49 protein-coding genes and 1 pseudogene (2 of these 50 cut by a window edge) are annotated in these 57,671 nt (G+C 35.9%); 27 read left to right on the plus strand and 23 right to left on the minus strand.

Translation table 11 applies throughout. The features are described 5' to 3' along the window. Both D7004_RS09950 and D7004_RS09955 read left to right on the plus strand, forming a co-directional pair. Positions 1-293, plus strand: partial view of a hypothetical protein gene (locus D7004_RS09950; protein ID WP_123205718.1) — the 3' portion only. The gene continues 73 nt to the left of window position 1, outside the view; the window shows 293 of its 366 coding nt (coding positions 74-366); its start codon lies off the left edge, out of view; the stop codon is at positions 291-293. 68 nt (positions 294-361) lie between these two features. Then, positions 362-1,633, plus strand: a complete 1,272-nt coding sequence (locus tag D7004_RS09955; protein WP_123205719.1) for an Hsp70 family protein — start codon at positions 362-364, stop codon at positions 1,631-1,633. Positions 1,634-1,637: 4 nt separating this feature from the next. On the opposite strand, the gene D7004_RS09960 is transcribed toward D7004_RS09955, so the two are convergent. Both D7004_RS09960 and treF read right to left on the minus strand, forming a co-directional pair. Beyond that, positions 1,638-3,275: a carboxylesterase/lipase family protein gene (locus tag D7004_RS09960; protein WP_123205720.1), complete on the minus strand. Its 1,638-nt coding sequence runs from the start codon at positions 3,273-3,275 to the stop codon at positions 1,638-1,640. A 528-nt stretch (positions 3,276-3,803) separates the two neighbouring features. After that, positions 3,804-5,351 (minus strand): annotated as a pseudogene (gene treF / locus D7004_RS09965) (alpha,alpha-trehalase TreF). Positions 5,352-5,425: 74 nt separating this feature from the next. Between treF and D7004_RS09970 the strand changes: the two are divergent. Beyond that, complete coding sequence (locus tag D7004_RS09970; RefSeq protein WP_123205721.1) at positions 5,426-5,887, plus strand: hypothetical protein; 462 nt, start codon at positions 5,426-5,428, stop codon at positions 5,885-5,887. Here D7004_RS09970 and D7004_RS09975 read toward each other — a convergent pair whose 3' ends face one another. Further along, positions 5,888-7,072 (minus strand): GAF domain-containing sensor histidine kinase, encoded by a 1,185-nt coding sequence (locus D7004_RS09975; protein ID WP_244214284.1) that lies wholly within the window; start codon positions 7,070-7,072, stop codon positions 5,888-5,890. Between the two features lie 178 nt (positions 7,073-7,250). On the opposite strand from D7004_RS09975, the gene D7004_RS09980 reads away from it, so the two are divergent. The 4 genes from D7004_RS09980 to D7004_RS09995 all read left to right on the plus strand — a co-directional run bounded on the left by D7004_RS09980 (position 7,251) and on the right by D7004_RS09995 (position 8,914). Further along, entirely contained in the window at positions 7,251-7,433 is a 183-nt protein-coding gene (locus D7004_RS09980) for a hypothetical protein (protein WP_123205722.1), read from the plus strand. 270 nt (positions 7,434-7,703) lie between these two features. Then, positions 7,704-7,898, plus strand: a complete 195-nt coding sequence (locus D7004_RS09985; protein ID WP_123205723.1) for a hypothetical protein — start codon at positions 7,704-7,706, stop codon at positions 7,896-7,898. 50 nt (positions 7,899-7,948) lie between these two features. After that, on the plus strand, positions 7,949-8,584 hold the full coding sequence (locus D7004_RS09990; protein WP_123205724.1) for an HAD family hydrolase: 636 nt from the start codon (positions 7,949-7,951) through the stop codon (positions 8,582-8,584). Next, positions 8,585-8,914, plus strand: coding sequence for a DUF962 domain-containing protein (locus tag D7004_RS09995; protein ID WP_123205725.1), 330 nt, complete (start codon positions 8,585-8,587; stop codon positions 8,912-8,914). It abuts the gene before it with no gap. Between the two features lie 285 nt (positions 8,915-9,199). Here D7004_RS09995 and D7004_RS10000 read toward each other — a convergent pair whose 3' ends face one another. Further along, on the minus strand, positions 9,200-10,384 hold the full coding sequence (locus D7004_RS10000) for a proline dehydrogenase family protein (protein ID WP_123205726.1): 1,185 nt from the start codon (positions 10,382-10,384) through the stop codon (positions 9,200-9,202). Between the two features lie 95 nt (positions 10,385-10,479). Here D7004_RS10000 and D7004_RS10005 point away from each other — a divergent pair, with 95 nt between their 5' ends. The 4 genes from D7004_RS10005 to D7004_RS10020 all read left to right on the plus strand — a co-directional run bounded on the left by D7004_RS10005 (position 10,480) and on the right by D7004_RS10020 (position 13,164). Further along, complete coding sequence (locus tag D7004_RS10005) at positions 10,480-10,686, plus strand: RNA-binding S4 domain-containing protein (protein WP_123205727.1); 207 nt, start codon at positions 10,480-10,482, stop codon at positions 10,684-10,686. Next, positions 10,686-11,744, plus strand: coding sequence for a 3-dehydroquinate synthase (gene aroB / locus D7004_RS10010; RefSeq protein ID WP_123205728.1), 1,059 nt, complete (start codon positions 10,686-10,688; stop codon positions 11,742-11,744). The genes D7004_RS10005 and aroB overlap by 1 nt, the downstream gene beginning before the upstream one ends. Before the next feature lies 1 nt (position 11,745). Next, positions 11,746-12,711, plus strand: coding sequence for a sterol desaturase family protein (locus D7004_RS10015; RefSeq protein WP_123205729.1), 966 nt, complete (start codon positions 11,746-11,748; stop codon positions 12,709-12,711). Between the two features lie 261 nt (positions 12,712-12,972). Further along, complete coding sequence (locus D7004_RS10020) at positions 12,973-13,164, plus strand: hypothetical protein (RefSeq protein WP_123205730.1); 192 nt, start codon at positions 12,973-12,975, stop codon at positions 13,162-13,164. 527 nt (positions 13,165-13,691) lie between these two features. Here the strand turns inward: D7004_RS10020 and D7004_RS10025 are convergent. The 3 genes from D7004_RS10025 to D7004_RS10035 are packed head-to-tail and all read right to left on the minus strand — an operon-like array spanning position 13,692 to position 15,337. Further along, positions 13,692-14,330, minus strand: coding sequence for an IPT/TIG domain-containing protein (locus D7004_RS10025; protein ID WP_123205731.1), 639 nt, complete (start codon positions 14,328-14,330; stop codon positions 13,692-13,694). After that, positions 14,330-15,067, minus strand: coding sequence for a hypothetical protein (locus D7004_RS10030; RefSeq protein WP_123205732.1), 738 nt, complete (start codon positions 15,065-15,067; stop codon positions 14,330-14,332). The genes D7004_RS10025 and D7004_RS10030 overlap by 1 nt, the downstream gene beginning before the upstream one ends. 6 nt (positions 15,068-15,073) lie before the next feature. Then, positions 15,074-15,337 (minus strand): hypothetical protein, encoded by a 264-nt coding sequence (locus D7004_RS10035; protein ID WP_123205733.1) that lies wholly within the window; start codon positions 15,335-15,337, stop codon positions 15,074-15,076. Between the two features lie 340 nt (positions 15,338-15,677). On the opposite strand from D7004_RS10035, the gene D7004_RS10040 reads away from it, so the two are divergent. The 5 genes from D7004_RS10040 to D7004_RS10060 all read left to right on the plus strand — a co-directional run bounded on the left by D7004_RS10040 (position 15,678) and on the right by D7004_RS10060 (position 21,367). Beyond that, a complete protein-coding gene (locus tag D7004_RS10040; RefSeq protein ID WP_123205734.1) occupies positions 15,678-16,511 on the plus strand; it encodes a prephenate dehydratase in 834 nt (277 codons plus the stop codon). Between the two features lie 116 nt (positions 16,512-16,627). Next, on the plus strand, positions 16,628-17,767 hold the full coding sequence (locus D7004_RS10045) for a chorismate mutase (protein WP_123205735.1): 1,140 nt from the start codon (positions 16,628-16,630) through the stop codon (positions 17,765-17,767). A gap of 168 nt (positions 17,768-17,935) precedes the next feature. Next, positions 17,936-19,204, plus strand: coding sequence for a 3-phosphoshikimate 1-carboxyvinyltransferase (gene aroA / locus D7004_RS10050; RefSeq protein ID WP_123205736.1), 1,269 nt, complete (start codon positions 17,936-17,938; stop codon positions 19,202-19,204). 116 nt (positions 19,205-19,320) lie between these two features. Then, positions 19,321-20,421 carry a chorismate synthase gene (gene aroC, locus D7004_RS10055; protein WP_123205737.1) on the plus strand — a complete coding sequence of 367 codons (1,101 nt, stop codon included), beginning with the start codon at positions 19,321-19,323 and terminating at the stop codon, positions 20,419-20,421. A 205-nt stretch (positions 20,422-20,626) separates the two neighbouring features. Further along, positions 20,627-21,367 (plus strand): LytR/AlgR family response regulator transcription factor, encoded by a 741-nt coding sequence (locus tag D7004_RS10060; protein WP_123205738.1) that lies wholly within the window; start codon positions 20,627-20,629, stop codon positions 21,365-21,367. 3 nt (positions 21,368-21,370) lie between these two features. Here D7004_RS10060 and D7004_RS10065 read toward each other — a convergent pair whose 3' ends face one another. The 3 genes from D7004_RS10065 to D7004_RS10075 all read right to left on the minus strand — a co-directional run bounded on the left by D7004_RS10065 (position 21,371) and on the right by D7004_RS10075 (position 26,374). Next, a complete protein-coding gene (locus tag D7004_RS10065) occupies positions 21,371-23,035 on the minus strand; it encodes a tetratricopeptide repeat-containing sensor histidine kinase (protein ID WP_123205739.1) in 1,665 nt (554 codons plus the stop codon). Between the two features lie 123 nt (positions 23,036-23,158). Next, positions 23,159-23,524, minus strand: a complete 366-nt coding sequence (locus D7004_RS10070) for a hypothetical protein (RefSeq protein WP_167459466.1) — start codon at positions 23,522-23,524, stop codon at positions 23,159-23,161. Positions 23,525-23,953: 429 nt separating this feature from the next. Next, positions 23,954-26,374, minus strand: coding sequence for an alpha-ketoacid dehydrogenase subunit alpha/beta (locus D7004_RS10075; RefSeq protein ID WP_123205741.1), 2,421 nt, complete (start codon positions 26,372-26,374; stop codon positions 23,954-23,956). A gap of 173 nt (positions 26,375-26,547) precedes the next feature. Here D7004_RS10075 and D7004_RS10080 point away from each other — a divergent pair, with 173 nt between their 5' ends. Both D7004_RS10080 and D7004_RS10085 read left to right on the plus strand, forming a co-directional pair. Further along, on the plus strand, positions 26,548-26,946 hold the full coding sequence (locus D7004_RS10080; RefSeq protein ID WP_123205742.1) for a DUF1573 domain-containing protein: 399 nt from the start codon (positions 26,548-26,550) through the stop codon (positions 26,944-26,946). A gap of 61 nt (positions 26,947-27,007) precedes the next feature. After that, the gene (locus tag D7004_RS10085; protein ID WP_123205743.1) at positions 27,008-28,207 is read left to right on the plus strand and encodes a pyridoxal phosphate-dependent aminotransferase; all 1,200 of its coding nucleotides are present in this window, start codon (positions 27,008-27,010) and stop codon (positions 28,205-28,207) included. A 263-nt stretch (positions 28,208-28,470) separates the two neighbouring features. Here the strand turns inward: D7004_RS10085 and D7004_RS10090 are convergent, their stop codons facing one another. Together D7004_RS10090 and D7004_RS10095 are read right to left on the minus strand one after the other, a co-directional pair. Further along, positions 28,471-29,550, minus strand: a complete 1,080-nt coding sequence (locus D7004_RS10090; protein ID WP_123205744.1) for a phosphotransferase enzyme family protein — start codon at positions 29,548-29,550, stop codon at positions 28,471-28,473. Between the two features lie 65 nt (positions 29,551-29,615). Next, entirely contained in the window at positions 29,616-30,968 is a 1,353-nt protein-coding gene (locus D7004_RS10095) for a Gfo/Idh/MocA family protein (RefSeq protein WP_123205745.1), read from the minus strand. 722 nt (positions 30,969-31,690) lie between these two features. Between D7004_RS10095 and D7004_RS10100 the strand changes: the two genes are divergently transcribed. The 3 genes from D7004_RS10100 (at position 31,691) to D7004_RS21145 (ending at position 34,655) form a co-directional block, all read left to right on the plus strand. Further along, positions 31,691-32,686, plus strand: coding sequence for a hypothetical protein (locus tag D7004_RS10100; RefSeq protein ID WP_123205746.1), 996 nt, complete (start codon positions 31,691-31,693; stop codon positions 32,684-32,686). Positions 32,687-32,788: 102 nt separating this feature from the next. Further along, positions 32,789-34,483: a GH39 family glycosyl hydrolase gene (locus tag D7004_RS10105; RefSeq protein ID WP_123205747.1), complete on the plus strand. Its 1,695-nt coding sequence runs from the start codon at positions 32,789-32,791 to the stop codon at positions 34,481-34,483. Between the two features lie 49 nt (positions 34,484-34,532). Next, the gene (locus D7004_RS21145) at positions 34,533-34,655 is read left to right on the plus strand and encodes a hypothetical protein (RefSeq protein ID WP_279634747.1); all 123 of its coding nucleotides are present in this window, start codon (positions 34,533-34,535) and stop codon (positions 34,653-34,655) included. Between the two features lie 54 nt (positions 34,656-34,709). Here the strand turns inward: D7004_RS21145 and D7004_RS10110 are convergent, their stop codons facing one another. From D7004_RS10110 to D7004_RS10125, 4 genes are all read right to left on the minus strand, one after another. Further along, a complete protein-coding gene (locus D7004_RS10110) occupies positions 34,710-35,786 on the minus strand; it encodes a phytase (RefSeq protein ID WP_123205790.1) in 1,077 nt (358 codons plus the stop codon). A 1-nt stretch (position 35,787) separates the two neighbouring features. Next, positions 35,788-37,050, minus strand: a complete 1,263-nt coding sequence (locus D7004_RS10115; protein WP_123205748.1) for a right-handed parallel beta-helix repeat-containing protein — start codon at positions 37,048-37,050, stop codon at positions 35,788-35,790. Between the two features lie 22 nt (positions 37,051-37,072). Next, positions 37,073-39,850 (minus strand): TonB-dependent receptor, encoded by a 2,778-nt coding sequence (locus D7004_RS10120; RefSeq protein ID WP_123205749.1) that lies wholly within the window; start codon positions 39,848-39,850, stop codon positions 37,073-37,075. A 260-nt stretch (positions 39,851-40,110) separates the two neighbouring features. After that, positions 40,111-41,715: a tetratricopeptide repeat protein gene (locus D7004_RS10125; protein ID WP_123205750.1), complete on the minus strand. Its 1,605-nt coding sequence runs from the start codon at positions 41,713-41,715 to the stop codon at positions 40,111-40,113. A 239-nt stretch (positions 41,716-41,954) separates the two neighbouring features. Between D7004_RS10125 and D7004_RS20490 the strand changes: the two genes are divergently transcribed. The 3 genes from D7004_RS20490 (at position 41,955) to D7004_RS10135 (ending at position 44,360) form a co-directional block, all read left to right on the plus strand. Then, positions 41,955-42,188, plus strand: a complete 234-nt coding sequence (locus tag D7004_RS20490; protein ID WP_148042781.1) for a hypothetical protein — start codon at positions 41,955-41,957, stop codon at positions 42,186-42,188. A gap of 101 nt (positions 42,189-42,289) precedes the next feature. Next, complete coding sequence (locus tag D7004_RS10130) at positions 42,290-43,072, plus strand: S1/P1 nuclease (protein WP_123205751.1); 783 nt, start codon at positions 42,290-42,292, stop codon at positions 43,070-43,072. Between the two features lie 7 nt (positions 43,073-43,079). Beyond that, entirely contained in the window at positions 43,080-44,360 is a 1,281-nt protein-coding gene (locus D7004_RS10135) for an alkaline phosphatase family protein (protein ID WP_123205752.1), read from the plus strand. A 392-nt stretch (positions 44,361-44,752) separates the two neighbouring features. On the opposite strand, the gene D7004_RS10140 is transcribed toward D7004_RS10135, so the two are convergent. The 5 genes from D7004_RS10140 to D7004_RS10165 form a co-directional block, all read right to left on the minus strand. Then, entirely contained in the window at positions 44,753-46,402 is a 1,650-nt protein-coding gene (locus D7004_RS10140; protein ID WP_123205753.1) for a PepSY-associated TM helix domain-containing protein, read from the minus strand. Between the two features lie 283 nt (positions 46,403-46,685). Then, on the minus strand, positions 46,686-47,015 hold the full coding sequence (locus D7004_RS10150; protein WP_148042782.1) for a hypothetical protein: 330 nt from the start codon (positions 47,013-47,015) through the stop codon (positions 46,686-46,688). Between the two features lie 173 nt (positions 47,016-47,188). Next, positions 47,189-48,412 carry a DUF4374 domain-containing protein gene (locus D7004_RS10155; RefSeq protein ID WP_123205756.1) on the minus strand — a complete coding sequence of 408 codons (1,224 nt, stop codon included), beginning with the start codon at positions 48,410-48,412 and terminating at the stop codon, positions 47,189-47,191. Positions 48,413-48,440: 28 nt separating this feature from the next. Beyond that, entirely contained in the window at positions 48,441-50,795 is a 2,355-nt protein-coding gene (locus D7004_RS10160) for a TonB-dependent receptor (protein WP_123205757.1), read from the minus strand. A 648-nt stretch (positions 50,796-51,443) separates the two neighbouring features. Next, entirely contained in the window at positions 51,444-51,926 is a 483-nt protein-coding gene (locus D7004_RS10165) for a YybH family protein (RefSeq protein WP_167459467.1), read from the minus strand. A gap of 474 nt (positions 51,927-52,400) precedes the next feature. Between D7004_RS10165 and D7004_RS10170 the strand changes: the two genes are divergently transcribed. The 3 genes from D7004_RS10170 to D7004_RS10180 all read left to right on the plus strand — a co-directional run bounded on the left by D7004_RS10170 (position 52,401) and on the right by D7004_RS10180 (position 54,970). Continuing rightward, positions 52,401-52,817, plus strand: coding sequence for a hypothetical protein (locus tag D7004_RS10170; RefSeq protein WP_123205759.1), 417 nt, complete (start codon positions 52,401-52,403; stop codon positions 52,815-52,817). 194 nt (positions 52,818-53,011) lie between these two features. Continuing rightward, positions 53,012-54,076: a hypothetical protein gene (locus tag D7004_RS10175; RefSeq protein WP_123205760.1), complete on the plus strand. Its 1,065-nt coding sequence runs from the start codon at positions 53,012-53,014 to the stop codon at positions 54,074-54,076. 180 nt (positions 54,077-54,256) lie between these two features. After that, positions 54,257-54,970 carry a class I SAM-dependent methyltransferase gene (locus D7004_RS10180; RefSeq protein WP_123205761.1) on the plus strand — a complete coding sequence of 238 codons (714 nt, stop codon included), beginning with the start codon at positions 54,257-54,259 and terminating at the stop codon, positions 54,968-54,970. Positions 54,971-55,086: 116 nt separating this feature from the next. Here the strand turns inward: D7004_RS10180 and D7004_RS10185 are convergent, their stop codons facing one another. After that, positions 55,087-55,860, minus strand: coding sequence for an SDR family NAD(P)-dependent oxidoreductase (locus D7004_RS10185; protein ID WP_123205762.1), 774 nt, complete (start codon positions 55,858-55,860; stop codon positions 55,087-55,089). 1,066 nt (positions 55,861-56,926) lie between these two features. After that, on the minus strand, positions 56,927-57,671 hold the 3' portion of the coding sequence (locus tag D7004_RS10190) for a TolC family protein (protein WP_123205763.1). It continues 662 nt past the right edge of the window; only the last 745 of its 1,407 coding nucleotides appear in the window; its start codon lies beyond the right edge, outside the window; its stop codon occupies positions 56,927-56,929.

Raw genomic sequence — 57,671 nt, forward strand, 5'->3', positions numbered from 1 at the left:
ATGTTGTTCGATTGCAAGTTTATTCAACAAAAATTAAGCATACCAATTATAATGAACCAGATATTTTATTTTGGTATATGCGTGGTGCAAGCAAAGGTGGATATTACTACATGACCTCTACCAGAGAAATTTCTGATTTTAGCGACTATACTTTTACTTATTCAGCAAATGTGCCTAGCGATTTATCTGGTAAAACGGCAATTAGAGATATTGTGGTTCAAATAAATCAGCTTAATGGAGAGATGTATTATGATATTACTGGTAAAAGTTCATCGTCTTTAATTGTAAACTAGTACATTCCATCATTATTTTTTATACTTTCGCAACCCGATTTAATTTAATACAATAATTTTTTCAAGCGATGTGTAAGTTTCTATATGGAATTGATTTTGGAACAACCAATTCTGCCCTTTCTATTTATGATGAAGAGAAGAAGGAAATCATAGCCACAATTTCAATACCATCGCTTATTTACTTTAAGCATGCAACTTCTATATCTGATGAAGCAAATTATGTTGTTGGCGAACAAGCGATAGAAGAGTATTTAAATGATGGAATGAAGGGTCGCTTTATAAAATCTATTAAACAAATTCTATCCAGAAGCACATTTACAGAAACACGCATCCAAAATAAAAGGTATAATGCATCTGATTTAGTAACCTTAATTTTAAAGGATTTAAAAGCAAAAGCTGATGAAATTACCGGTTACAATTGTACTAAGGCAGTTATCGGCCGACCTGTATTTTTTGATGATGACAATACACAGAAAGATACTTTAGCACAAACGCGTTTAAATAAAGCAGCAGAAAACGCAGGATTTACAGATGTTCGTTTTCAATTTGAACCGATTGGGGCTGCTTTTGCTTATGAAAAAACCATAGCTAAAAAAGAGAAAGTGTTGGTTGCCGATTTAGGCGGTGGTACAACAGATTTTACTTACCTAATCCTCGACCCAGATAAAGTTGGCAGTACAGATAGAAGAAAAGATATGATAGCATCTGGCGGAATTTATATTGGAGGTGATAGTTTAGACTCGGCTTTTATGTGGGAGAAAGGAACACCTTATTTTGGAAAAAATACAACATATGAAGCAACTCGTGGACAAATTTTAAATGTACCAAAATCCTTATTTGCAAATATTTGCTCTTGGGATAAAATGAATTTCTTTAATGGCCAACGCATTCAAAAAGATATTGAAGATTATTATTATTTCTCGGGCAACGACAGGAAGTTCAAAAATCTTATTACCCTGATAGAAAATAACTTAGGATATTCTGTTTTTCAATCCATAGAAAAAACCAAAATTGAATTATCTGATAAGTTATCCTCAAATTTCTTTTATTCGAATATGGGAATAGAGATTAATGAAACAATTTCTTTGACTGATTATGAAAACGTTATTGAAAAAGATGTGCAGAGGATAAGCGAATATTTAGATAAATTTTTGGCAACATATAAAATAAATCCTACAGATATAGATTGCCTTTTTCTTACAGGTGGAACATCAATGGTTGCTTCCATTCAAAGTTTATTTAAAAATAAATTCCCACACATTCCGATGAATTCTGGAGATAATTTTAAAAGCGTTGCCAAAGGTTTAGCCTATAGTGGTTATCTTTTCGAAGCCAATTAAGAAATTATTTTACGTAGGTTTTATCTAAAAATAAATATCTGGCTCGCTCTTTTTCTTGTTCCAATTCATTAGCCGTATTTAAACCGATATTCATGTATGATGCAGCGTTTTTCTTAACTGGCGACCATTTCGGTAATCCGTTACCATTCGGGTTACCTGTTTTTATAAAATTCGCAAAATACCTAAGCATTGTATCTGATATCTTCTGGTCTTCAGCCGCCCATGCGTAAACCGGATTAGAATTTAAATTGCCCATTGCATACTCAATTTCAAATGCATGTGGAGCACCATCAGAAGTTAAGGGCTTTGAAATCGGTTTTGTATTGCCTGAATTTAAACTTATGCCACCAGCCAAACCAGGTACAGCTTGTGCAAATTTCGGTGTCATAGGAGGTTTTGATTTAGAAAAAAGATATCTGTAAACTGGTTTATCTGTAGTTTTCGCCTGCAAATCAAGCCATTTCCAACTGCTGTAAGCAATAAACCTATCGCTTGCCAATGCTGTTGCCGAAACAACAACTTCATCAGGATTTGTGGCGGGATACAATTTTAAAACTTCATCAGCATCATTAGGATAAAGTTGTTTCAATTTCTTAGAATAATTTTCAGTAGTTGGAGCATCGCCTCCCATCAATGCCTGGAATGGAACTTCAGCAGAATTCCATCCTGCCAGCAATGGTACTTTTGCCTGTTCGCCTGCAGAAAATGTTTCGACTAAATTTTTTGTAAGAAAATAGCCGTCGATATTTGCAGCGGTTTTAAAAGCACCTGGTTTGGTTGATTCATCGAGTAACTGCTCTGCTGTCATTGCTCTTAAATCAACTAGTGATTTTGCATCAATTTTTGTTGCAAATGCTAATCCATTTTTTTCTGCTGCATCGAGTGTTACAGGTGCTAGTGTCGGATTAATCATTGCACCGCTCTCTCCTATTGCACCAGCAAACAAATTTTTAGAAATCGGTGAAGCCATTTGTGCAGAAACCGAAATGGAACCTGCAGATTCGCCAGCAATGGTGACTTTTTTAGGGTCGCCACCAAAATTTTTAATATTTTCTTGTACCCATAGTAAAGCCATTCGTTGGTCGAGCAAACCATAATTCCCTGATGATTTATTTGAGGATTCTTTAGTAAGTTCTGGATGCGCCATGAAACCAAAAATACCTAGCCTGTAGTTTATAGTAAGCACCACGATTCCTTGCTTTGCCATCGCTTCGCCATCATAACGAGGTTCAGAGCCATCACCTGCAACATAACCGCCACCATAAAAATAAACCAAAACAGGTAATTTATCTTTAAAAGTTTTTGAGGGTGTCCAAACATTTAAGTACAAACAGTCTTCACCCATTCCCGATGAACGGAAACCCATATCGCCAAAAGGTTTCTTTTGCATAGCGTTGTTCCCAAATTTATCAGCTTTTAATACGTTTGTCCAATTATTTACTGGCTCTGGAGCTTTCCAACGTAAATTCCCAATCGGTGCTTTTGCAAACGGGATACCTTTAAATGTGGTTATTCCTGCATTTTCTGATGTGCCTTCTACAATTCCGTTGGAAATTTTTACTTGATTTGTGTTTGTATTTTGAGCAGAGAGATTAAGATGCAAAATTATTGCAGCTACAAGAAAGAAGCTAAAACGTTTCATAATAATTGGTTAGGGATGGATTTATTATGCCATCAAGTTAGCAGTAATAAATTAGAAAAATAGAAGTCAACTAAATTATTACATATTTAGTTAAACCCTGATGAATCAAGCCAATGGCCCAAACATCTATGCATTAATGGAAAATAAAGCAGTGTTTTAAATATTAACTTTTTTTGCCGCCAAAAATTACGCAAAAAACGCTAATGCCTCCAAGAATGAAAACTACTCCAAGTATAAAATTAAGTGTATCGCCCATTTGGTTAAGGTATGCGTTATAAATGACATTAAGCCGACTTTACTTTTAATTAAGCATTCCATTTGGGAATAAAAATTTTCATCTCATTTGTTGCAAGTTTTACCAAAAAATCCAGAATCTGTTTTTGTGAAAATCTGTGCTTTGGTGGCAAGAAAATAATGCCCTAGATATTTTGCCACAGAAACGCAGAAACCTCAGAACATGGTACACTTTATTCCGTGAAAATCTGTGCTTCGGTGGCAAGAAAAAACCTAAGACTCTGTGTTAAATTATTATTTAAGCAGTTTTAATAAAACTCCATTTGTCCACCCGAAACCATCTTGAAGAGGATATTCTCCGCCACCACCAATACTGTTCGGATTAACCACATCATATTTTTCCATCAACTTACCCGTTTGCTTAAAAACAGCGATATTTCGATTAACCCATCTATCCGTAATTGTTTGCGCTAATTTCCTGTAACCATAATTATTTAATCCATCAATGCTAACCCATTGCAAAGGCGCCCAGGCATTAGGCGAATCCCACTGTTCGCCAGTGGTTTTTAATGTAGTTGTCAATCCTCCTGATTTTAGAAATTTGGCTTCGAGTTTTGAAGCAACCAACTTTGCCTGAGCAAGGTTTGCGATTTTAAAATACAATGGAAACATTGCAGCAAGCGTTTCCTGTTTAGAAAAACTTTGGCTCTTCCAATTGTAATCGGTAAAGAAATTTAAATCCTTATTCCAGAAATATTTAAGAATAGCAGCTTTGCGGTTTTTGGCCTTCGTAAGGAACAAATTTGCCTTCTTTACATCTCCAGATTGCTGATTCGCCATTGCTATTACACTCTCCAGATTAAACATCAAAGTATTTAAATCAACCGGCAACAAATCTGTCGTAATGATTTGGCTGTAGCTTTTTCCATCAGCAAACCATCTGCTACTAAAATCCCAACCAGATTCTGCTGCAGAACGCACATTACGCAAAAAGGCATCAGGCGCTTGTTTGGTTTTTTTCGAAGCCTCAAAATCTTCTTTGTACGATTCTTCCCTTGGCCAATTGCCTGCATCATAGTACCTGTTTAATACTACTCCATCTTGTAATTTAACAACATGGTTTATTGCTTTATTCTTCTGTAGGTTTTCAGCACCTTTCATCCAAAAATTATATTCAAGTTCTAGCACATCTTTATAATCACTAAGCTTTATTTTAGCATCACTTTTTGCTAACAACTGAACCATCAAAGAAAAAAATGGAGGTTGCGAACGTGTTAAATAATAGCTTCTGTTACCATTGGGAATAAAACCATATTTACGGATAAGAAATGCGAAATTATCAATCATATCTTTAATTACCTGCGTTTTACCAGCCTTTTGTAAACCCAGCATGGTGAAGTAAGAATCCCAATACTAAATTTCCCTAAACCTCCCTCCCGGAACAATGTATGGTTTAGGCAATGGCAATAAAGAAGTTGTGATGGAAGAAATTGTATCAGGATTTCTTTTGAGCACTTGCCAAAGTGTATCCAAATGTTTTTTTATTCCGGCATTAATGTCTGATTGATAAGCCGCAGTATGGCTTTCTGGTAAGCTAAAATACTTATTTACAAATACCTTTAAATCAAAGTCACTCTTATCTTTTTCCGATAAATAAGTATCTATAATCGTTGCAGGTTTTTGTTTTGGTATGGCATCAGCAAAAGATTTACTGTCAGGATAAATACCTGATAACTGAACTTTTTCAAACAAACCCGGGTAGGTTAACCTCGGACTAAGCTCGTGTTGAGCAAAAAGATGGCAAGAAATAAATAATAAGCCAAGTAAAAATATTCTTCTCATAATAATAACATTGTTATGAAAGATATGCAATTCTATTCAAATTTATTCTAGCTTTAAATAAACCAAATATCCCTATGAAAATTTACGCACCTCTGCTTATTACAATCCTATTCTTATCAGCCTGCAATCAGTCTCCAAAAGAGATAGATAAAGTTGGCTCAAAAATTAATGGTACCTGGAAATTAGTTTCAAGCCTATCGATTACAAAAGGTGATACGGTGAATACATCGCCACCAAAAAATGTGGAAATGATTAAAATCTTAAACGACACGCATTTCGCCTTTTTTAAACATGACTTAAATAAAGGAAAAGGAACTGATGCAACTTTTGATTCGGGAAGTGGTACCTATTCATTAAATGGCGACAATTACAAAGAACACCTGGCATATTGCAGCGCCAGAGAATGGGAAAATCATGATTTTAATTTTAAGGTTACACTAAATCAAGATACTCTAACGCAAAGTGGAATAGAAAAGATTGAAAATTTAAATATCAACCGAGAAATAGTGGAAGTTTATGTTCGAGTTATGAAATAACTATTTTAAAGGTATTTTTAAGGTAAAGCATGTCTGCTCATCATTAGACGTTACAAAAATTTTACCATTATGCGCTTTAGCAATTTCTGATACAATAAATAACCCTAAACCTAATCCTTTTTGATTTGGCTCTACATCACCACGAGAAAATGGCTGAAATAATCTTTCTATTGCAGCGGTAGAAATTTGTTTACCAGAATTGGTAACCGATAATTCAAATTCTTCCTTATCACTTGAAGCATTTACATAAATTGGAGATGCAATATTTCCATAACTTAATGCATTACCTAGCAAATTTGAAAATAGCTGTGCAATTCTCTTTCCATCACAATTTACAGGATGTTTTAAATCAAAATTAACTTCAATGGTATGGTTAGGAAAATTGGCTTCTAATTCAGTTATTACTTCAGCTAAAGTACTATCCAAAGATTCATTTTTCAATTTATTTAGTAAAATTCCCTCACCAAATCTTCCACTAGCAAAATCAAGCATATTTTCTATTAAACCATTCATCCTGTGAGATGACCTCTGAATTATGCTGATGATTTTTTGTATTTTTTCTTCTTTTGATAAGTGATTTAGAAGCTGAGCACTATTTGATATCGCGTTTAATGGATTTCTTAAATCATGACCTAAAATACCGATAAAATTTTCCCGTAATTCAGCAACATGCCTTTCTTCAATAAGTTTTTTCTCTGATAATTTTACCTGCTCTATTGCATCGAGATGAAAAGCAATTAGCTCAGCAAATAGGTTAAACATCCCCAAAGTTTCAGGTGTATCGATAACATGAGGTTTAGGATCAATAGCACATAAGGTTCCGAAATAAGAACCTGACTGAAGCTTTATCGGAACAGAAATATAACTCTGAAAACCATATAAAAGAGGTGTATGATGATTGACGTAAGATTCATCTTCTGAAACGTTTGCTATAACAACAGGATTATGATGTTGACGAATTTCATTGCAAATGGTAGTTTCGAGCGACAATTCTCCACCAGGTTCTAATCCAAAATTTATCTTATCTAATAAGGCACATGCAACCCATTTATCATCAGTTACCCTAGCTACTGCAGCGAAACCCATACCGGTTGTACTGCAAATAACTTTTAAAATATTTACAACTGCCGGGATGTTATTAATCGCGTCAATATCAGCCTGAATATTCGGTGTATTATTATCCAATTGTTTGATTTTCGATATTTGAAATATAAAAATTGATATTTAAATATTTACAAGCAATAAAGGTATTACAATCTCAGCAATATTTTACCAATAAATTTAGTATTGTTACACAAATCAACTTAGAAACAAAATTCTTTTGTTATTCAGCGTTTAGTAACCTTTAAGTTATCTTTACAATATGAAGCGATTGAATAGTGAAACTAGTAGTGAAGAATTGCAGGAAATTAAAAAAGGTGATTTAGTTACCGACACTTTTAGTAAAACTGGATTAGTAGAAAGCATCGATATAACTGATGATGGATTATACAGAATTTATGAATTTACGTTAGTAACAGGAAGAACAATAACTGTTAAAAAATAAAAAGAGGGGTATAAAAACCCCTCTTAGTAGTTGCATTGAAATCTATTTAATAAATTTCTAGCAAAAAATAAATGCAATTTCATAGTTTAGAGTACGCCTGGTTTTCAGATTTCTCTACAATTGCAGACGCCTTATGAATTACATTGGGCATTATTTTACAATTACTATTCCATTTTTTAGTGTTATTGATTAAATATTCTTACAAGCGATAAGTTATTTTAATACATGTTTTTAATCACCTTCTCGCTTTACAATAATAAAATTTAACTTATGCTAATTGACAACGAAACACCAACATCTGATTTATTAGAAGTAAAACTAAATGATTTCATTTCTGATAAATTTGGAAATGAAGGAGTTGTGAATAAAATCTCTATCAATGATAGTGATGAATTTTGGTTGTTTATTTTTTCGTTAAGCAACAATAAAAGCATTGAAATCACAAAAATTAAAAATATATGTTAAACCATAAAATAAGCTTTTAATTAAAGATATTTGCATCCAAAAATAAACCAATGCAAAACATTAAAAATATCATTTTTGATTACGGTAACGTAATTTTCGACATAGATTTCAAAATTGCTCAGGCATCTTTTCAAAAATTAGGCATAACTGATATTGAAACTTTCTTTGCTCACAAAGCACACAACCAATTATTTGATGATTTTGAAACAGGCACAATTTCGCCTGCAGAGTTTAGAGCAGGGATTAGAAAAGCCGCGAATAAACCTGATCTTACTGATGAACAAATTGATGAAGCCTGGAACAGTTTGTTAATTGGCACCATACAGGAAAACCACGATTTGCTTTTAAAAGTTAAGGATAAATACCGCACATTTTTATTAAGCAATAACAACGAAATTCATTACAATTGGATTATTAATTACCTGAAAACAACTTTCGAAATAAATGATTACGACAATTATTTCGAGAAAGCATATTTCTCTCAGCACATGAAATTGCGTAAACCAAATACCAATATTTTTGAGCAGGTATTAAAGGAAAACAACCTGAATCCGGCTGAAACTTTATTTATTGATGATAGTCCGCAACATATAGAAGGTGCCAAAAAAGTTGGATTACAAACTTTATTAATGATAGAGAAACCTGCTCAACTAGAGTCCTTTTTAAAAGCTAACGGAATTATCTAAATGAGCAATAAAAAATTTAAATCGTTAAAGGAGTTTTATCCATTCTACCTTTCACAACATACCAATACAACCTCTCGTGTGATGCATTTTATTGGTACAGGTTTAATTGCACTGTTATTTTTTACAGGCTTTCTATTCCACCAATGGCGATTCTTTTTGTTAATGCCTGTTGTGGGTTATAGTTTTGCATGGGTTGGACATTACTTTTTCGAGAAAAATAAACCAGCCACATTTCAATACCCTTTATATAGTTTAGCCAGCGATTTTATTTTGTTTTACGATTTATTAACTGGTAAACAAAGTTTCGAAGTGGATAATACCCGTAGTTAAAATTCTGGTTTATGTATTAATGCCCACGATTGAAATTGTGGGTTACGTTATTAGTCGTATAGTTTTTTTCGTTACTTTTTGAATACCTAAAATTTAACCCACGATTTCAATCGTGGGAAAATTGCATCATTACAGGAACAATCCATTGTTCCTAAACCCGATTGGAGCGGTATCAGCCAGTTTTTCACTGGCGATTTAGCGTAAAGCGGGACTGCTTGAACCTAAGAATTACTGAACGTTCATTTCCAAAAAATCAGCTAATGATTAGAAAACATTAACTAATAACTAAAGCTTTCTTCGCTGCAGTTCTCTTTCTATCAATCCCAACTCCCTACCAGTTTGCCCGGCAACTGAGGTATTTTCTTGTGCTCGTCTAAATAAATATGGCATTACCGCTTTAATTGGGCCATAAGGAACATATTTCGCTACGTTGTAATTTGCATCGGCAAGGTTGAAACTTAAATTATCACTCATTCCAAGCAATTGCGCAAAGTATACATGAGGATGGTTGTGAACGATTTTTTTCTCATCCAACAGGTAAGTCAACAGTCGACTGCTATCCTCATTATGCGTTCCGCAAACAATGGCAATTTCTTCAATATGATCAACACAGTAACGCAGCGATTCATTATAATCTTTATCAGATGCCGCTTTATCAGGCTGAATTGGTGATGGATAACCCATTTCTTCAGCACGTTTACGCTCCTTTTCCATGTAAGCACCACGAACCATTTTAACGCCTAGAATAAATCCGGCAGCTTTTGCAATCAAGTGGTCAGCTTTCATATCGGCCAGCTTATCATGGCGATACATTTGGTAGGTATTGTACACAATAATGCGTTCCTGGTTAAATTTACGCATCATATCTAAAGCCAATTCATCAATTGTATTTTGAATCCAGGTTTCTTCTGCGTCAATCATAACCGGCACAGATTTATCGAAAGCAGTACGGCAAATCATTTCACAACGCAATTTCACTTTTGCAAATTCAGCTTGCTCGCTTGCGGTTAAGGTTTGTTTTGCATCTAACTTTTCTAGTAATGCAAAACGCCCAATTCCGGTGATTTTGAAAACCGTAATCGGAATGTTTTTATCGCCATCGGCACGAAGAATGGTGCGGATTATTTCCTGGCAGGTTTCGTCAAAAACTCGCTCTTCATCTTCACCTTCAACCGAATAATCTAAAATGGTTCCAACACCACCTTTTGCCAATTGAGCAATTGCTTTATCGCATTCGGCAATGGTTTCGCCACCACAAAACTGCTGAAAAATAGTTGTTTTTATGGCGCCCTGAATCGGTAAGCCAATATTTAAAAAGAAATTGGTTATCGGCGGACCAACTTTTGTTAAGAAATTACTCCCAATCATTTTAAAAAGCCAAAAAGCTTTTTTGAGTTCTCCGTTAGTTTTTTGGCGGAAAGCTACCTCGGTATTGTCGAAATTTGGCTGTTTATTCGGGGATAAATCCATTTAAATGATATTAATAAGTCAGATGGATGCAAAATTATAAAAAGCATCCATTCTACGAACGTAAAACCTCGAAATAATCGTATTTTTGCAACAAAATGATACAATTCAAATTAGAGGGCGAATTTATTCCATTAATCCAATTGCTAAAGGCAACAGGATTGGTTGGCACCGGCGGCGATGCTCAGGCTGCAGTAATGGATGGCTTGGTAAAATGCAACGGCGAGGTAGAATTCCGTAAGCGATACAAAGTCAGAGTTGGAGATATCATTACGTTTGGACAAGATAAAATCGAAGTAATTTAATGGAAACTCTAACCAGCGCTGGCCATTCGCTTTATTTCGAAAGTGGATTTGCCGAACTCAAAATCCTTTTAGAAAGCAATAAATACAGCAAAGTTTTTATCCTGGCTGATGAACATACAAGCGAAATTTGCTTGCCTGTTTTTCAATCGCTGATGGATGATTTTGCCGATTTCGATTTAATTGAAACATCAGCAGGCGAAGAAAATAAAAACATCGATTTTTGTATTGGCATTTGGAAAACCCTGCTGGATTTTGAGGCCGACCGTAAAAGTTTGATGATTAATTTAGGTGGTGGCGTGATTACCGATATGGGTGGTTTTATTGCCTCAACTTATAAACGTGGTATCGATTTTATTAATGTACCTACTACCCTACTTTCTCAGGTTGATGCCTCTGTGGGTGGCAAAACAGGTATCGATATCGATAACGTGAAAAATATGGTGGGTACTTTTACCCTGCCGCAAATGGTTTTTATCGAAACTGAATTTTTAAAAACTTTGCCCCAAAGGGAGCTTTTATCAGGCTTTGCCGAAATGATTAAACATGGTTTAATTTTTGATAAAGCTTATTACGAAAAGTTAAAAACGACTAATTATTTAAAGCCATCGGCTGAAGATATTTACCGTTCGGCAGAAATTAAAAATGATGTGGTTACCATCGACCCGCATGAGAAAAATTTACGTAAGATCTTAAATTTTGGTCATACAATTGGTCACGCGGTTGAAAGTTATTCTTTGGCTAATGATGAAAATCCACTTACCCACGGCGAAGCAATTGCCATTGGTTTTGTTTGTGAGGCAGCTTTATCAGTAAAAAACAGTGGCTTAACCAAAGAAGAGTTAAAAGATATTAGCGATTATATTTTATCGTTATATCCAAAATACAACATTAAGAGAGAGAGTTTCGATACGCTTTTAGAGCTAATGAAGAGCGACAAAAAGAATGAAGATGGTAACATTTTATTTTCTTTATTAGAAACTATTGGGAAATGCATGTTTAACTGCCGTGTAACTACAACCGACATTTTACGCAGTTTAGATTATTATAATAGTTTGTAAGATGAAATTTACCGGAAGTGATATTTCTGTAGGAGGATTATTTGGCTTTGTAATCGTTTTAACCTTGGTTGAAATGTATTTCAGCTATGCCCACGATAGAAAATTATATACCAAACGCGACACCTGGACCAATATTTATTTAATGACTGCTGCAGTAGTGATTAATTTGGGCATGAAAACCGCCACATTTTTCTTGTTAGAATACTGCTACCAATTTAGGTTATTCCAAATTTCCAACATCTGGGTTTATTGGTTGGTTTTAATTCTAGCGCAAGATTTTCTATATTGGTTTTTGCATACCGTTGGCCATTATGTTCGCTTTTTTTGGGCAATGCATGTTACGCACCACTCATCAGAACATTTCAACTTAACTACTGGTTTCCGTTCTACGGTTTTCGAACCTTTGTACCGCGTATTCTTCTATTTGCCACTGGCATTTATGGGTTTTACCGCAATGGACATTCTTTTTGCATATCTCGTTACGCAGATTTATGGCAATTTAGTTCATACGCAATACAAAATTAACTTCCCGAAATGGTATGAATATGTGTTTGTAACGCCATCTCACCACCGGGTTCATCACGCCAGTAATGTGCGTTATTTGGATAAAAATATGGGCATGGTTTTAATCCTTTGGGATAGATGGTTTGGCACTTTTCAGGCCGAACTGGAGGAAGACAAAATAAAATATGGTTTAACTACCCAACCTAAAGATACTGGTCCTGTAAATATTATTTTCCATGAAATTATTGCCTTATCTGCTGATGTAAAAAATGCACCGACTTTTATGGATAAGGTGCGATATATTATAAACCCACCGGGCTGGAGCCATGATGGCAGCACAAAAATCGCGAAGATTATGCAGAGAGAGTTACGCGAAGCGGAAGAATTGAAAAAGCAAAATCAAGAAGACAATAAGGTTAAAGATTTTAACGAAGAGCAAAGAACTTTAAGTTCTACTGGATAGGAATTTCGTTGTATTGCCCACAATTTAAATCATGGGTTGTGTTACAAGATTTATATATCTATATTTAATCGATTTCGAAATAACTGGTTCTGCACCGCCCATTTCAATCGTTTTTAAACCTATAAGGTCTTTGAAACCTTATAGGTTTAAATCCAAAGTATTTCATCATATATATTTACGAAACAGCTGCTTGGGAAAAAATATTTCTACGTTCTATTTCAATAATTTAATCCGTATTTTTGATTGAGGTCAATTTTAATTATGACAACATTAACCATACAAGTAAAGGATAACGACACTAAATTTCTTTTGGAGGTTCTTAAAAGAATTGATGCAAAAGTAATATTAAGCTCTAAAAAGCAGAAATTGCTCAATGGTATTAAACAAGGTTTAAAAGAAGCCAAAGATATCAAAGATGGTAAAATTGCACCATTATCTCTAGATGATATATGACAGAAGGAATTAAGATTATTTATTCCCCTATTTTCGTTAAAAAATCAAAACAATTAAAAAAGAAACATCCATCACTAGTTAACGATTTAACCTAAACGCTTTTTGCATTTGTTTTTTGGGCACTCGTCATGCTGAATTTATTTCAGCATCCTTCATGCTAAGCCGCCATACAAGTAAGACTCTGAATCAAGTTCAGAGTGACGACCGTTAATGTAAGACTGTAAATTAACACGCACAGATGCGCATTTCCAATTAAAAATACATTATTTATTTTAATTCAGGTCTAATCATTATAAAAATCTGTTTTTTATCAAAATTCATTAAAGAAAAGACTCATCCTCAAAACAGCCCAATTCAAACAAAATTAAATTTTATTAAAATTATTTTTTCTTATTGGCAAACTATTTTTTTTGCTTTAATTACTTTTACCTTTAGGGTAAAGTACCGAAATAAATACTAAAAAGCGATAGTTTAATTGTCCTATCCCTTTTTAGTTAGGATATTATAATTTCGTATATAATAAAAATCTAGTTATTTAATACCCTTATTGATTTTGGACTATCTAATACAACAACTCTATTTTTCAGATCCTTAGTAATAACACTAACTACAAAACTACCTGACACGGCAGTCGTAGGTACCTTTACTTTGATTACTTCTTGGTCTGAATAGGTTATAATACCATTATCGAAAGTTCCTGCTGCATTTAAAAATTGTATATTGTTCTTATTTACTTCAGAAGAAAAATTATAACCATATATTGTAAGTTCTTCCCCTTTCCTAATTACTTCTGGGGTAGAAACATCAAATCTTGGATAAAACTCTGATAAAATAGCTTTTTCAATTTTCTGACTTTCTTGTCCATTAACAATAACCTGAATATCAGCACAAATTTTTTGATCGCTAAAAAAATTCGTTGGTACCTTAAATTTAATTGTAAATCCATTACCACCAAATTGGCCAGGTATTTCAACGCCATCAATTTTTACTCGGATATCCGATGATAACGAAATAGAACCTAATTTCAATATTACAAAAAGTTCATCGCTATTTTTGATATATTTTGGAAGAACAGATTCTATTACAGGCGGGCTAATTTTATTAACCTCAGTCTTTTTGCAACTTAATAATGCAGCAATAAGAAATACATATAATACATTTTTCATTAGTGCGGAGAATTTCCTAATTGTATGTAACCCTGAAATACTTTTCCACTTGGGTAGCTACAATTATATAGTTTTAAAGTATAGTAGTATGTACCAACTCTGCCCAGAACTCTCCCTCCATTAAAAGGAATAGTTCCATCCCAATATATCTGATTTGTATTTATACCGTATAATGAACTAATTCCAGAATCTGGGTTAGTTGAACTACCCGAAGCTTGATAATAAATTGCTCCAGGATTAGAGCTGTAAATTGTTAATTCATAAGCATAAGCATTAATTGGATAGGGTATGAAGTTACTTGCATTAGAAGTATTATTACCGGAATTTCTTACTTCCCATCTGTCATTTACTCCATCTGGATAAAGTGGGGTAAAAGCATTTGGAATACGAACATTAAATTCTCCTGATAATAATGGGCTAACAGTAACTTTTTTAGTAACTGTTTCTAATGTCACATTATCGGTAATTGAAATCCTATATGTTGTCGGCAAGGAAGGAACGGGAGTAACTGTGTAATTTGCTGTATTTTGTGTTATTACAGAACCCGATTGCCCTGGAGCAACTCTGTAAATATATTCATAATCTCCTGAACCACCAGATGGGACAACAGTAATGACGCGAGGGTCACAATTCGCTGCACCACCTGTGTTTGTAGTTACGGTAGCTGTGAGTTGAGCATTAGAAGAAAGATTTAGAAAAAATATACTCGAAAAAAGTAAAGATGAAAGTGCTTTCATTAGAAGTTATTTAGATTTAATTTCAAGAAAAAATGATTTGTTGGGTCTTTGAGATAATATTTTTTTCCAAAAAAGGGTGTCTGCCTGGTATTTAGTATTTAGGTCAGTAATTCCAGGATCAGGATCATTACCCGCTAATGTTTCTAATCTGACAGGGCCGTTAAGTTCTGTTTTTTTAAGATTATCTTTCTCAAGTACTAAGTCTTTTTTACAAGCAAAAAAACTAGCAGCACCCAAAATCAATAAACTTACATTACTAAGTTTTTTCATAAATTTTGAATTAAAAAGTTTTAAAATGTGTTATCTGGTGCTGTACAAGACTTGTAATGATTATAACAATAAGGAAGGAATTCAAAAGTATTTAAAAACAATTTGAAAAACAAAATTAAATTTTATTAAAATTATTTTCAATTTCCTATTGACAAATTAAATTTTGTTATTACATTTGGCTCATTCAAAAACAAAAATGAAATTATTCAACACATATTACTTTGGTTACTTTTACTATTTTAGTAAGAGCCGGGGCTAATATGCAAAAAGATAGATAACAATATTAAAATGTATAAGAAAGTCCCGGCAAACAGCCGGGACTTTTTTGTTTTACGCAAAAATGGAAACGACAAAACGAGTAGCAATTCAAGGTATTAAAGCATCTTTTCATGAAGAAGCAGCCTACAAAATCTTTGGTAAAAACATCGAAACTGTAGAATGCAACTCATTTAAAGAAACTTGCGACAAGCTAGAAAAAAACGATGCTGACTTCGTTGTCATGGCCATCGAAAATTCTATCGCTGGTAGCTTGTTACCAAATTACACACTAATCCGCGATTACGGTTTCTCGGTAGTTGGAGAAGTTTATTTACCGATTCAATTGCACTTAATGGCTTTACCAGGTGTAAAGTTTGAGGATATAAAAATCGTAACCTCACACCCTATCGCTATTCGTCAATGCATCGATTTCTTTTATGATTATCCGCATATTAAAATTGTAGAAAGCAACGATACTGCGGCTTGTGCAAAGCGCATTCAAGAAGAAAAACTAACCGACACTATGGCTATAGCAAACAACTTAGCTGCAGAACTTTACGGTTTAAATATTTTAGAGCGTCGCGTAGAATCAAATAAAAAAAATTACACCCGTTTCCTCATCCTTAAAAAAGATAAAACAGATGAGGGAAAGAAAATAAATAAAGCATCTATCTGTTTTCAGGTTGGCCATAAAGCCGGCTCTTTAGCAACAGTGTTAAATATCTTCGCAGAACAAGAGGTAAGCTTAACAAAAATACAATCTATGCCGGTGCTGGGTAAGAGAAATGAATATTATTTTTACGTCGATTTAGAATGGCCAAGTACCGAAAAGTATGATAAAGCCGTTAGAAAAGCACTAAAATACACTTCGAATTTCAACATACTCGGTGAGTATTTAAAAAATGATAAAGTCTGAAAGCGTTACGATTTTAGATTTACGAATTACGAGTCAACAATTTAACAATTAATATATAAAAATATAACTCCGGACATCCTATAGCGGACTTCGGACTAACAAACAAGCCATAAATCATGAAACTTAATTTAAACATCCAACCATTAAACACTTGGTTAAACGTTAACAACGAACCTTTAATTATTTCAGGTCCTTGCAGTGCAGAAACTGAAGAACAATTATTAACTACCGCACATTTATTGGCGGCGACTGGTAAAGTATCAGTTTTAAGAGCTGGTATTTGGAAACCACGTACTCGTCCGGGAGAATTTGAAGGTATCGGAAGTATTGGTTTGGAATGGTTAAAACGTGCTAAAGCAGAAACAGGATTACCGACTGCTGTTGAGGTTGCAAATGCAAAACATGTTGAAGAGGCTTTGGCTGCAGGTGTTGATATCCTTTGGATTGGTGCACGTTCTACCGTTAATCCATTCACTGTTCAAGAAATTGCTGATGCATTAAGAGGTCATGATGTTCCTGTATTAATTAAAAACCCTGTTAATCCAGATTTACAATTGTGGATTGGTGCAATCGAGCGTATTAACGGCGCAGGAATTACTAAAATTGGTGCTATACACCGTGGATTTTCTTCATTCGAAAAAAGTTCTTTCCGTAACGAACCAATGTGGGAATTGGCTATCCAGTTGAAAACTTTATGCCCTGAATTGCCAATCATTAACGACCCAAGTCACATTTGCGGTAACCGTGAACTAATTCCTTACATCTCGCAAAAAGCGCTGGATTTAGACATGCAAGGTTTGATGATTGAATCACACGTTGACCCATCAGTTGCATGGACGGATGCGAAACAACAAGTTACACCAGCTACTTTATCAGAATTGGTTGACCGTTTAACAGTTCGCGAACCAGAATCTACAAACGAGGCTTTCGTTGATAAATTGGCTGATTTACGTAAAAACATCGATAAAATTGATGATATTTTATTACAGAAATTAGCTGAACGTATGGCAATTGTTGAGAAAATCGGTGAATTTAAACGCGATAATCAGGTAACGATTTTACAGGTAAACCGTTGGGATGCCATCATTAAAAAAGGTCATGCCTTTGCTAAAGCATTAAAATTAGACTTAAACTTCACAGAGAAATTCTTAGAATTGATGCACGGCGAATCAATCCGTAAACAAACTGAAATTATGAATGCAGGCAAAGCCGAAAAAGGAATTGCTGCCGAACAACATACTGAAGTGAAAGCTTAAAGTACAAAGCTGAAAGACTGAGGGCGAAAAACGAAAGACGGAAGAGCAAAGTCTGAAGTACCATGTCATTGCGAGAAATTTTTCGCAATAGATTATAATATTAAAATACCTGCTCACTGTAAAGCCCTCCCTCCTGGGGAGGGTTGAGTGGGGCTAAATCAGAATAAAATGTCGAAAAACGCCTTAGTTTCTTTTAAAGGAGCCAAGAATATTCATACGGAAATCCAGTTAACAGGCTCGAAAAGCGAATGCAATAGAGCATTAATTATCAGCGCCTTAAGTAAACAACTTGTTAAAGTAGAAAATTTATCAAACGCGGCAGATACGGTAACCTTAAATGGCATACTTAATACTCTTGAAGAAGAATTGGAAGTAGAAATTCAAGAGTCAAAAACCGTAGATGTTGGTCCGGCGGGAACTGCAATGCGTTTTCTTTCTGCTTATCTATCTGCTAAAAATGGTAATTTTTTATTAACAGGAACCGAACGGATGAAGCAACGCCCGATTGGCATTTTGGCGGAGGCTTTGAAAACCATTGGTGCAGATATTTCTTATGCAGAAAATGATGGTTTTCCACCGTTAAACATTACAGGCCCGCTGAATCAAAAAACTGCAGAAGTTAAAATCAAAGGCGATATCAGCAGTCAGTATATTTCAGCATTGCTGATGATTGCTCCAACTTTACCTCAAGGTTTAACATTAGAAATTGAGGGCGAATTAACCTCAAAGCCTTATGTTGATATGACTTTGGATATGCTGGCGGAAGTTGGCATTGAACATTCATGGAATGAAAATTCGATTTCCATAAAGCCACAGGCATTTAAACCTGGAACTTTGGTTGTTGAGCCAGATTGGAGTGCTGCATCTTATTGGTATAGCATTGCAGCTTTGGCCGATGAAGCTGAAATCAGTCTTCCTGCTTTAAAAGAAAAAAGCCTACAAGGTGATAGCCAAATCCAAAAAATCATGAAGATTTTTGGCATCGCAACAAGCAAAACAGCAACCGGAATTTCAATCAGCAACTTAGGTTTATCATTGGAAACTGACCAGGTTTTAGATTTAAAAACTTGCCCAGATTTGGCACAAACGATTATCGTTATTGCAGCTGCTTTAGGTAAAAACATGTCGTTTACGGGACTTGAAACTTTAAAAATAAAGGAAACGGACCGCATTGCCGCTTTACAAAATGAGCTGGCAAAAATTGGCGTGACCTTAACTGAAAATAATTTAGTTTACACCTTAAATACAGATGAACTTCATTTCCCTGAAAAAATTACCATTGCTACTTACCAAGACCACCGCATGGCAATGGCTTTTGCTCCGCTTGCTTTATTAATTAACGAAGTAGAAATTGAAGAAATGCAAGTCGTAGAAAAATCTTATCCGTATTTTTGGGAGGATTTGAAAAAGGCAGGATTTGAAGTGAAAGAGATATGAGAATTGAGACTCCAGATGTGAGACTCAAAAACAATAAAAAGAAATATAACAAGATTTAGATATTTTTTGAGGGAAAATCTCAAATCTAATATCTCAAATCTAACATCTAAAATAAAATGGCAGGCAATTCATTCGGGCAACTTTTTCGTATCACTACTTTTGGAGAATCTCATGGCGTGGCCATTGGAGTAATTATTGATGGCTGCCCGGCACAATTAGATATCGACATGGATTTTATTCAATCCGAATTGGATAAACGCAAACCTGGTCAATCGAAAATTACTACGCAAAGAAAAGAGAGTGATACGGTTCAAATTCTCTCTGGTATTTTTGAGGGAAAAAGTACAGGAACGCCAATTGCTCTATTGATTCCAAACGAAGACCAGCGCTCTAAAGATTACGGTCATAATGTTGATGTGTACCGCCCAAGCCATGCCGATTATGTTTACGATGCAAAATACGGTATCCGCGACCATCGTGGCGGTGGACGTTCTTCCGCTCGCGAAACCGCTGCTCGTGTAGCTGCTGGTGCAATTGCCAAACTATTTTTAAAACAACAAGGCATTGAGATTTTTGCGCATGTAACCTCCGTTGGAAAAATTAATGCTCCAAATTTAGAAAGTAATGACTTGTCAGCTTTGCTGAATATTAGAGAAGAAAACATTGTTCGCTGTGCCGACCCTGCCACAGCACATGAAATGATTGAATTTATAGATGCTGTTAGGAAAGATGGCGATACCGTTGGTGGTAAGATTTCGTGTGTTATAAAAGGTTGTCCGGCTGGTTTAGGCGAACCTGTTTTTGATAAATTACACGCCGATTTAGGTAAAGCTATGCTTAGCATAAATGCTGTTCATGGTTTCGAATATGGTTCAGGCTTCGCCGGAAGTGAATTGTTGGGTTCGCAACACAATGACCGCCCCATCCCAAACCCTTCCCCAGATGGAAAGGGCTTTCTTACCACAACAAACTTCGCTGGTGGTATTTTAGGTGGTATTTCTAACGGAATGGACATCACTTTCAAAGTGGCGTTTAAACCTGTTGCTACCATTATGCATAACCAACAAACCATTAATGCCGCCGGCGAGGCCTCAGAAATTAAAGGCAAAGGCCGCCACGACCCTTGCGTGGTTCCTAGAGCAGTAGTAATTGTAGAAGCTATGGCCGCTTTGGTACTGGCAGACCAGTTTTTGAGAAACAAGGCGTGTGTGATATAAAGACTTTTTTTAAAAAATTCATTATACTTCTTTCTTAGCAAAATACTATTTATCAAATATTGGGTTTCAAAAACAGATGCGTTTTTAAAAATAAAAAGCATAATTTTATTTGGCTATTGTTGCTATACAGTATTAAAAAAAAGCTACATTTAGGTAAAACATACGTTACAAATGTTATGTTTTGATTTAATAAACCATCCCTGTAATGATATATAGCTGCCTAATTGTTGATGATAACGAAATAGAGCGTGATGCAATTGAAATGCACCTTAAAAAAATTGCGCCATTAAGCATTTCGGCAATATGTGATAATGGAATTGAGGCAGCCGCATTTTTAGCAACCAATCATGTTGATATTGTATTCTCGGATATTGACATGCCTGAACTATCAGGAATGGCACTTTTAAAAACTTTAAAAAACAAACCACTTTTCATTTTTATAACTTCTTTCAGTCAATATGCGGCAGAGAGTTTCGAATTAGATGCACTAGATTTTATTGTTAAACCCGCAAATTTTGAGCGCTTGCTTAAAGCAACAAATAAAGCAATTGAATATTTAGAGTTGAGAAAGTTAGTGGATAATACTTATTCAGATGTACCAAATTCATCTGAAGAATATTTCTTTTTCAAAGAAACAAAAGGCATCACAAAACTTAATTATAGCGATGTAGTTTACATAGAAAGTATGGGTGATTTTTCGAAAATATATACCAAAAACGATAAGCACATCATTTTGGTGGGATTAAAAAATCTAGAAAAACAATTGCCAAATTATTTCTGTAGGGTACATAAACAGTATATTATAAATGTACATCACATCTCAACAATAACTGCTCATGAAGTTCATTTAACATCTAACTTTATCGTGCCAATTAGCTCCATAAACCGACAGGAATTATTAGATAGTGTTATCGATAAAAAAACACTTTCTCGGTTTAAGAAATAAAAATTAGCATTTTTTTAGCCACAAGGTAAAAGTAGTTCCTAGATTTTTTTCAGATGTAACCGTAAGTTTACCATCCATCAAGGCCAAAAAAGTTCTACATAGCAATAAACCCAAACCCGTCCCTTTTTCTTTATTTGTTCCTGGGGTACTAACTCCAGCACCTTGGTAATCAGATTTATTGATATGATTTATTTGTTCTGCAGACATACCAATCCCGGTATCAGTTACCAAAATCTGCAATTCGTCATTATAAATTTCTGCAGTTAATATAACTTTCCCATTTTCAGGGGTAAATTTGATAGCATTACTGATTAAATTTCGTAATACTAAAGAAAACATGTTTACATCAGCTCTACAGACAATACTTTCAGATATATTATTTTCAATAGTAATATGTTTAAAATCAGCTGTGCTTTTTAACGAATCAATAACATCTTCGATTATAATAAATATATTTAATTCTTCTAAACATGGATTAAAGCCTTGCATTTGACTAGCTGCCCAGTTCAAAAGATTCTCCATCATGGATGACGTATAGGTTAAACTATTTTTTAGCAAACCTGCGTAACGATTAAACTTAGCCTGCTCTAAATTCCCATCTTCCAGAAGCTCTATAAAAGCAATTAAAGAATTTACAGGCGTTCGCATATCATGACTTACCACGCTAAAAATACGATCCTTAACTCTACTTAATTGCTCCAATTCTAGCTTTTGCTTATTGATTATTTTATTTAGCCTAGTGGTTTTTCTCTGGTTATAATATATAATACCTGATGTGCATAAAACAAGTCCACACGCTGCAAAAAGGAATATTTTTAATTTTTCATCATATTTAATTTGCTGCTCTTGCTTAGATATTTGTTTCTCTCTTTTTATAGCATCATACTGCGATATTAGCTTAGAACGCTCATAATCATTGCTCTGAATTTTCTTTTCATTTTCCGAATTTTTTTGATTTTGAATAAATTTAAATTGTTGCAACATTTTTTCTTTGTCACTCAAATCAAGCTCCTGTTGTCTTAAAATAAGTTTCTGATGCTGCTGTCTAGCAAATAAAACCTGCCGCTGTAATACAGCATCGGTGATTTGTTGCTTTAGTTGGTAATCCTTTTCCTTAACCGCAAAATCCAACTGCATTTGTCTACGTGTTATTTCTCGCTCCTTTTCAGCATTAAATATTTTATCTTTTACGATTACATATTGTTTGTAAAAAGTTAAAGATTCATCGTAGTTTTTTAAATTACTATGCGCCTGGCTAAGCTGCAAATTCGCATCTCTTTCTATATCCAAAAAGCTACTTGTTTTCGAAATATTTAGTGCTTCAGTTAGTAATTTTATTGCATCCTTATATTTTTTTTGATTGTTGTAGAAGTTACCTAAAGCTTGCAAACTCTTGGCATAAACACGTTTATCATCCGAATTTTTATTTATAGATATAGATGTTAAATAGGATTTTAACGCTAAGTCTTTTGCTCCCATTCGTTCATAAACCATTCCTAAATTCATTTTGATTGATGCGATTAAATCTTGTTCTACCCTCGCTTCTTCTGCAATCTTTAAAGCTCTGTTTAAATTGTCTAATGCACCTTTTAAATTTTGGTTGGGCAAAATATCCATGCTCATTAACTCAACAGGACTAGCATGAAAATAAGAAAGCCCTATACCCATTTAAGCAACTGCAGCACCTCTGGAAATTTCACCCTTTAGATTAAAGAGATTAAGCGCCATTCTAAGGTATTGAAGCGCTTTTTTATGTTGATCTAAATCTTGATAAATTTCAGAAATATTAACCTAGCAGCTGCCTAACTCTTCCTTACTGTTATTTTTCAAATAAATGGAAACAGCTTTTTGACTGACCGCCAGTGATTTTGCATAATCTGGAATCAAATTGTACAATGCACCCAAATCTAGGTAAGCACCTGCAGCACCAATTTGTTGATCTGCACTTAAAAATTCATTTATAGCTTTTTTATAATAGTTCTCAGCATTCTGAATATTTGTATGACTATGATAAAGACGAGCCATTTTTGTATAAGCGATACCTGCAAATTTTGCTAAATCGAGTTTGTGGGAAATTGAGACTACAATACCTAAAGATTCTTCAGCCTTTTCAAAGTCTTTTTTCCAAATGTATTGTTGAAGTATTTTTATTGACAAATCAATTTTACCAGAATCTATATTGCGATAAGTTTGATTAAGTTTTAAAAGACTGTCTAAACTTTTCGGTTTATACGAAACCTGTGCATGTGATTTGTAGCTTGTAGCAAGAAATATAACGGCAAGAAGTATCCTTAAAACTATTTTATTAAAAATTTTATAGCGCCAAGACTCCATTAATTAAATCACAATTTAGATGATATAGCAATTTGTTGATTTAAGAAATTAGACGCATGTAAAAGTTTACGCGTTGATTGGGAATACAGAATAAATAATTTACAGGGACTGATTTGGTTTCTTAAATCAAGGTGTAATATAATTTTTTTCTTTGATATTATTTACACTAAACTTCTATGGATAAGCTAAAACAAAAAATCTCACCTCTGACATAGCAAAGGTGAGAATCGATATCATTTTGTTGTTGTTTGATTAATACAGTGCCGGAAACTTAGCAGGATTTGCTTCATGCATCATTTGGTAGATTGTTTCAACCACATCATCAACAGAAGGCTTACTAAAATAATCTCCGTCAGAGCCAAATGGTGGTCTGTGTGCTTTAGCCGTTAAGGTTTTTGGTTGACCATCTAAATGAAAATATCCATTTTGTATCTCTAAAACTTGTTGGAGAATATATGCTGAAGCTCCACCCGGTACATCTTCATCAACCACTAATAGCTTATTGGTTTTTTTAAGCGATGAAGAGCAAACATGATTGATATCAAATGGTAATAACGTTTGCGGATCAATAATATCCAACGAAATACCAAACACGGCCAATTCTTCCGCTGCTTCCTGTACAATTCTCAAGGTAGAACCATAAGATACCACAGTAATGTCTGTTCCTTCTTCAATTACTTCAGCCTGTCCTAACGGAACAGTAAATTCGCCAATATTATTTGGCAATTTTTCTTTTAAGCGATAACCATTCAGGCATTCGATTACCACAGCCGGTTCATCTGCCCTAAAAAGTGTGTTGTACATGCCTGCAGCTTGAGTCATATTTCGAGGAACACATAAGTGCAATCCACGTAATGAGCCTAAAAGCATGCTAATAGGCGAACCAGAATGCCAAACACCTTCTAAACGATGACCTCTTGTTCTAACAATTACAGGAGCTTTTTGAATACCTTTTGTTCGGTAAGATAATGAAGCCAAATCATCACTTAGCACATTCAAAGCAAATATTAAATAATCTAAATATTGTATTTCTGCAATTGGTTTTAAACCACGCATAGCAAGCCCAATTCCCTGACCCATTATGGTCATTTCTCTAATGCCTGTATCGGTTACTCTTAATTCGCCATATTTGGTTTGCAAACCTGCAAAACCTTGATTAACATCACCAATATTACCTAAATCTTCGCCGAAAGCTACCAAACGCTGGTCGCGAGCAAAGTTTTCATCAAAGCAAGCATTAAGAATTTCACGTCCATCTACCATTTTAGAAAACTCATCGTAAACAGCATCTACAACTTTAATTTTTTCAGGACTGTCTTTGCCGCCTGTATGAAGTTTAGAATTGTACCGATTGTAATTTAATTCATCCTGGCTCTGGTACCATTTTATCAAATCTTCGCGTTCTGGCGAATTTTGTTTTGATGATAAACGGATTGCTTTACGTGCAGCTACAAATATTTCTCTACGTTGCGCATCGGCGGTTGAAGCCAGTTGAGATGAAATTTTAGCAAGTTCTGGCTGGTTTTTTGCCATTGCCAAAATAAAATCAACAACTTGTTTTTGTTCAGGCTTCATGCTATCCAAAAACTCATTCCATGCTTCCTTTTGGGCATTACGAACAAAAACTTTGGCGGCCTTTTCGAGTTCTAAAAGTTCTTCTTCTGATACGATAGCTGATTCAAGCATCCACTCACGCATTTTTAAAATACAATCATGTTCGCTTTCCCAAGTTAATCTGTCTTTTGATTTATATCTTTCGTGAGATCCAGAAGTACTATGTCCTTGTGGCTGAGTAAGTTCGGTAACATGAATTAAAACAGGAACATGCTCGTCTCGGCAAACATTTATTGCTTTTTCATAAACCTCGCATAATGCAGGATAATCCCATCCTTTAACTTTATAAATTTCGTAACCTGCGTTATTTTCATCACGTTGAAATCCTTTTAAAACTTCAGATATATCTTCTTTTGTGGTTTGATATTTAGCAGGAACAGAAATTCCGTAAGCGTCATCCCAAATGGAGATTGCCATTGGCACTTGCAAAACGCCAGCAGCATTTATAGCTTCGAAAAATACACCTTCTGATGTAGATGCATTACCGATTGTACCAAAAGCCACTTCATTACCATTAACCGAAAAGTTCTTTAAATAATCTAGCTCCTTGTTGTTTCTAAATAGTTTTGACGCATAAGCTAAACCCACCAATCGAGCCATTTGACCTCCCGTTGGTGATATATCTGATGAAACATTTTTGATTTTAGTTAAATCATTCCAGCTTCCATCTTCATTAATTGATTTTGTTGCAAAATGACAGTTCATTTGCCTACCGCCCGAGAATGGATCTGCACCATCAGTTGGGTTGGCATACAATTGAGCAAAAAATTCTTTTATTGTTGAAATCCCGGCAGCAAAGGCAAAGGTTTGGTCGCGGTAATAGCCTGAACGCCAGTCACCATTTTTAAATGCTTTAGCCATAGCAACCTGCGGCACCTCTTTACCATCGCCAAAAATGCCAAACTTCGCCTTCCCTGTTAATACCTCTCTGCGACCTAAAACACTGGCCTGCCTGCTTTCGTAGGCAATTTTATAATCGTTTACAACAATTGATTTAAAATCGTTAAAACTTAGTTCAGCAGCATCGATAGAGTTGGTTGTCAGTTTTTCATTCTGCATCGTAATCAAATATTGGTTGTGGCAAATATATACAAAATTAAAAGTTTGCCTTTATCATCAACTGTAAAATTATATATGGATAGGGAAAATATATTTGGAATAGTTTTTGTTTTAGCAGATAAATATTAAATTTGTTATAATAAATATTTCAAATCATATATCAACACATAAACATGAAAAAGATATTAGTACTATTAACATTTGCAATGGGTTTTGGTTTGATGGCTAACGCACAAACTGCTGCTAAACCGGCTGAATTTAAGTTTGAAGCAGAAACCCATGATTTTGGTAAAATTACGGTTAACAAACCTGTAACTTACGATTTTAAATACACTAACGTTGGCGAAGAGCCATTAATTATTACAAAAGCTGAAGCGAGTTGCGGTTGTACAGTTCCAAAATATACAACAGTGCCATTAAAAAAAGGTGAAACCGGTACGATTTCGGTTACTTTTAGTGCTGCTGGTGCGCCACAACCTTTTACAAAAACGGTTACAGTTACATCAAATGCTAAAACGCCTGTAAAAGTACTTTACATCAAAGGCGAAACAGTTGCTGCTGCATCTAAATAATTTTTACATCATAATATTTTAAAAGTCTCGATTTTAATCGGGACTTTTTTATTTTTACGCCATGCCAAAAATTTCACAAAAAGGTGTGCAGATGCCTGCATCGCCAATCAGAAAATTAACACCATTTGCAGACAAAGCGAAAAAAGATGGTAAAAAGGTTTATCATTTAAACATTGGTCAACCTGATATTGAAACACCAGAAGGAATGTTGAATGCCATTAAAAATATTGATTTTAATGTTTGGGCTTATACACCTTCAGAAGGTACTTTAGCATATCGCGAAAAATTGACTGAATACTACAATAAGTTAGGCTATAACATTAAGCCTGAAAACATTTTAGTTACGGTTGGAGGTTCTGAAGCGATTACAATTGCAATGCAAACTTGTGTAAATGAGGGCGATGAGATTATTATTCCGGAGCCATTTTATGCAAATTATAATGGTTTTGCGTGTATGAGTAACGTTGTAGTAAAACCCATTTTATCGTACATAGAAAATGGTTTTGCTTTGCCTCCTATTGCAGAATTTGAGAAGCTAATCACTGAAAAAACAAAGGCCATTATTATTTGTAATCCTAATAATCCGACAGGTTATTTGTATTCTAGAGAAGAATTGGAGGCTTTAAAAACACTCTGCCTGAAATACGACTTATTCCTATTTTCTGATGAAGCTTATCGTGAATTTTGTTACGATGGACGGGAGTTTATCTCACCAATGCATTTAGATGGTTTGGATGAGAACGTTGTAATTATGGATACCGTTTCCAAACGATACAGCGCTTGTGGTGCCCGTTTAGGTTGTTTAATTACCAAAAATAAAGATGTGATTGCTTCGGGTTTGAAATTTGCACAGGCAAGGTTAAGTCCGGGAATGGTAGAGCAAATTGCTGGTGCCGCAGCAGTTGATACACCAGATAGCTATTTTGAAAAGGTAAACACCGAATATACCTTGCGCAGAGATACTTTGGTTAATAGGTTAAATAATATTGAGGGTGTTTTTTGTCCAAATCCGGGTGGCGCTTTTTATGTGGTTGCTAAATTCCCGATTGATGATTCGGATAAGTTTTGCCAATGGATTTTGGAAGATTTTAATCATGAGAACCAAACAGTGATGATGGCACCAGCTACAGGTTTCTATTCTACACCAGGTTCTGGTAAAAATGAGGTGCGTATGGCTTATGTTTTAAATACCAATGATTTAAACAAAGCGATGGACTGTTTAGAGATTGCATTAAAACAATATCCGGGAAGAGTTGTGTAATTTGAAAATTTTAAAGATATTAATTTTCTGATAAATAAATTATTATAATATGAAAACATTAAGGAACTAAGAACCAGCAAACCTTGTTTTTAATTCCTTAATGTTTTTCTAAATTGGTTTTAATTATCCAGGGTTTTAATTTAAAACATTAAGGAATTAAGAACAAACAAATATTGTTTTTGGTTCCTATTGTTGTCGAGAATTTAGTTATCGTTATTTGTGAGTTTTTTTTAGAGGTGCGAACTAAGCCTAGGTTGTCAAATTTAAATACGCTGAAGTTTTAATTCCTGCTCATAATCATAAATAATTTGTTCGAATTTGGCAATAGATTGTGTGTATTTTGATAGTAAAACCAATTGATTTTTAGCTCTCATCAAGTTGTGTTCTGGATGGAAAATAGGATAATAAATATCATTGTTCAAAAAATCTGTTAAAAATCGAAGGGCTTGCATATAAATCATAAACTGACCGCTATAAATAAATAATTGCTTTTCAGCATTGGTTAAACTTCGGCGCATTTCTTCCATGTAGCCTTTATAAATCGCTAAAAACACATCATCTCGAACAATAACTTTATCCAATAACGTTTCTTCTTCATTAGCGGGCGACAAATATGTTCTCATCATATCACCAACATCGCTGATAAAATAACCTGGCATAACGGTATCCAAATCGATAACACCAATTCCTAAATCAGTATCGATATTTAAAAGCACATTATTTATTTTGGTATCGTGATGAACTACCCTGGTTTTTAATTTCTTATCAGCGGTTAATTCTTCAAATTTTTCTGCAATCCAAAGGAAGTCTTTTGCTTTATTAATCTCTTCTGCTGCTGTAATTAACTTAAGATGGTTTGCACTTTTCAATGCATCAAAAAATTGTTGCTTCCTTAGGCTAAGATTATGAAAATCAGGAATGGTAACATTTAAACTTTCAGGGTTATAGGTTTCTAAAACTCTGCTAAATTTACCGAATTGCTTTGCCGCATGATAGGCCTGCTTTGCCTCGGTAACGGTATCAATAGTATATGAGTTTTGAACAAAAGGAAAGAGCCTATAAACGGCTCCATCCTTTTCAAAAAGTGTGGCTTGAGTAATTGTTCTTAATGGGGCGATAAATAAATACTGTGGTGCAATCCTATCCAGATAATCTTTTAACATCAACGTGTTTTCTGCAATAAGCTGAGGAAACTGAAATACATTTGTATTTACTTTTTGTAATATATATTGTTTGCTGCCTGTAGAAACTTTCCAGGTTTTATTTATTAATCCGTTACCAAAAGCAGCAACTTCACACTTTTCTGCGTTTAACCCGTAAGCTGTTAAAACTTCTTCAATCATTAACTTATTATTTGTGTTGCAGGTATTTTTTATACACCTTAAATTTTATCGATCTACAATTTATATTAAAAGCCGCTATCATCAAGTGCGAAAGTGTTTTTTCTTTCTTTCCACTTACCCTTTGTGAAATCAGGGAACTTTTGCGGCATATTTCCTTCTTTGAGTGATTTTGTAGAAAGCGGAACAATAACACTCATCGTTACAGAATCATATACATCAATCGGCGTTTGTTTTTTAAGCTTAACAGCCTGTATAAATCCATTAAATACAAACCAATCCATACCACCGTGGCCAGCACCCAGTGCATCTTTTTCATATTTCTTCCAAAGTGGATGGTCGTATTTATCAAACCATTCTTTTACTGGCTGCCATTTATCATCTCCTTTAGAATCTTTTTCGATGTATATGGATTTGTTTACGTCCATCCAAATACCATCGGTACCTTGCACTCTGAAACCAATAGAATATGGTCTTGGTAAATGTGTATCGTGGCTTAAAAGCACAGTTTCTCCATTAGCACAGTTTAGCAAAGTTGTGGTAACATCGCCATTTTTATAGTTGATTTTTGCATTTGGATGTCCGGGAGCTAAATCTTCAACATAAGCAGCCAAGCCTCTGGCTTTGGAACTAAACGAAACCAAATTGGTAAAACGGTTTCCTCTGTTGATGTTGGCATACTGCATAACTGGTCCTGCTCCATGAGCTGGATATAAATCGCCATCTTGGTCGATGTTGAATTGAGTTCTCCACTGTGCCTCGCTTAAAGCATTTGGCCCGAATTCTACTCCTCCACCATAGTAATCTTTACCATTGTTAAACAATACATTTCTTAGGTTGTGCTGATAACCTCCCTCAAGATGAATTAACTCTCCAAACACACCTTGTCTAACCATATTTAGTGCAGCCATAACATCTCTGCGATAGCAAACATTTTCCAAAGTCATGTAAGGCATGCCTGTTTTTTCTGATGTATTTACTATGTCCCAATGATCTTGAACGGTTAAACCAGCAATTACCTCGCAACCCACATATTTACCCGCCTTCATTGCATCAACAGCTTGTTCTTTATGAAACTGCCAAGGCGTGGCGATAATAACTGCATCGATATCTTTCCTATCCAGCATTTTTTTATAAGCATCTGCACTGCCAGTATATTCAACAGCTGCAGGTCTGCCTTTTTTTGCAATAAACGCTCTGCAAATTTTTAGTGAACGCTCTTGCGTATCGCAGATCGCAACAATTTCAACGTCATCACGAAGTGCTCCTTCAGATATATGACTCATACCTCGGGCTCCAACGCCAATATATCCAAGCCTAACTTTTGAAGAGTCACTCGATGCAAATAAACTTCCGGTGGGTAAAATGGTTACACCGGCAGCAGCAATTGTACTGTTTTTAATAAATTCTCTACGCTCCATTATTTTAATTTTACAGGTAAGTTTCTGATTTAGCCCTCCTACAAATATTAGGTAGGTAAATCTGGTTTATCGATTATTTAATATTAATTATTTTATGGTAAACAGATTAGTTAGTTTTTAATCCTGACAACCGAATTGGTCTGCGAGATATTAACATGCGTTATCATATTGTTGTGGTTAGTTTGGTTAGCTTATTTATTGTGGTTACAGTATGAAATGGTTTAGGGATTTCTGCCAAACACCTATTCAACTGAAGTTTAGAATTCATGATTGATAAAAGTTTGAATAGTCCAATATAGGAGGATGAGAACGAAGTTTTATAAAATAATGAAGCGCAAACGTTTGATAAGCAATGTTTTGTTTTATCTAAAATTATTCTGGTAATTAATGATTCCAATCAACATAAATTAGAATTAATGCCAAAACTTTAGATTTACATTGACTTGGTTATAATTATTTATGAAATAAAAAAGGGCGCTAAACAAATGATGCGCAAACGTTTGATGAAAGCAAGAATTGAAAAATTATGATGTAAATAGAATACTTAGTCCGTATCTTTTTGATGATATTCTATATTATACCAATTTCTTTAGCATCTTAGTTCAAAAAACAAAGAAGAGATTTCATATATCTTTTTAAACATTTAACTTTAGCTAAGTTAAAAATCAAAATTTTTGATAAATTAACCATAAGCGTTTATTTAAAAACTAAATCTAACTCCCTTGTCACTAAAATCCCTATCCAAAACCCGCTGGAGAATTGAGCCAGATCGAATCACTGTTTATCCATACGGCCTTTCCTATATTTTAGCCGCCATACTTGCTATAATTTTTGCAGCAGGATATTTTGTTTACATCAATTACTTACACAATACTTTGGAATCATCTTATGTATTGCTTTTGGTATTGGTAATTGTAATAATTTTATTTGTTGGCTGGGCCGGCACATCGGTAGAATTTGATATTAACGGCGGTATAATGCGCAAAAAACTTTTTGGTATTATACCCATAAGTTCCATTCCATTTTCTCGTATATATGCCATTAACCCGGTTACCGAATTAGGTTCTTACAAATACAAAGTATTCAAAAAAGAGAATCGGTACGGCAAAGGTATACTGGTATCTAGCGCTTATGGAAAAAATGATGACCCTAATGCCTTAGCATTTGTAGATGAAGTAATTACACCAATTCACCGCTACCTGGAGCTACATGATGGTCCTGATGATTTCAAGCCATTAAACATTGAAAGCTATAAATTTTTTAATGTACAAGGTGGTTCTTACACCATAAAAAAGAATAAAGTTGGAAGTGTTATCTTAGGACTTACACTATTATCAATCGGTATTCATGAACTTACACCAAATGCCTGGCTAGGTCATGGTTACGATATTGGTAGAATTTGCTTTTTAATTTTTACACTGATTGGCGGTCCGATTATTATTCTTGCAGGATTTACAGAGGTTACATTTGATAAAAATACTCGCTTACTTACCAGAACCAACCCTACAGGGCTGGGCAATAAATCTTATTCTTTTGATGATTTTAATGGTATACAAACTGTAAGAAAATCTACCAATTTCATATATTCAGGAACAGATGTGCAGGTTTACTTTTTAAAACCTGGCACCCAAAAAGAAGAAGCTATAGTGCTTCAAAGTTTTTTTAGCACAAAGAAAGTTGAGCGTTTTATTGCTGAGGTAAATAATATCTTAAAGTAGATTTTTATGCTTAAAATAACTTTTACTTTCGATGCTAATACTTTTGCTTTACAAAGTTTGGATTAATTTAACCTATAAATCATCCGAAGAAAGCTAAAAAATATGCAACTACCGTTTAAAGAAATACCGATAAAATGCTTATCGCTGGTATTAATTTTTCTTCTGCCATTTCGCCTATTTGCTCAAAAACCTACAATTGATGTAGATTTTAACAAAGAAATAGCTCCAATGAAACCAGTATGGTCATGGTTTGGTTATGATGAACCAAATTATACTTACATGAAGGATGGAAAAAAACTTTTAACTCAACTTGCTGCTACGAGCAAAAACCCGGTTTATGTTCGTACGCATAGTTTGCTTGTTACCGGAGATGGAATTCCTGATTTAAAATGGGGTTCTACCAATGCCTATACAGAAGATGCTAATGGTAACCCGATTTATAATTTTAAAATTATTGATAAGATTTTTGATAGTTATGTTAGCCGTGGGATGAAACCATTAGTGCAAATAGGTTTTATGCCTGAGGCACTTTCCACTCATCCGCAACCATACAAACACCATTGGAAGCCTGGAGACCCATATAAAGATATCATTACAGGATGGGCTTATCCACCAAAAGACTACAACAAGTGGCGCACATTGGTTTACGAGTGGGCAAAACATTCTATTGAACGTTATGGAAAGAAAGAAGTAGAAAGTTGGTACTGGGAAGTTTGGAATGAACCAAACGGAGATTATTGGAAAGGTACACAGGAAGAATTTTTTAAACTATACGATTATGCTGCTGATGGTTTAAAGCAGGCCTTGCCAACTGCAAGAATTGGAGGACCAAACATCGCAGGGACAAGAGGTAAAACCGCTCAGCAATGGCTTAATAATTTTATCGAACATTGTACCAATGGCATAAACTATGCAACAGGAAAAAAAGGTGCACCATTAGAAGCCATTCTTTTCCATGCAAAAGGTTCACCAAAATTTGTTAATGGGTATGTAAAAATGAACATGGCCGCGCAGCTTAATGATATTTATACTGGATTTAAGATTGCTGCTTCGTACCCTAATACAAAAAATCTACCCATTATAATTGGAGAATCAGACCCCGAAGGTTGTGCCGCATGCGGAATGGCAACCAACCCAGAAAATGCTTACCGCAATGGTACCGCCTACTCTAGTTACACCGCAGCTGTATTTGCTAGAAAGTATATGCTGGCCGATTTAACAAAAGTCAATTTTCTGGGTGCAGTATCTTGGGCGTTTGAATTTGAAAACCAACCCTGGTTTTTTGGATTTAGAGATTTAGCTACCAATGGAGTTGAAAAACCAGTGTTAAATGTTTTCAGAATGTTTGGACAAATGGGTAATATGCGCTTAGCAGTTCAAGGTAACCGAATGTATGAACTTGATGACATGCTAAAATCAAGTGTAAGCGGAGAACAATCAGACATTGGTGCATTGGCAACCAAGAGTGAAAAATCCATTGCAATCATGACCTGGAATTATCATGATGATGATAAGAAAAGTAATAGTGAAACACTTAAGCTAAGGGTAAATAACCTGCCCTCAACAAAAGCAATGATGAGCATCTATTTGATAGACAGTAAAAACAGTAATTCTTATGAAGTTTGGAAAGCTATGGGTTCACCTGGCAAACCTACACAAGCACAAATTAACACTTTGAAAAAATCGGCTAAATTAAAATGTGTTCAAAAAAAGATGGTTGATATAACTGGAGGCGAAATATCTGTTCCTGTAGAATTAGAGCGCCAGGCGGTAGCTTTAATTAAATTGGATTGGTAGATATTCATCGATACTATTTTCGTAAAATCCATTTAATTTTTGACAAATTATGATACTTCAAATATTAAATTACCAATATCTTACTGTTGGCAATGAGGTTATCTTGTTGATGAGTTCAGATAGCCTTCGATTTGAAATTTTTACCGGAAGCATCCAAAGCTTTAGAAAATAAAAAGGCGATCTGAAAAAATTCAGATCGCCTTAACCTTTCTAACCATTTTAGCGATTATGGATTAATCGTTAAAGCTTTACCAGCAATATCTTCCCACCTATAAAAATGGAATGTTTTATCATCGCTCATTGCAACCAGTAATCCATGTTTAAAATCTGAATTTAGAGGTACTGATACTACATCAATTCCATCTGTTTGGTTGGCCGAGTATTTTATGGTGGTTAGTAATGGATGCAGATTTGAAGCCCCAACTTTACCTGTTCTGCTGTAAACTTTCAACTGTTTTGCGCCTTGATCCGAAACCAAAATATATCCATTATTTCCTGCGGTTTTATAGATTGCTATACCTTCATTATCAACTGTAAAGTCTCCCTGCCCAAATAAAGATAGTTCTTCGTTTCCCTTAGCTGGGTCTGCATAATATTTACGTACCCCGAACTGTTCATCGCAATAGTAAATATAACCAAGTTCATTATCTACAGCTATAGCTTCAATTTCTTTCTTACCGCTGTATTTCCCGAATTTTCTTACCAAATTGACTTTAATACTACCTTTACCATCATCGCTTAATTGATATTGCCATAGATAACCACCTTCTTTTGGACCCGATTTACGACCAACGATTGCGTAGATTTTTCCATCCGGAGCTGTATAAATCGATATCCCCATTAAATCTCTAAATTCTGCTTCAGTTTCTCCAACAAACACAGGAATACCACCATTATCTACAGGCTTCATATCTGGTAACGAATAAATTCGAAGTTTATGGGTATAGCGTTCTGTGGTTATCGCAATATCTGTTTTTTTTCCGCCTAGCATCAAACCATAAGCAACATCAACATTGTCTGGTCTTTGAAGACCTCTAACTGTTTTTGATGATATGATTTTTCCTTTGAGATCAAATACATATAAACCCCCTTTGACATCTTTATCGGTGCCAATCACTAAAGACTTTGCAGGATCTGCAGGGTTGATCCATATAGCCGGATCATCGGTATCGAAATCTACCGGATCAGAAACATATAGTGGTTTTACTGCTGTGGTGTCAGTTTTTTGCGCTATACCATTACAAGAAAAGCAAAGGCTTAAGATTAGAATTCCTGCAATGTTTATTAAATTTTTATTCTTCATATTAAATTTTAGTACCATAAGCTCCAACAAAAGTAGCTGGAGCAGGAGAAGTGTAAGTTATACCATTTTTCATCACAATGCCCATTGAGTGATGACGTGTAAAATTAGTAATGCCTTTGCCTAAAGCAGGAGAATTTCCCTGGAGATGAAAATCCCATGAGGTATTAAAATCAGCATTGCTCACGGCAGTATTTACAGGATAATTAACAAATTTAGGATCGTTAGCACCTGCAACTTTGCTTATTACATCGTTTTTTCCACCAATAACATCATTAGAGCCTGGCTGAAACTGGTTAACGGTAAGTTGGTCGTAGCCGTAATACCAGTTATTGCTATAAGTTGAGCGGCTATCTTCAGGTTTTTTGGGATCTCTTTTTACACCAAAACGGGTATTAGCGAATAGGTTATTGTATAAATCAGCACGAACGGTACTTTCCATCCAAACCGAACCACCTTTTGCTGTAGGTCTTCTCCAACCCGTATTTACCATCGTATTATTGTAGGCAATTATGTAGGCTTGCGGCGTTTTATCTCCCGTATTCGATAATTTTAGGGCATTGGTGTTTGTGCTGTAAATTAAATTGTAAGCAATATCTGCCAAACAACCCGATTTAAAATTCATCGCTTCGCCGCCGGTTACGCCTGTGGTGTAAAAAATGTTATTGGCAAAAATAATTTTACCACCTTCAATGTAGGTACAGTCTTCCTGAAGATTTCTAAAAATTGTATTTTGTACAACAAGTTTACCTTTTGCATTTGAAAACCATAGCGCCGGAAGATTTTCGCCAGCAACTGCTTTATAAAGACCCATCTTAACAGAAGTTGAAGCATCTGATGTAGTGGAGCCTGCGTATTCGATAATTGCATGGTCTAACACTAATTCTTCACAGGTTGGGCCAGCCAAAATACCACCCCACAATTTGCCGAATTTTTTTTGAGCCGTTTTGTAAAATTCATTTACGGTAAATTTAATTGGATTATTTGCAGTACCTAAAGCATATAAATTTCCCTTAACAATAATTTCTGGTTTTGCCACCGTATCCATCAACACCGTAACGCCCTCTTCAATGGTAAGTGTTTTTCCTTCAGGAATTATGATATCGCCTTTAATTACTTGTGTACTTCCTTTTGCCCAAACGCCTGAAACTTCTCCAATCGCAGAGCCTTCAACCACCGTAGTATCAACATCGATATTAGCTTTTTCGCATCCTGCGAGCACCATCAGCGCCAAAATTAGCAATTTGAAAATTTGATTCGCTTTCATATTTATCTTTTAAAATTCTTAATTAATTAAACTTATATCTCAAACCAATCAGATAATTCTGACCGTAATAATCACTTCTAACCAATGTCCGTCCATCTTCTACCAACTGCTCGTTGATTTTGCTGTTTTCCGGATTGGTACCTTTGATGAATAGTTTAGTTGGTGTATTTAAAATGTTATTCGCCTTTATAAAAACACTAATACCACCTTTAAATCTTTTTTCTGCTGAGGCATCCATCTGAATAAAACCCTCCTGCCATAAATCATTATTTAAGAATTGAGAAACCGTATTGATGCGAGGACCTGTGTAAGCACCTGCAACCTGGGCATCCCAGCCTTTTTTGGTATCCTTAAACAATAATGAAACGTTTGCAATGTGCTCCGACTGTCCATAAAGCGGGCGTTCCTGGTCAACAGAAACTGCTTGTATATCACCTGTTGCCGGATTAATCACTCTCGTAGTTTTTGGTGTAGTAATTCTGGAATGCGTGTAGGTATAATTCGCCTTAACTCCTATTTTGCTAAAATATTTAATGTAATCTACTTCTGCACCGTAATTATTCGCTGTACCAAAGTTTCCCGGCGTGTAGTAAATGTCTTGTCCTCGTGTAGCATCAGCCTGAAAAGTATATTCGATTGGGTCTATAATTCTCTTGTAAAATGCACCAACCAAAAGCTGCTCAGATGCGCCAGGAAAAAGCTCGTATCGCAAATCAAAGTTATCAGCAAGTGCACGCCTTAAATTAGGATTACCGCGTTCCTGAAACTCTTCATTAACCACCTTACCTGGAACAATCTCGTAAAAACCTGGACGATTAAGTGCCTTATAGTAGGATGCATGTAATTGCGATTTCTCGCTTAAAAAGTACTTTGCCACTAAGCTTGGCAATACATCAGTATATACTTGCTGCCCATTTGGAAATGTTTCTCCAGCAGGGAAGAGCAAATTATAACCTTGAATTGTATGCTCTACCCTTGCGCCACCAGTAACTTCTAGCTTAGCTGAGATGTATTTGAACATACCGTATCCAGCGGTAATTTTTTCTGATGCATCATAAGTTAATGCATTGGCGACAGCGCCAGTTGGGTTGCTCACAATCAAATTCAAATCGGTATAATTTTGATAATCTACACCATAAATTTTGCTCGCATCAGCGGCTGATGGCGCAAGGTTGTAGTTGTTAAAGAAACTGCTTCGCTGCTTATCGCGGTATAAACCACCAGCCATAACATCCAGTTTATTTTCACCTAAATTAAAACGGTAAGTAAGATCAAGGTATCCTGCTAAATCCTCATCTGTATTGCGTTCCCATCTGTGGGTAACCGGATTGGTATTTACCAGACTCAGGCGCCTGCTTTGAAAATTCTGCTCGATTCCATTTAAGCTGATACTGGTATTTTCCGGCACATCGTTTTTAGCAGATGAATATACCGCCGACCATTGCACTTTAAATTTTTCATCAAAAAATTTGTGGTCGCCATGCAAAGTACTGTTGTAAATTTGCTGCTCGGTTAACCTGCTACGGGTATTGTAAACCAATTCTGCATTTCCTAAAGTAGGATTATAAACCCCATTATAAGTTGTGGTTACCGCATCTCTAAGCTGCTCATTTTTTAAGTTTACATATACATTGTAAAGACTTAACTGATGATTTTTATTGAATATATAATCTACTTTTCCATGTAAGCCAGTACGTTGCTGTTGCTCTGAAAACTCCCTGTAGCTTTTGCTGGTGATAACTGAATAAGCATCCGTCCCATTTACAGCGGTGTTGTAAAAAGTACTGTTGCTACCGCGGTAAGTATTTTGATAACTGCCTGCCAGAACAACGCCAAGTTTATTATCTAAAAACCTTTGGCTTAGTGATAAACTGCCGATTAAATTTGGCGCAGGATTTTTATACTTATAATCTAATGTTCCTTTCGTGAAATCGTTTTGAGTTGCATTATAGCCTTTCCCATTTAATTCGTAAGGCGATTTATATTTGATATCAGATGAATTAAAACTCGCAAACTTTCTATCAATAAAAAGCTGACTATAACCAGAAGAAAGGCTAGCATCCAATTGAAATTTACCAGGTGCATTCTTCATTACCATGTTAATTCCCCCACCAATTGCATCACCCTCTAAATTTGGCGTAAGGGTTTTATAAACTTCTAGTCGATCCAATAAATCCGAAGGAAAAAGGTCTAGCGGAACGTAGCGATATTTATTATCAGGACTTGGTATTTTAACTCCATTCACCAGCGTATAGTTATAGCGTTTATCCATACCTCTAAGTATGGCATATTGTCCGTCGCCATTACTATTTCTTTCGATGGAAACACCAGAGATACGCTGCATCACGTTTGCCACGGTTAAATCAGGAGAAATCTCAATTGCCCTACCAGATACGATGTTCATGATTTGAGTAGCATTTTTTTCTAAGCGGCGAGCACCCTGATCGGTAGAACTTACCGCATTTGATTTAATGGTAACATCATCTAAACTTTTGGAATCACTTTCCATATAGAATTTCAGGTGTTCATTATCTTCCTTTTCTATGGTGAAGGTTTTAGTGATGGTTTTGTAAGTAATATAACTTACACTAATTTTTGCTGAACCAGTTGAAACTCCCTTGAACTCAAAAGTGCCATCCAGTCCGGTATTGGTTACTCGTTTGGGGTTTTCCAGTATTACTGTTGCACCTACAATAGCCTCTCCGGTTTGCTTATCGTAAACGTGACCTTTTATTTTTGTAGCATTTGCTGTGCCTGCAACAAAAATAAGAAAAAACAGAATTTGTAAAAGTTTATTCATTTGTTTGGTATTGTCTTTTTATTATCGACTGAACAAAGGTGTAAACACGAAATCACAGCTGGAAATTTTAAGGGTTACATAAAGGCAACATCGTTACCAGTACCATATACATAAAAGCAACACAAAAATATAATACATTGATTTTCAATTATTTAAAACATAATAAAAACTCCGTTATGCTTTTATTACCGTTACATTAACAAATTGTTAAGTTGAATAAACCTTTGAAAAAAGTAATTTTAGCAGGCTGAATGTAACGCTTAAAGCGATTGGATAAATGCTGATAAATTTTCGCCTTGAGCCAAATTTAGCTTCTTTCTAAGCCGATATCGGGATACCCTTAAGCTATCGGTTGATATGCCCAACAAGGTTGCAATGTCTGTAGAATCCAGATTCATTTTGAGCAGGGCTATCAAGCGCATATCTGCAGATGTAAGTTCGTTGCTAAATTTTTTCAGCTGTTCTAAAAACTGGTGGTGAACCTGCTCAAAGGCCAGCGTAAATTCTTTCCAGTTTCGCTCATGGTTAAAGCTTTGGTTAATCTCTGCAAGAATCAGATTCATTTGTTTTTTCTGATCACGCTTATCGTCTTTTACCATCAATTGAAGCGTATTTCGAAGGTTTTCGAGAAACTGATTGTTCTTAATCAAGTTTAAAGTATGGGTAGAAAGCTCGCGGGTTTTAACTTCCAATTGTTGCTTTAGATTTTGCTCCTCTAATTGCAGGTTTTTTAACTCTAAACTGGTCAAATCGTGTTCAATTTCTTTATGTTTGGCCAGCATTCGCTGGTCTTTTAGCTTCAGGCGCTGCCGACTAAAAATGGCGAATCCTAAAACAACAGTTAACAAAACAACTATTGTAGCTGAAAAGGCAATAATTCGATTAACTTTCTTATCATTTTGCAAACGTGTAATCTCATTTGATTTTTTGTTGATGTCATAAAGCACTTGCAAAAAAGCCACTTGTTTGGCCCCATCTTCGGAGTATAAATCTATTGTGTATGAATAACCTAATTTCACATAATGGTAAGCGCTGTCCATTTGGTTAAGGAGTTCGTATGCTTTACCTAAGTCTCTACAGCAGGAAGCTAATTGATACATGTTACCAAGTTTTTTGGCAAGTTTCATTGCACTTTGCGTTTCGGCTATACTTTCTGTGTACTTACCTGTTTTGCGCAAAATATCGCCTAGATTATTAATTACCTCAATACTACCGAGTTCGTTGTGCGATTTTTGATACAAGTTGAGTGAGTTTTTAAACTGCTCGGCGGCGAGGTCATATTTCTCCAAATCTTCAAAAATGCTTCCTAAATTTTCGTGAATTTTTGCTCTGCCGCTGATATCGTTTGTTTTTGCATTTACTTTTAAAGCGAGGTTTTGGTAGTAAAATGCACTATCGTATTTTTGGCGCTTTTCGTAAAGCTGCCCGATATGACCATAGACTGTTGCCTGTCCCTTTAGTTCATTTTGCTTTTTGTAAATGTTGAGTGCAAGCAAATAATTCTTCATTGCCTTATTTGGCTGTTTGATGTAATAATAAAGCACCCCAATATCGCAAAGGTTTGCGGCAAGAGAGAGGGGTTTATCGTTCGTACTAAAAATCTTGTCTGCTTTTAAAAAAAAATCAAGCGCTTGCCTAAAATGTCCTTGATGATAGCATACTTTACCCATTTGCTGCAGACAATTACCTTCCATAACCGCATCGCCATTTTCTACTGCCTTTGCATAAATTTTCTTTAACTCAACAAGAGATTCTATTGGCGTTTTTTGTTGCTGCCCAGAAAAAGTTTGCAAATTTTCAACCTGAGCATTTAATTTCTGAGATATTATGGAAAAGAAAAAGACTAACGGAATGAATTTTAGCATGTTGAATACTTTTTATAGCAAAGTAAACCCTTGTAGGTTAAGTTAATGTTAAGACATGAAAGAAATTGAGCTACGTTTTCATCTCTTAAAGATTATTATTCTACAATAAACAAAGCTCGTAACAAGGTTAATACGGTTGTCAAAACGTATGTTGACATATCCTTAACATAAACTTAAACATAAAGGAAGAACTTTGACTTCCAATTATTTAAAGAAATTAATATTCAAAAAAATTAGATATGACACCGATTATTACTTGTCTTCTATTTATTTTTTCTGTCGGCACGAGAAAAGCACAGTTCTTAATAGTGACTTTGTTAAGAACAATCGAAGAGCAAGAAAACACAATTTTACGTGTTACCAATCGGGCAGCACACATCCCTTCGGAAACATCTTACGTAACTACATCAAATGAATACTGGCGTTTCACCATCGAACATATGGGTTCAAATAGCCTTAAACAATTGAAGTAAGCAACGTAGGTTTGGATGCAAAAACTATTAAAAATTTAAATATTCCTTTCAAGGAAACAGATACTGCGGAGGTCTTATCTCCCCTGCTTTAATTCTCAACGATGTTAAAAAAAATTATTATCCCTGTTCTAAGCCTTTCATTTGCCGTTCTATTGATGTCATGGGGCGTAGTTGGTCACCGTGCTATTGGTAAAATTGCCCAAAATCATTTAAGCAAAAGGGCAAGTGCGGCTGTAAAAGACCTTTTAGGAAGTGAAAACCTGGCCATGGTTAGTACCTATCCTGATGAAATCAGATCTTATAAACAATTTGCATACACTGCACCGTGGCATTATGTAAATCTTCCTGAAGGATTAAGCTACGAAGATTTTACCATGCAACTAAAAACCATGGATAAACCAAATATTTATAAAGCAATTATCAATTGTATTGCAGATTTGAAGGATCCATCAAAACCCAAGCAGGATAAGATATTTGCGCTTAAATTTCTGGTCCATTTGGTTGGCGATATCCATCAACCCATGCACACCGGACATTCTGAAGATTCTGGGGGTAATGGAATTAAAATTAAACTCATGCGTAAAGAAGGAAACCTGCACGGACTTTGGGATAGCGGATTGATTGATTATGCTGGCATGAGCTATAATGAGCTTGCAACAGATTGCGATATCATCAATAAAAAAAAAACCCGAAATTGGCAAAAAGATGAACTGTCGAAATGGGCTTTTGAATCTTATCAAATTACTGCACAGCTTTACGCTGAAGCTGCCCAAAACCCTGAATTTGATTATGATTATTACCCTCAACACTCAGAGATAATAAAGAAAAGACTCGCACAAGCAGGTTTAAGATTAGCAGCAGTTCTAAACGAAATATACAAGTAACCGAATAATGATAAAATTTAAATTACAAACCACAGGCTTTATTTTTCTATGGATGCTTGTTGGCACATTAACGGCAAGTGCGCAATCGGACACAGCACAACATACCTCACAAAGAAAAAACTCACTTGAACAACAGAAAAAACCATACGTAATTCTTATATCTGCAGATGGCTTTCGTTGGGATTATGCAAAGAAATATCAAGCAAACCATTTACTGGATATGGGTAGAAATGGAGTTAAAGCGGCTTCGATGATTCCATCTTTTCCTTCTGTTACCTTTCCAAATCACTATAGCCTGGTTACCGGCTTATATCCTTCACATCACGGCCTTGTTAACAACAGCTTTTTAGATGAAAAAATAAATGAAAGGTATTCAATGAGTGCTAAAAACAAAGTTAAAGATGGGAAATGGTATGGAGGAACGCCATTATGGGTGCTTGCAGAACAGCAGCAAATGATTGCAGCCAGTATGTTCTGGGTTGGTTCGGAAGCGGAAATAAAAGGTCTTCATCCGAGTTACTATTATGATTACAATGAAAAAATCCCGGTTGCTCAGCGCATTGCCAAAGTAAAAGAGTGGTTAATGATGCCGGAGGAGAAAAGACCACACCTGATTACTTTTTATCTTTCGGAGCCAGATCATGCCGGTCATAGCTTTGGACCAAACTCCGAGCAAGCCGAACATGCAGTAAAGGAAGTGGACAGCATCATTTTTGAATTAACAAAAGTGGTTCAATCTACAAAACTGCCAGTCAATTACATTTTCGTTTCCGATCATGGTATGACAGCAGTTGATAGAGAAAACCCCATAGCGACACCAAAAGCAATAGATACAGCAAAGTATATCATTGCCTCTTCTGGAACGATGATGGATATTCATGCTAAAAATAAAGCAGATATAAATTCTTTATACGAACAACTAAAACGGGAAGAAAAGGATTATAAAGCTTATCTGAAAAGTGAAATGCCAGAACATTTTCATTACGGTGCCAGTGATGACCGGATGAATAGAATTGGAGATATATTGCTTATCCCCACCTGGCCAAAAGTTTTTTCCAGCAGAAAGCCGGGCGCAGGATATCATGGCTTTGACCCTAGCATTGTTAAGGATATGCATGCAACTTTTATTGCCTGGGGACCTGCATTTAAAAATAACCTTGAAATTCCTTCATTTGAAAATGTAAACATTTATCCACTCGTTGCCAACATTCTAGGCTTAACATATCAGGAGCAGATAGACGGAAAACCCGAAGTTCTTCAATCGATTTTAAAAACAACTGACAATTAGAAAATTGTAATTAGCAGCATTTACGAAACTAATCAGCGATACAGGCTATTTCGGATAAAACCGCAGTCAGCTGAACCTATTTTGGCGAAATTAATGAGCTGATAATACTTAAAAATTGCTACAACGAGGATGAATTGATTGAGTTTTCTACAATATCTCTTTTTAACTCGAGTTCGATTATTAAACTCAAAGAATTTGCAGTTTTAATGCCGTATTGCTTGCACGACACGTCTTGCTGAATTTATTTCAGCATCTTTCCTGCAAAAAAGACCATGAAATAAATTTAGGGTGACGTTAATAAATAAAAGCAGCTTATTAATGACGTGAACGATAATTAATAATCGAACTCAGGGTTTAGTCAAGCTATGTGGAGTTTCCAGAACAAAGATGCCTTATGATGATATTGATTTTTTTAGATTATTATGCTGCCTCATTTTTACCAAGATAATAAATGACAGTATTGATAAGATTAAAAATAATACATCTATGAACAAGATATCAAATCTACCATCGCTGAAAGTATTCCAAAACCAATTGTTACGTTTTAATCCATCAGTCAAAGGCAATAGGAAACATAAAATTCCGGAAAGCACTAAAGTTTGGTGATTGGTAATCGTCAAATTCTTTCTGGCAATAAAATAGATTGATAATACCAACCATGAATAAAAATAGATGTGATAAATATCCGCTTGATTAGGCTTGTCTATAAACAGCAAGCCTATCATTGTTAAAGCCGTAACGGGCAACATACTTAAGCAAGAAGCCAGAAATATGTTGGCTGTCCAAAAGTTAAACACTCGCTTGTGGTGCGGTACATTCTTTTTATCCCTGGCAACAAGCCAAATAAGTATGCCAGAAATTATCACCAGGCAACCCATAATACCCAACACAAAAAATATAACCCGTAGTGGTTTTCCACCAAAATCGCCGAAATGCAAATGATAAATCAAACTTTTCACCTTATCAATATAAGTTGACCCTTTTTCAGGAGATATTTCTTTGATAATTTTGTGATCGCGAACGCGGTAAACCATTTTTCCTGTTCCGGAAAAGCTTTCGGTAGCATGAGGTTTTGCAGTTAAGATGACGTGCATGTTCTCATCACCATAATTTTTAATGGTAACATTACTAATCCGGCTATTTGGCCATTTCTTGTTTGTTTTGACGATAAGTTCGTTCAAACCAAATGTGGTTTTTAGGGGGTTGTAGGAGTAAGCATATTTTGTGGTATCACTGTATTCCAAATCATGGTATAATGCGGCACTATCACCCTTATATAAATATTTTGTATAAGGAGCTATCAAAAAAGTATTGGCAATAAGCACCACCCCGGTTACCGCAAAAACAAGCTGAAAAGGAAATCCTATCACCCCGATTGCGGTATGCAAATCGGTCCAAAGCGTTTTCCACTTTGCCCATGGCCTGAAGGTAAAGAAATTGGAAGAGATTTTTTCCCAATGCAGCATAAGCCCAGTAATGAGTGCAAAAACGAAAATAAACGAAACAATGCCTGCCAGTAAGTAACCGAATGGTGCACCCAAACGGATGGGAACCGCGTTGAGCTGGGCAAGAAAATGTAATCGGTATAAAAATTCCCCCATATCATAGGCTTCCTGATAATCACCAGCCTTTTGCTGCGAGAAATTATAGATGAAGTACATAGAATCATCATCGCCACCTCTGCCCCGCCCGCGACGTTTTTTAGTTTCACCTGCTGCTTGGGGTTTAACTTTCTTTTTCAGCGTGGTGTCGTTCGATGCCGTTACAGATACGTAAGCACCGATATCATTGCGCTGGATAAAAAAATCGAAATCTCTTCCTTTTAAGTTATTTTTTTTACCTAGCGAATCAATCACGTAATCAAAATCTCTTGAAATGGTTTTGCGGGCTTTAACATAAGATGTATTTTTCTGCCATGCACTTAGCTCCTCCTTAAAAAAGGAAAAAGAACCTGCAAAAAATATCACATATAAAAGGGCACATATGATAATTCCACTTATGGTATGGGTATGGAAGTATATGTTGTATTTTCTATTATCCATTTTAAACGAAAGTATATATAGCTGAAAAAACCAATGTAAGTAGAAGATAAATTGCGAAAACCTTCCCAATATTTTTGACCAGAAAAGCCATTAGTAAAAGTATGGCCCAGAGGATGTAACCCGTGATGAAAGAAGTCACTACCACTTCCTTCTGTGGGAGAATTTTGCAGATTAGTAAATGAAAGGAGAACATAACGGTGTAGCCGCCTATCGTGCCTACCAAAATTTTGGCTAACCGTAGCCACGGCGATTTGGTGAGATGCTTTTTGTTTGCCGGCATAAATTATATGAAAATTTCTAATAGTAAAATAGAGAAATACAGCACCGCAACTACTTTTATCCTTAAATACTGAAAGGGCTGAAGCACTACAATTAAACTTCCTGCAGCCATCAAACCAAAGATTACTGAGGCTATACCGCTAGCGAGGCCAAGGTTAAATATAAATGATGCGGTTGCAATTAGGAATAAAACAGCCCCGGAAATGCGAAAGAGCAAAGCATTGGCAACGATATGCTGTATATAAACCGGTGGATGCGTCAACTTTATTTGCCCGGATGTGAGGTACCAGCATTCAAAAGAAATCAACAGCAATAAAAACGTAGTGGTTATCATAAAAATTGGGATCAGTTTGCACGAATGCAGGATCAATAATTCTTTTTAATGGAAAGGCGGGTGAAGAAAATCAGTCAATCTATAGCGAATACCAAAAGATGTTAAATGTATGATCAAGGTCAGCAATCATTTGTCGAAACTTTCCACAAATGATTGCTGTATTTATTCTCTAATTAATTTACACGTTGAATGGCTGTTATCAACCCGCCTTCTACTTTTAAGCCTCTTGTGGCCGTATTATTAGATGCATCCACTTTATAAACCCATGTTGTTCCATCCGTTAAGTTAACACCGATATAACCCGTTTTACCATCTCTTGGAGAATAATTGGTATGTGTCATACTCGCAATGTTAGCCGCCTCAGGAAAACCACTTACCGGGCTTACCGTTTTGTTAACAACATCTACAATCGCTAATCTTTTTCCGGCAGTATAAGCTCCACGAGTTGCCTTAGGCTCCATGTTCGCCACAAATTTATTTTGACCTACATATAGCCAGTTGGTGATTACGTTATTTCCTGATGCAGCTTCAACATCCATCAAATAAGACAAATCAAATTCTGACGTTCCAGATTTGATCCTTGTAATGGATGAAGGCTTGGTTGAGGTGAGCACACCACCTTTCACAGCTACAGAAGATGAGAAAGCATAAACATCACCATTTTCCACTACTTCAAGTCCATCAGTAAAATACCTGCCAATAAAACTGGTTCTGGTATCTTTTATCGTTTTTTCATACTGCATAGACGGATAAGTGTAAACTGCAATACCGGCCTGATTTGGATAGTCTGTTTCAAAAGTACGACCAGTGATAGAAAAGAAAGGTGCATATACTTTATTACCTACTTGTTTAATCCAGCTGAAGTGCGCAATTTCCCCATTTCCTGATGGCGCTACTGCATCAAGGGTACCCTCAGCCGTTTGCGCATTGGTTTCCGAATTAACGATGTACCAGTTGGCTAGTGTTGCACCGGTTGCAGCAAACGCTCTGGGTACTCTAACCATTAATATATCTTTGTTTACTGGTGCAAATGCCTGTACAGTTGCCGCTGTAAAGTCGTTTAGCTTATTTAATTTACCAGATTTAATATCATAAACCGTTACTGCACCAGGGTTACCCTGACCGTAAAGCATACTAAAAAATTTATTTCCTAAAGTAACATAATACCGGTATGTACCATCTTGTTCTACACCATTGCCTACGATGGAGACAGTACCCTGATCCAAATTTGCAGCCGTTAAAAGATAGTCGGCTACGCCAGTTGAAGCTACCGGTGTTACCGCAAGAACATAATTTCCGGGATTTTCAGCAACGGGTTCTCCAACATTTTTTTTACATGAGCTGAATGCTGCTGTTAGTGCCAGCGCAACTAGCGCCTTAGTAATTGTTGATTTCATATTAATTTTTATTGATGTTTTATGAAGACTATTTTGTTTTATTAATGAAGTATCGAAGATTCAAGTAAAAACCGCGACCAGGTTTTTGCAGGCTAAAGTTGTCGAACAATGGCTTGTTGGTTATATTTTTAGCTTCCAGAGAGATGTTATAACGACCATTTTTCATGCTATACACGAAATTAAAATCATGGGCAAGTTGCATCGGAATCACCTTTTTATCATCTGTTGTACTTCTTCCGCCTAGGCTTGGCCAGTACAGCCAGAAAGCATGCACATACAGTAAATTATAGCCGATTGTTAGATTGTTCCCTTTTTTACCAACATCCCTGAACGAAGCGCTTACATCAGCATTCCCAAACAGATACGGAATATTTGGCATCTGATCCAGATAGACCGGACTAACGCCATTATAACCTGGCTCAAACTGCTGAAGATTTTGCAAGAATTGATATGTAATTGTGGTACCTGCCGACAACCAGTTTTTATAAGAATATCTGATGTCTGCGTCTGCACCAAGTGTTCTTACGCCTTCTCTATTATCTGCGATTGTTTTGGTTTGGTTATTATTAAAGCGGTTATAAATAAAATCTGCAGAGTAGCGGTATACGCCATTTGCCGTAACCGAAAAGCGATTAATTTCATTGATTTGAAAGTTATACACCACACCCAGATTCAGATTATCACTTCTTTCTGGTTTCAATGCCGGGTTGGCTTCCTGATTCTCTAAATCACCAAATATTTCTGTCGCTTCCGGCATCCTGTTGGTCAGCTCGTAAGAAGATCTCACCTGCAGATTTGGATTGATAAAATAAGCAAGGGCCAAACCATATCCTAACTTGCTGGTAGAAGATGCGATATTTCTACTTCCAATGATATTGTTCTGGTAAATGTATTTTCCAAAAAGATTGGTACTCCACTTATTATCTACGTCATAGCTATACCCAAATCCAAGCACATTTTTATTTACCTTTTTTGCAGGGTCAAGCGCATTGTTGGCAGGAAACAGGATATTATCGGTTTTCCGGTTGAAGGTAGAAAACACATTGTTGACCGCTACAGAATGGTGTTCTGCTAATTGATAACTGACCATTGCTGTTGCCAAACCATTATTGTTCGAAAACTTTGAAAGCTGTCCCCCCTCACGTTCGCCCATTGTAGCTTTAGGATCGCGAATACCGTCCCAGTCATAATCAGCATAAGCTGTGTCGATAGTCTTTTCATAACCTAGGTTATAATTAGCGTTTAAGGTAACATCCAATCCTTTGAGCAAGTTGGTTTTCTTGTATTTTAGAGATGGCATGATGATCGTTCCTCGTCTGTGCAGCTGTCCAAAAACAGCATCCGGACGGGCACCAGTCTGGATTTCTTTGTAATTTTTACCCAGCGTAATACCCAAGAGTAAATTATCGGCAAATGATTTACCCACTACACCTACATTAGCAATTAATGTTTCATTATGATAGGTATCATTAAACCGCCTCAAAGAGGTTGCGGTAGTTCCCTGCACATTAGCAAGTAAGCGCTGTGGCAGTTCTGTTTTATAATTGTTATCAGAATAATTTTGAAAAGCATTTAACTGAACGGTAAAGCCGCTTTTTGAAGTGGCTGCAGCATTAATCACAGAACGGTGTGTATTGAAACTGCCGAAGGAATAGGAAGCATCAACATAGTTTCTGTTTTTATTACCCGTTACAATATTTACCGCACCACCCAAAGCATCAGAACCCAACCACATGGGCACCACACCCTTGTAAACTTCTACACGTTCGGCGAGATTAATTGGGATGTTGTTGATCTGGAAGGATGATCCGAAGTTATCCATTGGGATGCCATCGATAAAATATTTAATATGATTTCCTGAAAACCCATTAAGGGATACATTGAAACTTGATCCAACCCCACCGGTTTCACGAACCCTAACCCCAGCTACGCGGTCAAGTGCCCCGGAAATATCCAATGTGGTATTGTACAATTTTGCGGCATCAATTGCGGTTACATTAAAGGCCTGCCTGTTCACTTCCTGCGCTTTCGTACGACCGACAACATTTACGGTTTCCATCTGGGCTGCATGCTCTGCTATCAAAAAGCTTATTTTTGTTTCGTTCCCTGTAGTTAAAGTTATTTCTCTTTTTTGCGTGGCGAATCCTATTGCACTAATAACTATACTATACTTTCCAGGTGTGATGTTTACGATTCGAAATGTTCCACTGGCATCACTTACCGAGCCATAAGCAGTTTTGGAAATTTTAATGGTAGCGCCCGGAAGAATCTCTCCTGTAGTTGTTTTTACTGTTCCAGAAAGTATGGAACTGAGATTTTGGGCATAAGTGAAAATTACATTGGCACATAGCATTGCCGTTAGCAAAATTTTCTTAATTTGCATGACTTTTAATAGCGATTAAAGGTGAACTGGATTTTCCGGTTAGCCACATGGGTCCGAACCATGTGGCATTTTTTTTACAGCGCAAATATATGATTTTTATTTAGACTGAATACAAATAGAGAAAAGAATTATTGGAAAATAAGAAATTAACTAGCTAATAATCGTTTAAAGTGCTTTCTTAAAAACATTTTCATTCTGTAGTTAAAAAACTGGTTTGGTTTTGCTGGCAAAAATTCCTAGATTTCTGAAATTGGCGAGTAAATTTAAAACTCCGGGATGCAGATAAAAAATAGTGGTATTAAAGAAATTCGCGTAACCACTGTTTGCAGAAATAGACCTTTACTTTATAAGGAAATCCAATCTTGAAAAACCATTGTCATACCTAAGTATTCTCCTGCAGGCTATATAACAGAAAACAAAACAATCAAATACATCCACAAATGAAGTATCTACTATTTCTTAGTATCTTCATACAAATCAAAATATATCTTCAAAAAGTAGAAATCTTACTGGTAGGCGTTCCTTATAACTATGGGGAATATGTTTAAGCAGGACTTTTTAGCTATAAAGCAAAAATAAAAAAGTGTGAACGACCTGCTTTCTTCGGCGAATTTTTGAGCAAGGGGGATGAAGAGAATATTATGGACATTATTTTATATTTTTTTCCAGCTTGGCATTTTGACCGGCCAGGATTTTCCATAATCCATCACGCTTTACAAGTAAGATCAGCCTGCGGAATTCAAAAGTTTGACCTGGAAACCTTTCATCTCCATCCAAACCGGTTCGCACATGAGCGATTGCGAAATCGGATTGCGGATAGGTAATATCTTCTATGGAGCGGGTATAGTATCGAGTGTTTTTAAAGTACGTACTATGAACCTGCTGATAATGGAATTGGATATCAGCTCTACCTTTATAATAGGCACCAAACCAGTTTACCCAGGTGGCGTCCAAGGTATAGTTATCTGCCAACCCTTTGGCATCATGTCGATTCCAGGCTTGTTCATAATTTTCTATAAGCAGCTTTATCGCCATATTTTCTTTGGCAGTATCTATTTGCTGGCTGTAAGCTTTAAGGCCATACAAACAGCATAAAAACATAATTATTAACCTAAAATTAATGATTTTCATACCTACTGAAATTATGTTGTGAAATTTATATGTACGATTCCTTGATGTTATTTTGCCAAATATCTTTATAAGCATAAAATTGGTCGACATCCACGACCAGCATCAAACCTAAAACTCCGGATAATGTGGCAAGCCTATCTTCTATCTTACGCTAACACAGGTATTATAAATGTATATAAATCTATTAACATAGGCCCTGTCTGAAGTGAACATTATGAGAAATGATGTAACCCAATACACAACATACTATTTAACCCTAAGCACCTAACTCAAAGAAATATGGTGGTTAATAATAATTCGATTATTAAGATTTTAGAATCTAATGCATTCTTTTTTTTGCATAATCGAAATGTTAATTGCGGGCTATCAATCTTCTATATAGTTTAAATAAATTAATTTAATAGATGATCTAAATAGAAATATTTAGGTGTAGCGTTTTTCGCGAATTAAACGTTTAAGAAAGAAAAACTCCAAATGAAAAACTTTTACTTTTTATGTATCGCATTACTTGTTATAACATCAGGCTGTAAGAAAAAATCTGGTATCGATGCCGTTACAGAAACTCAAGATTTTACCATTAATACGCCCCGGAATGTTGGTTCAGCTACATTTACCATTACTGCAATTGAAGATAGTCGTTGTCCAATTAATGCCTTCTGTACGATAGCCGGAAAAGCAGTTGTTTTACTAACTGTTAAATCTGGATTACAAACCAAAAATATAAGCCTTTGCATCGGTTTCGATTGCAAAACTGCAGGCATTAGCGATAATGCAAAATTTAAATTAGGCGATATAAATCATACTATAAAATTGATAGATGTGATTCCAAATAATAATCTAACTAATGCCAATGTACCTAAAAATGTAAAATTGGAGATTACCAGGAACTAACGCTCGATTGTATCTCGCTAGTTGCATGTTTTTTGTCGCACACAATTAATGACACAAATTCCGAGAGCTACGCATCTGTTAGGTAACCCGTAAGCAAAAACTAAGTTTACAATACTTACTTACACATTCAAAACAAAAAATATCATAAAACCAAATCCATTTACAACTGTTTATCATAAATCGAAAGTAATTTTATGAGGAAATATTTATATATCGCATCACTATTTACAATAATAATTTTTTTATTTTCAGGATGTAAGAAAAGACAAAAGGACGAAATTATAGATCCTGCTACATCTGCCTTTGATATTTATGTAGCCGGAAGAGAAGGCAACATAGCTAAATATTGGAAAAACGGCACCTCTGTTAACCTTGGGAGTGGAAGCGGTTCATCGGATGCAAGGGCTATGGTGATTTCTGGAAGTGATGTTCATCTTGTTGGTTATGAAATTAATGCATCTGGAAAATATATAGCTAAATATTGGAAAAACGGCACAGCTACTTCCCTAACAGATGGAACAAAGGATGCATTTGCAAATGATATTTTTATTCAGGGAAACGATATATATATCGCCGGACAGGAAATTGCATCAGGCACATCCACCTACCAAGCTAAATACTGGAAAAACGGAATTCCTTTAACTTTAACAGAGAATATACAGCAGGCCATCGCATCAGGCATTGTTGTTTCAGGAAATGATGTATACGTAATTGGCGAGCGCCGAAATTTGGACTGGCTTAACCCAATTACTTGCTATTGGAAGAACGGGCAATTATTTGACTTATCCGATAGAACTAGAACAGCCGTTGACCAGGCGATCACAATATCAGGTAGTGATGTATATATGGCATGGTCTGAAACGTACAACAGTTCAGGTCAATCACAAACCCGCTACAGCAAAAACGCAGAAACACCTATTCTTATTAATGATGGTACACCCGATATTAGAGGAAATTCCATTGCAGTTTCGGGAAATGATGTTTACATCGCCGGCTTTGGGGCTAGTAGCCTAAATAGTGCAATTACGGCAAAATACTGGAAAAACGGAACACCCGTAATTTTATCTAATGGCCCAGAAAGCGCTTTTGGACAATCAATAGCAATTTCGGGTACTGATGTTTATGTAGCAGGTTACAGGGATGGAAATTCAAACGTACAATCGAACGTTGCGCAGTATTGGAAAAATGGCACCGTGGTCTCTTTAACCAATGGATCTCAATCTGCACTCCTTAATAAGATTATTGTAGTCAAAAAATAAGCATACCGAGTTTGGATGTACTTAGTAAAAGCAAAAAAAGAATAAGAAAAAGCCAAAAGAAATATCAGGCAAATAATTGTTGTATTAAGTTTCTAGCTTAATATTCTATTCAATGTTTTTAGAAACAACTATTTTAAACTTTTGTGCGCTAATTCCGTTCCTCCTGTAAACTATATCGCAATGAAAATATCACACCTTTTACTTCCCTTTGGTTTTTTGATATCGCTACATACGGCATTTGCCCAAGAACAATCAACTTACACTTTCAAAAAGCCTTCTGCCAATGGTACTGGTAAGGTTTATATGGGTAGAGAGATTGCCTACGTAATGAGTTTTGAAGGAGTAGAATGGTTAGAACGCAACAGCCGAACACAGGAAGAAAACACCACTTTAGCTTTAGCTTCCCTACCGATTAAGAGCAATAGTGTAGTTGCCGATATTGGTGCGGGATCAGGATTTTACACTTTTCGGGTTGCCAAGCGAATTCCAAAAGGAAAAGTCTATGCCGTTGAGATTCAGGATGAAGCCATTGCCTATCTTAAGAAAAAAACACTTGAAGACCTATTACCTAATGTTGAAGTAATCAAGGGTACGGAAAAATCACCTAATTTACCGGATAACTCCATCGATTTGGCATTTATGGTAGATGTTTACCACGAATTACAGTACCCTGCGGCCTATTTGGCCGCATTAAGGAAAGCACTTAAACCCAATGGCCAGCTGCTTTTACTTGAATACAAAGAGGAAGACCCCACAGTAGCCATCAAACCTGAACATAAAATGAGTGTAAAACAAGCGAAAAAAGAACTTGGGGCCAATGGTTTTAAGCTGGTAAAAAACGGCACCTTTTTACCGCTGCAACATTTTCTGCTTTTTGAGAAAACAGGCACTTAAATCCAGTTGATTTTAATTTGAAATATTCCAGTGTAGCAAATAGTCTGGAAACTTTCCATAGGCTATCACTCATCTGGTTTGATCAGCGCACCTGTATGGGATCCAGAAATAAAAGCTTACTGCTCCTCGTAGTGATAAGTTAAGCCGCCATCGACGAAATAGGTTGAACCGGTTACATAAGCAGCCTCATCTGAAGCCAAAAAGGCAACCACTGCCGCCACTTCTTCCACTTTTCCCATCCGCTTTAAAGGAATATTTTCGAGAACGCTTTTAAGCTGCTTTTTATTATTCAGCAAATCCTGGTTTATTGGAGTGGATACTGCACCCGGAGCAACATTATTAATTCTGATTCGTAATGGCGCAAGCTCGGAAGCTAAGTTTCTCGTTAACATTTTAAGTCCGCCTTTACTTACGCAGTAAGCGGCAAAGTTAGGAAAAACGATTTCCTCGTGAACTGAACTCATGTTAACAACCACTCCTGCACGTTTTTTTGATTTACAATATTTAGCGAAAGTCTGGGTAGCAAAAAAAACGCCTTTAAGGTTGGTATCCATAACTTTATCATAATCCTTTTCACTTACACTCAAGAAATCCGATTTTGTTTCTAGTCCTGCATTATTGATGAGTATATCTAGTTTTCCAAAAATTTTTATAGCATCTTTTATAAGCTTCACAACTTCGGCAACACTGCTAATGTCTGCTTCCAGAAAGCTTACTTTTCTACCCATCGCTTTGATTTGCCTGATGAGTTTTTCGCCACGCTCATCAAACTTATGCCCGTTTAGAATAACATCCGCACCATCTTTTGCCAGCCGCAGTGCACAGGCTGCCCCTATTCCTTGGCTGCTACCAGTTATTAAAGCAACTTTGTTTTTAAATTTTTTCGCCATTATTAAACACTTTTTAAGAGGTAATAGTTAAAAACTCAAAAATGTTTTGATAAGTTCTATATAATAATATGTTTCCGATATTTAAATGCATGGCTCAAAACAGCATGATTACACTATGATAAATTAAAAAGATTTCTCCGCTACTGTCGAAATATCAGCCGCATCAAAAAACGTTGCTATTTCCACCATGCTATCCGGCCTAGGAAATGATGGCAGAATAAAGGAGAGCCTATATGTAATTTTATAGTGAAGGGAATATATTAGAAAGGAAAATGTAATTGAGAAAAGGATTAAATTTGGCGTCTTAAACCTCACCCTGTTAATGGCAGTGGTTTTTCTACTTGTTGCACATCCCTCTCCTTGAAGAGAGGGAAAGTAGGGGTTGTGCTTTTAACCAAAATCCAAGTAGTTTTGCCTTTAAAAACCATATTTTGAATAATCGCATTACGGCCGCATTAAAACCTTGCTATTTCCACCACGCTATCCGGCCTAGGAAATGATGGCAGAATAAGCAGTTGAAACTTGTGCACAAACATTCATTACCCAAATAACCAAAACAGCGGTAAGTCCGATTCTTCATCGGACTTACCGCTGTTGCCGTTAAAGTTTCGAGTGGCTTATTCAACATCAGTTCCAAGCCTTGATTTTTGTTTTTTCACCATTGTCTATTTGCTTTTGGTGTTCAAGCTAGCTCCGCTGGTCTTTTTATCAAGAAAAAGAAAAAAGCCCGTCCGGCCAGAACAAAAAAATACCCAATTAAAAATCTATACTACTTTAATAGTAATAAAGATGCTGAAATGAATTCAGCATGAAGAAAACCTACAAGTCCTAAACTTCCACTCCACTAAGCCTTACCACTCCACCTCCGTTCTACTCTAATCCGGCCTAACAAATTTTTCGGGATGCACTAGCCAAGCCAAAACACCGACTTAAAAAGAAAAATTTTCAGCCGGGAGTTTTGTTTCTTTTGCGGTCAAAAGAAAAAAGCCCACCCGGCCAGGACAAAAAATACCACATTAAAACGATTTCTCCGCTACGGTCGAAAGGACGGCAGCCTGAAACCTTTCTAATTCCATCCACCACCCAACGACCTATACAAGCCCACAACCGCATTCAGCTGTTCTGTTTTAATCGTAGTTAATTCCAATTCGCTTTGCAATAAATTTCCTTGTGCTGTAATCACTTCTAAATAATTCGCCATGCCACTTTTAAATAATAAGCTGGCATTTTTAGACGCTTGTTGTAAGGTTTGCGCTCTTTTTTCAGCAATGCTGTATTGCGTTTTCAGCTTTTCAACTTTAGTCAATTCATCCGAAACCTCTCCTACTGCATTAATTACCGATTGGCGAAACTGAATTACCGTTTTCTCTCTATCGATTTTTGCCAACTCTAAATTAGATTTTAACTGACCACGTTGAAAAATTGGTTGTGTGATACCGCCCGAAACCATACCGAATAAAGATGCGGGCATACTGAACCAATTGCTCGCTTTGAATGAATTTACACCGCCACTTGCTGTAATAACCAACGATGGATATAAACTTGCTTTGGCTACGCCAACTCTTGCATTGGCTACATTTAAAGCCAATTCCGCTGATTTAATATCCGGTCTGCGACTTAGCAAAGCCGATGGAAAACCAGCATTCAAATCCTGTGGTAAGGTTATTTTATCCAAGCGGCTCGAACGATTGATGGCCTGTGGCAGCGTGCCGATTAAAACGCTTAAAGCATTTTCTTGCAAGGTTACATTTTGTTCTAAACGCGGAATTAACTGTGCAGCATTTAACTGTTGTGCTTCCGCTTGTTGAATT

Source organism: Pedobacter jejuensis, from assembly GCF_003725795.1.
Taxonomy (GTDB): Bacteria; Bacteroidota; Bacteroidia; order Sphingobacteriales; family Sphingobacteriaceae; genus Pedobacter; species Pedobacter jejuensis.

Excerpts from the sequence above, each read along its gene's own strand:
- D7004_RS09955 (WP_123205719.1), top strand. The coding sequence starts at position 362 with ATGTGTAAGTTTCTATATGGAATTGATTTTGGAACAACCAATTCTGCC.
- D7004_RS09960 (WP_123205720.1), bottom strand. The coding sequence starts at position 3,275 with ATGAAACGTTTTAGCTTCTTTCTTGTAGCTGCAATAATTTTGCATCTT.
- D7004_RS09970 (WP_123205721.1), top strand. The coding sequence starts at position 5,426 with ATGAAAATTTACGCACCTCTGCTTATTACAATCCTATTCTTATCAGCC.
- D7004_RS09980 (WP_123205722.1), top strand. The coding sequence starts at position 7,251 with ATGAAGCGATTGAATAGTGAAACTAGTAGTGAAGAATTGCAGGAAATT.
- D7004_RS09985 (WP_123205723.1), top strand. The coding sequence starts at position 7,704 with ATGCTAATTGACAACGAAACACCAACATCTGATTTATTAGAAGTAAAA.
- D7004_RS09990 (WP_123205724.1), top strand. The coding sequence starts at position 7,949 with ATGCAAAACATTAAAAATATCATTTTTGATTACGGTAACGTAATTTTC.
- D7004_RS09995 (WP_123205725.1), top strand. The coding sequence starts at position 8,585 with ATGAGCAATAAAAAATTTAAATCGTTAAAGGAGTTTTATCCATTCTAC.
- D7004_RS10000 (WP_123205726.1), bottom strand. The coding sequence starts at position 10,384 with ATGGATTTATCCCCGAATAAACAGCCAAATTTCGACAATACCGAGGTA.
- D7004_RS10005 (WP_123205727.1), top strand. The coding sequence starts at position 10,480 with ATGATACAATTCAAATTAGAGGGCGAATTTATTCCATTAATCCAATTG.
- aroB (WP_123205728.1), top strand. The coding sequence starts at position 10,686 with ATGGAAACTCTAACCAGCGCTGGCCATTCGCTTTATTTCGAAAGTGGA.
- D7004_RS10015 (WP_123205729.1), top strand. The coding sequence starts at position 11,746 with ATGAAATTTACCGGAAGTGATATTTCTGTAGGAGGATTATTTGGCTTT.
- D7004_RS10020 (WP_123205730.1), top strand. The coding sequence starts at position 12,973 with ATGACAACATTAACCATACAAGTAAAGGATAACGACACTAAATTTCTT.
- D7004_RS10025 (WP_123205731.1), bottom strand. The coding sequence starts at position 14,330 with ATGAAAAATGTATTATATGTATTTCTTATTGCTGCATTATTAAGTTGC.
- D7004_RS10030 (WP_123205732.1), bottom strand. The coding sequence starts at position 15,067 with ATGAAAGCACTTTCATCTTTACTTTTTTCGAGTATATTTTTTCTAAAT.
- D7004_RS10035 (WP_123205733.1), bottom strand. The coding sequence starts at position 15,337 with ATGAAAAAACTTAGTAATGTAAGTTTATTGATTTTGGGTGCTGCTAGT.
- D7004_RS10040 (WP_123205734.1), top strand. The coding sequence starts at position 15,678 with ATGGAAACGACAAAACGAGTAGCAATTCAAGGTATTAAAGCATCTTTT.
- D7004_RS10045 (WP_123205735.1), top strand. The coding sequence starts at position 16,628 with ATGAAACTTAATTTAAACATCCAACCATTAAACACTTGGTTAAACGTT.
- aroA (WP_123205736.1), top strand. The coding sequence starts at position 17,936 with ATGTCGAAAAACGCCTTAGTTTCTTTTAAAGGAGCCAAGAATATTCAT.
- aroC (WP_123205737.1), top strand. The coding sequence starts at position 19,321 with ATGGCAGGCAATTCATTCGGGCAACTTTTTCGTATCACTACTTTTGGA.
- D7004_RS10060 (WP_123205738.1), top strand. The coding sequence starts at position 20,627 with ATGATATATAGCTGCCTAATTGTTGATGATAACGAAATAGAGCGTGAT.
- D7004_RS10065 (WP_123205739.1), bottom strand. The coding sequence starts at position 23,035 with ATGGGTATAGGGCTTTCTTATTTTCATGCTAGTCCTGTTGAGTTAATG.
- D7004_RS10075 (WP_123205741.1), bottom strand. The coding sequence starts at position 26,374 with ATGCAGAATGAAAAACTGACAACCAACTCTATCGATGCTGCTGAACTA.
- D7004_RS10080 (WP_123205742.1), top strand. The coding sequence starts at position 26,548 with ATGAAAAAGATATTAGTACTATTAACATTTGCAATGGGTTTTGGTTTG.
- D7004_RS10085 (WP_123205743.1), top strand. The coding sequence starts at position 27,008 with ATGCCAAAAATTTCACAAAAAGGTGTGCAGATGCCTGCATCGCCAATC.
- D7004_RS10090 (WP_123205744.1), bottom strand. The coding sequence starts at position 29,550 with ATGATTGAAGAAGTTTTAACAGCTTACGGGTTAAACGCAGAAAAGTGT.
- D7004_RS10095 (WP_123205745.1), bottom strand. The coding sequence starts at position 30,968 with ATGGAGCGTAGAGAATTTATTAAAAACAGTACAATTGCTGCTGCCGGT.
- D7004_RS10105 (WP_123205747.1), top strand. The coding sequence starts at position 32,789 with ATGCAACTACCGTTTAAAGAAATACCGATAAAATGCTTATCGCTGGTA.
- D7004_RS21145 (WP_279634747.1), top strand. The coding sequence starts at position 34,533 with ATGATACTTCAAATATTAAATTACCAATATCTTACTGTTGGCAATGAG.
- D7004_RS10110 (WP_123205790.1), bottom strand. The coding sequence starts at position 35,786 with ATGAAGAATAAAAATTTAATAAACATTGCAGGAATTCTAATCTTAAGC.
- D7004_RS10115 (WP_123205748.1), bottom strand. The coding sequence starts at position 37,050 with ATGAAAGCGAATCAAATTTTCAAATTGCTAATTTTGGCGCTGATGGTG.
- D7004_RS10120 (WP_123205749.1), bottom strand. The coding sequence starts at position 39,850 with ATGAATAAACTTTTACAAATTCTGTTTTTTCTTATTTTTGTTGCAGGC.
- D7004_RS10125 (WP_123205750.1), bottom strand. The coding sequence starts at position 41,715 with ATGCTAAAATTCATTCCGTTAGTCTTTTTCTTTTCCATAATATCTCAG.
- D7004_RS20490 (WP_148042781.1), top strand. The coding sequence starts at position 41,955 with ATGACACCGATTATTACTTGTCTTCTATTTATTTTTTCTGTCGGCACG.
- D7004_RS10130 (WP_123205751.1), top strand. The coding sequence starts at position 42,290 with ATGTTAAAAAAAATTATTATCCCTGTTCTAAGCCTTTCATTTGCCGTT.
- D7004_RS10135 (WP_123205752.1), top strand. The coding sequence starts at position 43,080 with ATGATAAAATTTAAATTACAAACCACAGGCTTTATTTTTCTATGGATG.
- D7004_RS10140 (WP_123205753.1), bottom strand. The coding sequence starts at position 46,402 with ATGGATAATAGAAAATACAACATATACTTCCATACCCATACCATAAGT.
- D7004_RS10150 (WP_148042782.1), bottom strand. The coding sequence starts at position 47,015 with ATGATAACCACTACGTTTTTATTGCTGTTGATTTCTTTTGAATGCTGG.
- D7004_RS10155 (WP_123205756.1), bottom strand. The coding sequence starts at position 48,412 with ATGAAATCAACAATTACTAAGGCGCTAGTTGCGCTGGCACTAACAGCA.
- D7004_RS10160 (WP_123205757.1), bottom strand. The coding sequence starts at position 50,795 with ATGCAAATTAAGAAAATTTTGCTAACGGCAATGCTATGTGCCAATGTA.
- D7004_RS10165 (WP_167459467.1), bottom strand. The coding sequence starts at position 51,926 with ATGAAAATCATTAATTTTAGGTTAATAATTATGTTTTTATGCTGTTTG.
- D7004_RS10170 (WP_123205759.1), top strand. The coding sequence starts at position 52,401 with ATGAAAAACTTTTACTTTTTATGTATCGCATTACTTGTTATAACATCA.
- D7004_RS10175 (WP_123205760.1), top strand. The coding sequence starts at position 53,012 with ATGAGGAAATATTTATATATCGCATCACTATTTACAATAATAATTTTT.
- D7004_RS10180 (WP_123205761.1), top strand. The coding sequence starts at position 54,257 with ATGAAAATATCACACCTTTTACTTCCCTTTGGTTTTTTGATATCGCTA.
- D7004_RS10185 (WP_123205762.1), bottom strand. The coding sequence starts at position 55,860 with ATGGCGAAAAAATTTAAAAACAAAGTTGCTTTAATAACTGGTAGCAGC.